Source organism: Hymenobacter lapidiphilus (assembly GCF_003417065.2).
In the GTDB taxonomy this organism is placed as follows: Bacteria; Bacteroidota; Bacteroidia; order Cytophagales; family Hymenobacteraceae; genus Hymenobacter.
Map to the genome: position 1 here is coordinate 1 of NZ_QVLT01000008.1, position 56,976 is coordinate 56,976.

General features: G+C 59.6%; 51 protein-coding genes, 1 tRNA gene, 1 rRNA gene and 2 pseudogenes (1 of these 55 only partly in view). 36 read left to right on the forward strand and 19 right to left on the reverse strand.

The window, feature by feature from the left end; genetic code table 11:
* Positions 1-9 precede the first annotated feature (9 nt).
* The 6 genes from rrf to D0N36_RS06345 all read left to right on the forward strand — a co-directional run bounded on the left by rrf (position 10) and on the right by D0N36_RS06345 (position 6,104).
* Positions 10-121: ribosomal RNA gene (gene rrf / locus D0N36_RS06320) — 5S ribosomal RNA — on the forward strand.
* Positions 122-621: 500 nt separating this feature from the next.
* The gene (locus D0N36_RS06325; protein ID WP_116940565.1) at positions 622-2,667 is read left to right on the forward strand and encodes a BatA domain-containing protein; all 2,046 of its coding nucleotides are present in this window, start codon (positions 622-624) and stop codon (positions 2,665-2,667) included.
* An 89-nt stretch (positions 2,668-2,756) separates the two neighbouring features.
* A complete protein-coding gene (locus tag D0N36_RS06330; protein WP_190242550.1) occupies positions 2,757-3,287 on the forward strand; it encodes a DUF4199 domain-containing protein in 531 nt (176 codons plus the stop codon).
* Between the two features lie 43 nt (positions 3,288-3,330).
* Complete coding sequence (locus D0N36_RS06335; protein WP_116940567.1) at positions 3,331-3,864, forward strand: DUF4199 domain-containing protein; 534 nt, start codon at positions 3,331-3,333, stop codon at positions 3,862-3,864.
* Positions 3,857-4,843 carry a glycosyltransferase family 2 protein gene (locus tag D0N36_RS06340; protein ID WP_116940568.1) on the forward strand — a complete coding sequence of 329 codons (987 nt, stop codon included), beginning with the start codon at positions 3,857-3,859 and terminating at the stop codon, positions 4,841-4,843. The genes D0N36_RS06335 and D0N36_RS06340 overlap by 8 nt, the downstream gene beginning before the upstream one ends.
* Positions 4,844-4,979: 136 nt before the next feature.
* Positions 4,980-6,104, forward strand: a complete 1,125-nt coding sequence (locus D0N36_RS06345; RefSeq protein WP_116940569.1) for a glycosyltransferase — start codon at positions 4,980-4,982, stop codon at positions 6,102-6,104.
* Positions 6,105-6,135: 31 nt separating this feature from the next.
* On the opposite strand, the gene D0N36_RS06350 is transcribed toward D0N36_RS06345, so the two are convergent.
* Together D0N36_RS06350 and purB are read right to left on the reverse strand one after the other, a co-directional pair.
* Positions 6,136-7,248 (reverse strand): glycosyltransferase family 9 protein, encoded by a 1,113-nt coding sequence (locus D0N36_RS06350; RefSeq protein ID WP_116940570.1) that lies wholly within the window; start codon positions 7,246-7,248, stop codon positions 6,136-6,138.
* A gap of 136 nt (positions 7,249-7,384) precedes the next feature.
* Positions 7,385-8,740 (reverse strand): adenylosuccinate lyase, encoded by a 1,356-nt coding sequence (gene purB, locus D0N36_RS06355; RefSeq protein ID WP_116940571.1) that lies wholly within the window; start codon positions 8,738-8,740, stop codon positions 7,385-7,387.
* A 283-nt stretch (positions 8,741-9,023) separates the two neighbouring features.
* Between purB and D0N36_RS06360 the strand changes: the two genes are divergently transcribed.
* A complete protein-coding gene (locus D0N36_RS06360) occupies positions 9,024-11,168 on the forward strand; it encodes a biosynthetic peptidoglycan transglycosylase (protein ID WP_116940572.1) in 2,145 nt (714 codons plus the stop codon).
* A gap of 431 nt (positions 11,169-11,599) precedes the next feature.
* Here D0N36_RS06360 and D0N36_RS06365 read toward each other — a convergent pair whose 3' ends face one another.
* The 3 genes from D0N36_RS06365 to hemG form a co-directional block, all read right to left on the reverse strand.
* Complete coding sequence (locus D0N36_RS06365; protein ID WP_116940573.1) at positions 11,600-12,547, reverse strand: TerC family protein; 948 nt, start codon at positions 12,545-12,547, stop codon at positions 11,600-11,602.
* 51 nt (positions 12,548-12,598) lie between these two features.
* Positions 12,599-13,429, reverse strand: coding sequence for a polyprenol monophosphomannose synthase (locus tag D0N36_RS06370; protein WP_116940574.1), 831 nt, complete (start codon positions 13,427-13,429; stop codon positions 12,599-12,601).
* Between the two features lie 280 nt (positions 13,430-13,709).
* Positions 13,710-15,044 (reverse strand): protoporphyrinogen oxidase, encoded by a 1,335-nt coding sequence (gene hemG, locus D0N36_RS06375; RefSeq protein WP_116940575.1) that lies wholly within the window; start codon positions 15,042-15,044, stop codon positions 13,710-13,712.
* Positions 15,045-15,226: 182 nt separating this feature from the next.
* Here hemG and D0N36_RS06380 point away from each other — a divergent pair, with 182 nt between their 5' ends.
* Positions 15,227-15,757, forward strand: coding sequence for a D-glycero-alpha-D-manno-heptose-1,7-bisphosphate 7-phosphatase (locus D0N36_RS06380; protein WP_116940576.1), 531 nt, complete (start codon positions 15,227-15,229; stop codon positions 15,755-15,757).
* Positions 15,758-15,830: 73 nt separating this feature from the next.
* Here D0N36_RS06380 and D0N36_RS06385 read toward each other — a convergent pair whose 3' ends face one another.
* The 3 genes from D0N36_RS06385 to D0N36_RS06395 form a co-directional block, all read right to left on the reverse strand.
* Positions 15,831-15,989 (reverse strand): hypothetical protein, encoded by a 159-nt coding sequence (locus tag D0N36_RS06385; RefSeq protein WP_190242551.1) that lies wholly within the window; start codon positions 15,987-15,989, stop codon positions 15,831-15,833.
* A 173-nt stretch (positions 15,990-16,162) separates the two neighbouring features.
* Positions 16,163-16,321 carry a hypothetical protein gene (locus tag D0N36_RS06390; protein WP_190242552.1) on the reverse strand — a complete coding sequence of 53 codons (159 nt, stop codon included), beginning with the start codon at positions 16,319-16,321 and terminating at the stop codon, positions 16,163-16,165.
* Between the two features lie 186 nt (positions 16,322-16,507).
* Positions 16,508-17,911, reverse strand: coding sequence for a type III PLP-dependent enzyme domain-containing protein (locus D0N36_RS06395; protein ID WP_116940700.1), 1,404 nt, complete (start codon positions 17,909-17,911; stop codon positions 16,508-16,510).
* Between the two features lie 309 nt (positions 17,912-18,220).
* On the opposite strand from D0N36_RS06395, the gene D0N36_RS06400 reads away from it, so the two are divergent.
* The 7 genes and pseudogenes from D0N36_RS06400 (at position 18,221) to D0N36_RS06430 (ending at position 26,392) form a co-directional block, all read left to right on the forward strand.
* Positions 18,221-19,195, forward strand: a complete 975-nt coding sequence (locus D0N36_RS06400) for an arginase (RefSeq protein WP_116940577.1) — start codon at positions 18,221-18,223, stop codon at positions 19,193-19,195.
* A gap of 292 nt (positions 19,196-19,487) precedes the next feature.
* Complete coding sequence (gene kaiC, locus D0N36_RS06405; RefSeq protein ID WP_116940578.1) at positions 19,488-21,227, forward strand: circadian clock protein KaiC; 1,740 nt, start codon at positions 19,488-19,490, stop codon at positions 21,225-21,227.
* A gap of 79 nt (positions 21,228-21,306) precedes the next feature.
* A complete protein-coding gene (locus tag D0N36_RS06410) occupies positions 21,307-21,597 on the forward strand; it encodes a circadian clock KaiB family protein (RefSeq protein ID WP_199798313.1) in 291 nt (96 codons plus the stop codon).
* A gap of 10 nt (positions 21,598-21,607) precedes the next feature.
* On the forward strand, positions 21,608-21,952 hold the full coding sequence (locus D0N36_RS06415) for a circadian clock KaiB family protein (protein ID WP_116940580.1): 345 nt from the start codon (positions 21,608-21,610) through the stop codon (positions 21,950-21,952).
* A gap of 11 nt (positions 21,953-21,963) precedes the next feature.
* Entirely contained in the window at positions 21,964-23,667 is a 1,704-nt protein-coding gene (locus D0N36_RS06420; RefSeq protein WP_116940581.1) for a sensor histidine kinase, read from the forward strand.
* 191 nt (positions 23,668-23,858) lie between these two features.
* Positions 23,859-25,653: pseudogene (argS, locus tag D0N36_RS06425) on the forward strand (arginine--tRNA ligase).
* A gap of 157 nt (positions 25,654-25,810) precedes the next feature.
* On the forward strand, positions 25,811-26,392 hold the full coding sequence (locus tag D0N36_RS06430) for an LOG family protein (protein ID WP_116940582.1): 582 nt from the start codon (positions 25,811-25,813) through the stop codon (positions 26,390-26,392).
* Between the two features lie 139 nt (positions 26,393-26,531).
* Here the strand turns inward: D0N36_RS06430 and D0N36_RS06435 are convergent, their stop codons facing one another.
* Positions 26,532-27,641 carry a 3-oxoacyl-ACP synthase III family protein gene (locus tag D0N36_RS06435; protein ID WP_116940583.1) on the reverse strand — a complete coding sequence of 370 codons (1,110 nt, stop codon included), beginning with the start codon at positions 27,639-27,641 and terminating at the stop codon, positions 26,532-26,534.
* Between the two features lie 178 nt (positions 27,642-27,819).
* Here D0N36_RS06435 and D0N36_RS06440 point away from each other — a divergent pair, with 178 nt between their 5' ends.
* From D0N36_RS06440 to D0N36_RS06470, 7 genes are all read left to right on the forward strand, one after another.
* Positions 27,820-28,434, forward strand: a complete 615-nt coding sequence (locus tag D0N36_RS06440) for a glutathione peroxidase (RefSeq protein ID WP_116940584.1) — start codon at positions 27,820-27,822, stop codon at positions 28,432-28,434.
* 203 nt (positions 28,435-28,637) lie between these two features.
* On the forward strand, positions 28,638-29,297 hold the full coding sequence (locus D0N36_RS06445; RefSeq protein ID WP_116940585.1) for an HAD family hydrolase: 660 nt from the start codon (positions 28,638-28,640) through the stop codon (positions 29,295-29,297).
* A 202-nt stretch (positions 29,298-29,499) separates the two neighbouring features.
* Positions 29,500-30,429 carry a 1,4-dihydroxy-2-naphthoate polyprenyltransferase gene (locus D0N36_RS06450; RefSeq protein WP_116940586.1) on the forward strand — a complete coding sequence of 310 codons (930 nt, stop codon included), beginning with the start codon at positions 29,500-29,502 and terminating at the stop codon, positions 30,427-30,429.
* A 40-nt stretch (positions 30,430-30,469) separates the two neighbouring features.
* On the forward strand, positions 30,470-30,829 hold the full coding sequence (locus D0N36_RS06455) for a single-stranded DNA-binding protein (protein WP_116940587.1): 360 nt from the start codon (positions 30,470-30,472) through the stop codon (positions 30,827-30,829).
* The gene (locus D0N36_RS06460; protein ID WP_116940588.1) at positions 30,826-31,911 is read left to right on the forward strand and encodes a tyrosine-type recombinase/integrase; all 1,086 of its coding nucleotides are present in this window, start codon (positions 30,826-30,828) and stop codon (positions 31,909-31,911) included. The genes D0N36_RS06455 and D0N36_RS06460 overlap by 4 nt, the downstream gene beginning before the upstream one ends.
* A 149-nt stretch (positions 31,912-32,060) precedes the next feature.
* Positions 32,061-33,125, forward strand: a complete 1,065-nt coding sequence (locus tag D0N36_RS06465; protein ID WP_116940589.1) for an ankyrin repeat domain-containing protein — start codon at positions 32,061-32,063, stop codon at positions 33,123-33,125.
* Between the two features lie 205 nt (positions 33,126-33,330).
* Positions 33,331-33,852, forward strand: a complete 522-nt coding sequence (locus D0N36_RS06470) for a DUF2867 domain-containing protein (protein WP_199798314.1) — start codon at positions 33,331-33,333, stop codon at positions 33,850-33,852.
* Between the two features lie 246 nt (positions 33,853-34,098).
* On the opposite strand, the gene D0N36_RS06475 is transcribed toward D0N36_RS06470, so the two are convergent.
* On the reverse strand, positions 34,099-35,022 hold the full coding sequence (locus D0N36_RS06475) for a DUF808 domain-containing protein (RefSeq protein ID WP_116940591.1): 924 nt from the start codon (positions 35,020-35,022) through the stop codon (positions 34,099-34,101).
* A 237-nt stretch (positions 35,023-35,259) separates the two neighbouring features.
* Positions 35,260-37,353 (reverse strand): phosphate acetyltransferase, encoded by a 2,094-nt coding sequence (gene pta, locus D0N36_RS06480; protein ID WP_116940592.1) that lies wholly within the window; start codon positions 37,351-37,353, stop codon positions 35,260-35,262.
* Positions 37,354-37,535: 182 nt separating this feature from the next.
* Here pta and crcB point away from each other — a divergent pair, with 182 nt between their 5' ends.
* Positions 37,536-37,913 (forward strand): fluoride efflux transporter CrcB, encoded by a 378-nt coding sequence (crcB, locus tag D0N36_RS06485; RefSeq protein ID WP_116940593.1) that lies wholly within the window; start codon positions 37,536-37,538, stop codon positions 37,911-37,913.
* Positions 37,914-38,027: 114 nt separating this feature from the next.
* Here the strand turns inward: crcB and D0N36_RS06490 are convergent.
* The 5 genes and pseudogenes from D0N36_RS06490 to D0N36_RS19530 form a co-directional block, all read right to left on the reverse strand.
* Positions 38,028-38,109 (reverse strand) — tRNA-Leu (locus tag D0N36_RS06490).
* Positions 38,110-38,134: 25 nt separating this feature from the next.
* Positions 38,135-38,677, reverse strand: a complete 543-nt coding sequence (locus D0N36_RS06495) for an iron-sulfur cluster co-chaperone HscB C-terminal domain-containing protein (protein WP_116940594.1) — start codon at positions 38,675-38,677, stop codon at positions 38,135-38,137.
* Positions 38,678-38,793: 116 nt separating this feature from the next.
* Positions 38,794-39,102: a putative quinol monooxygenase gene (locus tag D0N36_RS06500; RefSeq protein WP_116940595.1), complete on the reverse strand. Its 309-nt coding sequence runs from the start codon at positions 39,100-39,102 to the stop codon at positions 38,794-38,796.
* A 125-nt stretch (positions 39,103-39,227) separates the two neighbouring features.
* On the reverse strand, positions 39,228-39,497 hold the full coding sequence (locus D0N36_RS19525; RefSeq protein ID WP_317191442.1) for an SAM hydroxide adenosyltransferase: 270 nt from the start codon (positions 39,495-39,497) through the stop codon (positions 39,228-39,230).
* 148 nt (positions 39,498-39,645) lie between these two features.
* Positions 39,646-40,128 (reverse strand): annotated as a pseudogene (locus tag D0N36_RS19530) (SAM-dependent chlorinase/fluorinase); the annotation flags it as partial.
* 54 nt (positions 40,129-40,182) lie between these two features.
* Here D0N36_RS19530 and D0N36_RS06510 point away from each other — a divergent pair.
* The 13 genes from D0N36_RS06510 to D0N36_RS06570 all read left to right on the forward strand — a co-directional run bounded on the left by D0N36_RS06510 (position 40,183) and on the right by D0N36_RS06570 (position 53,868).
* Positions 40,183-41,199 (forward strand): PhoH family protein, encoded by a 1,017-nt coding sequence (locus D0N36_RS06510; RefSeq protein ID WP_116940596.1) that lies wholly within the window; start codon positions 40,183-40,185, stop codon positions 41,197-41,199.
* A 175-nt stretch (positions 41,200-41,374) separates the two neighbouring features.
* On the forward strand, positions 41,375-41,806 hold the full coding sequence (locus D0N36_RS06515; RefSeq protein WP_116940597.1) for a GNAT family N-acetyltransferase: 432 nt from the start codon (positions 41,375-41,377) through the stop codon (positions 41,804-41,806).
* Positions 41,807-41,895: 89 nt separating this feature from the next.
* Complete coding sequence (locus tag D0N36_RS06520) at positions 41,896-44,133, forward strand: ComEC/Rec2 family competence protein (RefSeq protein WP_116940598.1); 2,238 nt, start codon at positions 41,896-41,898, stop codon at positions 44,131-44,133.
* Between the two features lie 173 nt (positions 44,134-44,306).
* Entirely contained in the window at positions 44,307-45,119 is an 813-nt protein-coding gene (locus D0N36_RS06525; RefSeq protein ID WP_116940599.1) for an enoyl-CoA hydratase/isomerase family protein, read from the forward strand.
* Positions 45,120-45,238: 119 nt separating this feature from the next.
* A complete protein-coding gene (locus D0N36_RS06530) occupies positions 45,239-45,736 on the forward strand; it encodes a sterol desaturase family protein (protein WP_116940600.1) in 498 nt (165 codons plus the stop codon).
* 128 nt (positions 45,737-45,864) lie between these two features.
* Positions 45,865-46,761, forward strand: a complete 897-nt coding sequence (locus D0N36_RS06535; protein WP_116940601.1) for a MerR family transcriptional regulator — start codon at positions 45,865-45,867, stop codon at positions 46,759-46,761.
* 261 nt (positions 46,762-47,022) lie between these two features.
* Positions 47,023-47,538: a sigma-70 family RNA polymerase sigma factor gene (locus D0N36_RS06540; protein WP_019947844.1), complete on the forward strand. Its 516-nt coding sequence runs from the start codon at positions 47,023-47,025 to the stop codon at positions 47,536-47,538.
* Between the two features lie 180 nt (positions 47,539-47,718).
* On the forward strand, positions 47,719-49,200 hold the full coding sequence (locus tag D0N36_RS06545; RefSeq protein WP_116940602.1) for a phytoene desaturase family protein: 1,482 nt from the start codon (positions 47,719-47,721) through the stop codon (positions 49,198-49,200).
* Between the two features lie 117 nt (positions 49,201-49,317).
* Positions 49,318-50,160 carry a phytoene/squalene synthase family protein gene (locus tag D0N36_RS06550; RefSeq protein ID WP_116940603.1) on the forward strand — a complete coding sequence of 281 codons (843 nt, stop codon included), beginning with the start codon at positions 49,318-49,320 and terminating at the stop codon, positions 50,158-50,160.
* 116 nt (positions 50,161-50,276) lie between these two features.
* Complete coding sequence (locus D0N36_RS06555) at positions 50,277-50,798, forward strand: hypothetical protein (RefSeq protein ID WP_116940604.1); 522 nt, start codon at positions 50,277-50,279, stop codon at positions 50,796-50,798.
* A 125-nt stretch (positions 50,799-50,923) separates the two neighbouring features.
* Entirely contained in the window at positions 50,924-52,132 is a 1,209-nt protein-coding gene (locus D0N36_RS06560) for a carboxypeptidase-like regulatory domain-containing protein (protein ID WP_116940605.1), read from the forward strand.
* 98 nt (positions 52,133-52,230) lie between these two features.
* Positions 52,231-53,079 carry a 4-hydroxy-3-methylbut-2-enyl diphosphate reductase gene (locus tag D0N36_RS06565; RefSeq protein ID WP_116940606.1) on the forward strand — a complete coding sequence of 283 codons (849 nt, stop codon included), beginning with the start codon at positions 52,231-52,233 and terminating at the stop codon, positions 53,077-53,079.
* Positions 53,080-53,172: 93 nt separating this feature from the next.
* Complete coding sequence (locus D0N36_RS06570) at positions 53,173-53,868, forward strand: fatty acid desaturase (protein WP_116940701.1); 696 nt, start codon at positions 53,173-53,175, stop codon at positions 53,866-53,868.
* Here the strand turns inward: D0N36_RS06570 and D0N36_RS06575 are convergent.
* The 3 genes from D0N36_RS06575 to D0N36_RS06585 all read right to left on the reverse strand — a co-directional run.
* Positions 53,865-54,599 (reverse strand): LytR/AlgR family response regulator transcription factor, encoded by a 735-nt coding sequence (locus D0N36_RS06575; RefSeq protein ID WP_116940607.1) that lies wholly within the window; start codon positions 54,597-54,599, stop codon positions 53,865-53,867. The genes D0N36_RS06570 and D0N36_RS06575 overlap by 4 nt on opposite strands.
* Positions 54,600-54,945: 346 nt before the next feature.
* Positions 54,946-55,314, reverse strand: a complete 369-nt coding sequence (locus D0N36_RS06580) for a heavy-metal-associated domain-containing protein (RefSeq protein ID WP_116940608.1) — start codon at positions 55,312-55,314, stop codon at positions 54,946-54,948.
* Positions 55,315-55,384: 70 nt separating this feature from the next.
* Positions 55,385-56,976, reverse strand: partial view of a TonB-dependent receptor gene (locus D0N36_RS06585; protein WP_116940609.1) — the 3' portion only. It continues 661 nt past the right edge of the window; 1,592 of the gene's 2,253 nt are visible here — the last part of the coding sequence; the start codon falls outside the window, past its right edge — the gene reads right to left on this strand; its stop codon occupies positions 55,385-55,387.

Sequence of the window (56,976 nt, forward strand, 5' to 3'; positions counted from 1 at the left end):
TGAATTGATAATGGTGGCTTTAGCCCGGGTGTTCACCTCTTCCCATTCCGAACAGAGTCGTTAAGCCCCGGAGCGCCTATGGTACTGCCTTCATCGGTGGGAGAGTCGGTCGCCGCCAACCTTATCATGCTTGCTGCCCCGCAGCGTCCAGCCTCATGGCCCGGATGCGCGGGGCAGCTCGCGTTTATAGCTACCCGTCGTACGCCCACCCCAGGGCTGGCGGTGGCTGGCGATGGCTGCCAGCAAGAAGGCCCGTTCCCTCAAGGTGAGGAAACGGGCCTGCTGGGTTTTACCAGGGCGGTGCCGCGGGCTACCGCTTCGGGCCCGACACTACCTCCACCATACTTCCCGGGGAGAGGTATTGCTGGTTATACTACTCGGAGAAACACGCCTTCCAGGTAGAATATGTTGTGCGGCTATTCTGCTTCATATTCAGCTGCTACCTCCTCTTCCTCCTGCTGCACGTTTATGTCGAATTGTAAGGCTGGAGTATCTGCTCAATTAGCAGGTATCCCAGCCTTTTCTGGCGCCTGTTAAATCCGTAGTTATCCTGTAAAGACTTGATTGGGAATTACCGCCCCTTTTTTGTGTTTACCTTCACGGAATTACTGTTTCTGTTGCATGGTATTTACATATCCGTGGTTTCTGTGGGGTTTAATGGCTACTGCCATTCCTATTGCCATTCACCTTTTTGAATTGCGCCGGCCGCAACGTGTGCTTTTCTCCAATGTGGAGTTCATTCGGGAAGTGAAGCTGGTAACAGCGCGGCAACGTAAGCTGAAGCATCTGCTCGTGCTGGCGGCCCGTATCGGGTTCGTTGTCTTTCTGGTACTACTATTTGCTCAGCCATTTGTCCCGGCTTCCCAACAGGCGGTTACGGGTAACGTGGTGCAGATAGTTCTCGATAATTCACCCAGCATGCGTCAGCTTGGGCCCAACGACCAGCCAGTTTTAGACCAAGCAATTGAAGAGGCTGTTGACCTGCCGTTGGCTTTTCCGGCGGCGGCTCGTTTTGGTCTCTCGCCGGGCAGCCCTGATCTGTTGAGCGCGCCTGCTTTTCGTAATGCGGCAGAACAGGTACAGATAAGCGGACAAGCTGGCGAGTTGAGCAGGGCATTGGCTCAACACCAGCAAGGCCGTGCGGCCGGAGCGGGGCCTTTGTTCGTGTTTTCTGATTTTCAGCGAAATGATTTTTCAGTCAATAGCCTACGGTTACTTGACTCTACGAGGCAAGTGTTTCTGGTGCCTGCTCGGGCTCTAGCTACTGCAAATGTGTTTGTAGACAGCGTCTGGCTGGATGATGGGTTTGTACGTAGTGGCGTTGACTTGACACTGTACATCAGGCTGAAGAATGGGGGGCAGAAGGTGGCTGAGAACTATCCGGCCAAACTGTTTGTGGGCACACGGCAGGCTGCGGCTTTCCAGGCTACGGTGCCGCCGGGGCAAACGGTGACAACGCAGGTGCGACTACGATTGAATGGTCAGCAAGTACAGCTGTGCCGGGTGGTGGTGGATGACTTTCCAGTAGATTTTGATAACACCTACTACTTTGCTTTGCAGCCAGCCGTGCAAATTAATGTGGTGGAGGCTGCCCTTAACGAGCAACTCAGGCGGCTTTACGGAAATGAGCCTCTGTTCAGCTATCAGTTTACCAACGCCCAGACGGCCGACTACCGCAAACTGGCAACAGGCAACTTGCTGTTACTGCGCGAGGCGCCTGTACTAACTGCCGGACTGCGTGAGAACCTGCGCCGGGCGGTGCAGCGCGGAGCCACGCTGGTTGTTGTGCCCCCAGCATCAGTGGGTAGCCGCGAGGCGTATGGGCAGCTGTTTCGTGAGCTGGGGATAGGGCCGGTGCAATGGCAACCAGTGTCGGCCCGTGGACCGGTGCTACAGGAAGTGGCCCTGCCCGATACCCGGAATCCCTTCTTTCAGGATGTGTTTGCGGGTGTTAACCCGCGGGCTGGTATGCCCCGGGTAGCTCCGGTGCTGCGTTGGGCACGCACGGGTACCGAGGTGCTGCGCATGCGCGACGGCGAAAGCTACTTGGCCGGCTTTAGTAGCGGTGCGGGTATGGTGTACGTTTTTTCGGCACCTTTTAGCGCCCCGTATTCAGATATTATGCAGCACCCGTTGTTTGTGCCAGTGCTCTATAAGCTAGCCATGCAGAGCTACCGGCAACCGCAACAGCCTGCTTACCGGCTCAATCAGGCTGTGGTAGAGGTGCAGCTACCAGAAACGAGGGCTGCAGCAGAGACAGTGTACCGGCTGGTGCAGGACAGCCTGAGTTTTATCCCGGTACACCGCCGGCAGGGCAGCACGCTACGGTTGGATATTCCGCCCGGACTGCGGCAGCCCGGGTTCTACGAATTGCGGCAGAAAGATAAAACCGTCGCCACGCTGGCTTTTAATTTTGCTAAGCGCGAATCGGAACTCGCTGGCTACTCGGCGGCCGAGCTGCAGGGGCTTATTGGTCCAAACCTACCTAATGTGCAGGTGTATGAAACCGCTGGCAAACAGACGGCTGCCGCTCAATATAAAGCTACACGGGTTGGCAAACCGCTGTGGCAGTACTGCATTTGGGGGGCACTGGCATGTCTGCTGCTAGAGGCGGTACTGCTGCGCTGGAAACGTCGGTCTGCCCCTGCAGCGGCCGCGGTGGCGTAAGCGGGCTGAGGCTGCTAACTCTGATAAGCGGTTGAGTAAGGGTGATAGCAACGGCGCCCGTATCTTGCGGCCTCATTCGACTTCCGCTTTTGAAACCAACTACCGCTTCTATTGCCCACCCTGTGCTGCGCACTGCCCTATTGTGCGGAGCCATTACCGGGGCGCTGTGCTTTATCTGGGTGCTGTTTCTGTACTTCAGTGACAATAATCCTTACGGCCCTAAACGGACGCTGGCCGATTTTTTCCCGCCTTTGGCTGCCATTACCAGCCAAGTGTTGCTGCGGCGCTACTACCAGCCTGAAGGGCCAGGGCTCTGGAAAAGTATCGGGGTGGGGTTACTAACCGCATTGATAGGCGCAGTGGTGGCGGCAACGGCTTTTTACCTGTTTTCGCGGCTCACAGGGCCGGGGTTGATTGAACAGCATCTGACCGAAGTATATAAACTGCTTGAAAGTACGAAAGCGCTGTACCTGAAAGAGGCCAATGGCCTGCAGCAGTACGAAGCCACGCTGCGCAACCTGGCCCGAACACCGGTTGAATTTGCCCAGGACGAATTCTCCAAAAAGCTGTTTTTCGGGGTGCTCATCAGTATTCCGGGTGGAGTGTTCTTGCGGAAATAATATACCTTCCCGCATTCAATCACTCTCTTCCCCCTTTTTGCTCATGGAAAACACCACTACTCCTGCTGTTACCCCCGTTTCTGTTGGTATTCGCTACGGCCTGCTGACGGGCATCGTTACTGTAATCTATTCCCTGATTCTGAAGGCTGCCAACTTGGAGCAAATGCCTGTTATGGGCCTGCTGACGTTCGCCATTCTGATTGTTGGGATTGTGTTGGCGCATAAATTCTACAAGAAGGCTTCCGGCGGCTTTATGAGCTACGGGCAGGGCTTAGGTATTGCCACCATTGCCGGGGCCGTTATTGGTGCTCTGAGTGGCGTATTTAGCTATATATATGTCAATTTCATCGATACAGAGTACGCGCAGCGGGCAGTAGCTGCAGCCCGGGCTAAAATGGAAGCTGACGGTAAACTCAGTGAAGAGCAGATTGACCAGGCGATGGAGTGGACTTCGAAAATGATGCCTACCGGACCTTTGAGCATCTTCTGGGCTATTCTGGCAACTGCTTTTTTTGCCTTCCTACTGGCCCTTGTTATATCCGCCTTCACCAAAAACAAACGCCCTGAGTTTGAGTAAGCGCCTGCCGCAGCACTTTCCGGTGGAGCTGTCCATCGTTATTCCGCTGCTCAACGAAGCCGAGTCCCTACCTGAGCTGACGCGCTGGATTCACCGCGTGTTGGCCCAGCACGGGCTTACCTACGAGGTTATTCTCATCGACGACGGCTCGACCGACGACTCCTGGGACGTGATTGAGGAGCTGGCCACGACGGACACGCACCTGCGCGGCATCCGCTTCAACCGTAACTATGGCAAGTCGGCGGCCCTCAACGTGGGCTTCAAGGAAACGACCGGCCGGGTGGTGTGCACCATGGATGCCGACCTGCAGGACTCGCCCGAGGAGCTGCCCGAACTCTACCGCATGATTACCCAGGACGGCCTCGACCTGGTGAGCGGCTGGAAGAAAAAGCGCTTCGACCCGCTCAGCAAAACCATTCCCACCAAGCTGTTCAACGGCGTTACGCGCTGGATTTCGGGCATCAGCCTGCACGATTTCAACTGTGGGCTGAAGGCCTACGACAGCCGGGTGGTGAAAAGCATCGAGGTGTACGGCGAAATGCACCGCTACATCCCCGTTATTGCCAAATGGGCCGGTTTCCGGCGCATCGGCGAGAAGGTGGTGCAGCACCAGGAGCGTAAGTACGGTACCACCAAATTCGGGCTGGAGCGGTTCGTTTACGGCTTCCTCGACCTGATGAGCATCACTTTCGTGAGCCGGTTCCGGCGGCGGCCGATGCACTTTTTTGGGGCAATGGGCTCGGTTTCCTTTCTGCTGGGTATGCTGATTGCGCTCGGGTTGATGATAGACAAAGTCTGGCACTCCTGGCAGAACGTGGCTACCCGCTCCGTCACCGACCAGCCCCTGTTCTTCCTGGCCCTGGTAGCCGTAATAGTGGGTGTGCAGCTGTTTCTGGCCGGTTTTCTGGCTGAAATGGTACAGCTCAACGGCGACAACCGGAATGATTATCTGGTAAAGGAGCGGCTGAATCTGAAATAGAGAGGAAAAGCAGTTGTCATCCGGAGCTTGCGAAGGACCTGTGTAGAAGCTATCAACTGATAGTAACTTCCATACAGGTCCTTCGCAAGCTCCGGATGACAACTGCTTTTATTCCATCACCTAATTATCTAGCACCATGCGTGTCGTTATTATCGGGCCGGCTTATCCGTTGCGGGGAGGACTGGCGACCTACAACGAGCGGCTGGCTTACGCCTTCCGGGAGGCCGGCGACGAGGTGCGGCTGGTAACATTTTCGCTCCAATACCCCGATTTTCTGTTTCCGGGCCAGACCCAGTTCAGCACTGGCCCCGCGCCTGAGGGGTTAGCTATTGAAGTCAGTCTGAACTCGGTGAATCCGCTTTCGTGGTGGAAAGTAGGAGAGAAGCTGCGCCGCGAAAAGCCCGATCTGGTAATCTTCCGGTTCTGGCTGCCGTTTATGGGGCCGGCGCTGGGCACCGTGGCGCGCCTCGTGCGCCGCAACGGCCATACCCGCGTGGTGGCCATCACCGACAACGTGATTCCGCACGAGTCCCGCCCCGGCGACCGGCCGCTGACCCGTTATTTCCTGAGTGCCTGCCACGGCTTCGTGACGATGAGCCGCGCCGTGCTGGCCGACCTGCGCCGCCTGCACTTCCGCCAGCCGGCCCTCTACCGCCCGCACCCGCTCTACGACAACTTTGGCCCCACCAAGCCTAAAGCCGAAGCCCTAACGGCCCTCAACCTCGACCCAGCATTTGGCTACCTGCTGTTCTTCGGCTTTATCCGCGCCTACAAGGGTCTCGATATCCTGCTCGAAGCCTTTGCCGACGAGCGGCTGGCCGGGTTGCCGGCAAAGCTGATAATTGCCGGCGAATACTACGAGGACGCTGCGCCCTACGAAGCCCTCATCAAGCAGCACAATCTGGAAAGCCGCCTCATTCGGGCCACCGACTTTATCCCCAATGAACAGGTGGCCGACTACTTCTGCGCTGCCGATATCGTGGTGCAGCCCTACAAAAACGCCACCCAAAGCGGTGTTTCGCAGATTGCCTACCACTTCGGTCGCCCCATGCTGGTAACCGACGTCGGCGGCCTGGCCGAGCTGATTCCGGACGGTGAGGTAGGCTACGTGGTACCGCCCGCGCCCCGCGCCATTGCCGACGCGCTGGTTGACTTTTACTCTCAGCAGCGGGAGACGGAATTTATGGCTGGAGTGGCAGCGAAACGCAAGGATTTTTCGTGGGAGGTAATGGTGGCGGCATTAAAAGAGGTGGCGGGCTGACCGTTATTGCTTCGCGCTACTCGCAATGACACTACACCGTCACACTTGCCCGCACCGCCTCAAACACCTTTTCGGCCGGTAGATCTTCCATGCAGCTGGTGCCGAGCTTACAGGAGCCTCGGTAGAAGCAGACGCACTGCCGGTCGGGCTGCACGATTTGGCCGCGGCCGTAAAGGTCGAATTCGTGGGGGTTGAAGATGTTGTTCATTAGAATCGTGGGTTTCTGCAGGGCGATGCTGATGTGCATGGCCATTGTTACCTGCGTCACGATGCCGTCTAGCTGGTGCATCAGGTTGATGAACTGGGGCAGGGGGAAGGTGCCCAGGTAGGCGGCGCCGGTGGCAGCGTGCAGCGCACGGTTGCGGGCGTCTTCGGCCTCGCCGCCGAGTAATACGGGTGCGTAGCCGGCGGATTGCAGCTTTCCGATTAACTCGGTCCACTTCTCGTCGCTCCATAGGCGTGTCGTCCACCGGTCGCCGCAGCCGGTGTTGAGGCCGATGCGGGGGCGGCCGGTGGGCAGTTGGCTCCAGTCGTAACCCTTGTCCTGGTGGGTGTCGAAAACGTACTCTTCGCCCCGGAAATCGAAGCCGCAGAGCTCGAATATTTCCTGCACGTAGGGCTTCTGGTTCTCCAGGCTCAGTTGGTCAAACACGCCGGTGAGGTACTTGTGGTTGGCCAGTTCGTTCACCGGCCACGGCACGCCATCGGAGGAGCGCAGCGCGTAGCCGAACTTCTGGTTGGCCCTGATGGAGTTGAGCAGCGCGCAGGCTTCCTTCTCCTTGTCGAGGTTGATAACAACATCGAACTCGCGGCCCTGGAGCTGCAGCACGCTGGCAAAATCAAACTTCAGCACCTCCTCAATCTCGCCCTGGGGCAGGATGGCGGGCGTGAGCGTGAGCCAGGTGATGGCGCAGCCGGGATGCTCCTGGCGCAGCCGCCGCAGCAGCGGCGTGGTACGGATAACGTCGCCGATGGCCCCAAGCTTGATGAGCAGGATGCGGCTCGTGACGGGGGAATAAACCGGGCACCCGGCGCACTGGTAGCCGTGCTCCTTGTTGGGACGGCAGGGAACATCGCCCCGGAAATGGCGGCAATCGGGATGAACGGTGATGCCGTTGAGCATGGCTGGGGAAGATAGGATCATGTATTGGGAGGGCAGGGTTTGCCCCGCCCGCACCGTTGGACGAGCCCAAGCGGTATTGTTTAGCGACGGGTGGGGGCAAGCCCCGTCCTTACTGTAACGCGCAACGATGTGGAGAATACCGTCGGCAACTCAGGGGCTACATGCCCACGTAGTTCTGCGGCGTGATGGCGCGCAGCTCTTGCTTCACGGCTTCACTTACATCAAGGCCGTCCACGAACTCGCTGATGGTTTCCTGCGAAATGGCCTGGCCAGTGCGGGTGAGGGCCTTGAGGGCGTTGTAGGGGTCGGGGTAGGCTTCGCGGCGCAGAATGGTTTGCAGCGCCTCGGCCACCACGGCCCAGTTGGCTTCCAGGTCGCGGTGCAGGGCGGCTTCGTCGAGGGCCAGCTTGCCCAGGCCGCGCTGCAAAGCCGCGAGGGCGATGAGCGTGTGGCCCAGCGGCACGCCCAGGTTGCGCAGCACCGTCGAGTCGGTGAGGTCGCGCTGCAGCCGCGAAATCGGGAGCTTGGCCGAAAGGTGTTCGAGCACGGCGTTGGCCAAACCCAGGTTGCCCTCGGCGTTTTCAAAATCGATGGGGTTCACTTTGTGCGGCATGGCCGAGGAGCCCACCTCGCCGGCCTTCACCGTCTGGCGGAAGTAGCCCATGGCAATGTACTGCCACACGTCGCGGGCCAGGTCGATGAGGATGGTGTTGAGCCGCTTGAGGCCGTCGCAGAGGGCCGCCAGGTGGTCGTAGTGCTCAATCTGGGTGGTGGGGTGACTGCGCTTGAGGCCCAGGCGGCCCTCCACGAACTGCTGGGCAAACTCGTGCCAGTCGAGGCCGGGGTAGGCTACGTGGTGGGCGTTGAAGTTGCCGGTAGCGCCGCCGAACTTGGCCCCGAACGGCACCTGGCCCAGCAGCTCCACCTGGGCATCGAGCCGGGCCACGAACACCTCAATTTCTTTGCCCAGGCGGGTGGGCGAGGCCGGCTGACCGTGGGTGCGGGCCAGCATAGGCACGGCGGCCCACTCCTGGGCGCGGGCGGCCAGCTGGTTGCGCACGGCGGCGTAGCCGGGCAGCAGCGTGTGCAGCAGCGCATGCTGCAGGCTCAGCGGAATGGCGGTGTTGTTGATGTCCTGCGAGGTAAGGCCGAAGTGAATAAACTCCACGAACTCGCCCAGTCCCAGCGCTGAAAACTTATCACGCAGGAAATACTCCACGGCCTTTACATCGTGGTTGGTTACGCGCTCATGGGCTTTCACGGCTTCAGCATCGGCAGCCGTAAAGCTGGTGTAGAGCGCGCGCAACGAATCGAACGTGCTCTTATCTACCCGCTGCAGCTGCGGCAGCGGCAGCTCGGCCAGGGCAATGAAATACTCAACTTCCACCAGCACGCGGTAGCGAATCAGGGCCAACTCCGAAAAATAGGCCGTTAGGGGGGCCGTCTGGCGGTGGTAGCGGCCATCGAGGGGCGAAACGGCGGTAAGCGGCGTGAGGGTGGCGGTGTCAGGCATCAGCAAGGAGGGAAGGAGTGAGTTCGCAGGCAAATATACTGTCATCCGGAATCCGGCATCCGCAACGCCAATGAATTGCAGGGGGGCTGCCACCCGGCAATAGTTTCCGGACGGGCCCTTCCATGGCGGACGCCGGATTACCGATAACAGGAGTTTGCGTTCATTTACGCACTCAGGGCGCAGGGCTTTTTGTTTATCTTTGCCATTTAAGCTACTTGGCCGGTGGCGGGTTCGGCCCGATGCTGGCTCGCCCGGCTCTGGCCTTTCGCTTTCTCCCCGATTCGTGCACATCACTCCCGTCATTAAGAAAAGAATTGGCATCGGCCTGGGCATCCTGGCGGTGCTGCTGCTGGCTGGTTTGGGCCTGTTCCTCGTCAAGCGCCAGCAGCTGCTCGAAGCGGCGCTGGTAAAAGTGAAAGCCAAGGTCGAGCGCAAGTTTCCGGTGACGCTCACGCTGGGCCCGGCCCGCTTCATCGACCTGAACACGGTGGAGTTGCGCGGTATCAGCGTGGTGCCCACCGCCCCGCAGCCCACCGACACGCTGCTACGCGCCCGCACCGTGCGCGCCTCGCTCAGCGTGCGCAGCCTGTTTGCCGGCCGGCCCGTGTTCAGCAACCTCGAAATTGATACTGTCCGCCTCACGGCCCGCCAGACCGCCAACGGCCGCGACAATTATTCTTTCCTCTACAAAAAGAAGAAAGGCGCGCCCACTGTGGTCCGCGACACCACCAAGGGCACCAATTACGGCCTGCTGGCCAACCAGCTCCTCGAAGCTACCTTCGATAACGTGCCCGACGAGGCCGATTTTCGCGAGTTTCTCATCACCTACGACGGCCCCCGCCACCGCGCCCGCCTCGTAATGTCGCGTCTGGCTATTAAGAGCGGTGAAATTTCGGGCGAGATGACGGCCCTGATTGACTCGGTGGAAAACCGGGTGGGCATCATCGGCCGCATTGATGCCGGCGACTACGAGGTGGACGCGCAGGTGTTCGGCCTCGATAAGCGGCCGGTGGTGCTGCCCATCGTGCAGCGCCGCTACGGGGCCCGGGTGCAGTTCGATACCATCCGCGTAAGCCTATCCGACAAGACGTTCCGGCGCGACGAGCTGACGCTTACGGGCACGGCTTCGGCCGTCAATTTCATCGTCAACCACCCCAAGCTGTCCGATCAGGATGTGCGTTTCCCGCGCGGGGGCATCGATTTCGTGACCCGGCTGGGGCAGGCTTCGTTTGCGCTTGAAAAAGGTACGCGGGTGCTGCTCAACCGCATGGAGTTCTTTCCGGAGCTGAGCGTACGCCGCCGGCCGGTGCCCGAGCGGGTGGTTGGCAAGAACATCAACGGCCTGACCAGCCGCAGCCAGGCGCTGGCCGGTATGGTGGTGAAGCTGGACGTGGAGTCGGCCGAAACCAAAGCCAACGACTTTTTCGAGGCCCTGCCCGAGGGTATGTTTGAAACCCTGGAAGGTACCCGCGCCGAAGGTACGCTGCAGTACAAGCTGCACGCCGCCCTCGACATGAACCAGGTGGATAGCCTGGAGTTCGATTCGAGCCTGCGGGCTACCAAGTTCCGCATTACCCGCTTCGGCCGCGAAAACCTCAACAAGCTCAACGAGTCGTTCCGCTACACGGCCTACAACGACAAGGGCGACTCGGTGAAAGTGTTTACGGTAGGACCCGAAAACCCCGAGTTTACGCCCTATAACCAGGTTTCTGACTACCTGAAGTACGCCATCATGACGGCCGAAGACCCACGCTTCATGACCCACCGGGGTTTCATGGAGAAGGCCTTTGTGAAGTCGGCTATCCAGAACCTGAAGGAGCGGCGCTTCGCCCGCGGCGGCAGCACCCTCTCGATGCAGCTGGTGAAAAACGTGTTCCTGACCCGCAAGAAAACTATTGTGCGCAAGGTCGAGGAGGCACTTATCGTCTGGATTATTGAGAATACCCGGCTGGCCAGCAAGCAGCGGATGCTGGAAGTGTACCTGAACATCATCGAGTGGGGCCCGCGGATTTACGGCGTGCACGAGGCGGCCGATTTTTACTTCGACAAGTCACCGGCCAACCTCAACCTGTCAGAAAGCCTGTATCTGGCCAGTATTATCCCGAGTCCGAAGCGCTTCAGGGCCGGCTTCAACCAGTATGGCGACCTGCGCGGCTCGTCGCGCTACTTCCGCCGCCTGATTGCCCAGCTGATGGCCCGGCGTGGCTACATCTCGGAGGGCGAGTCCGAAAGCGTGGGTGGCGTAAGCTTCAGCGGGCGTGGCCTGCAGGCCATGAACTTTAGCGCCCGCCCCGATACCACCCGCCTGGCCCTGCCCGCCGATTCGACCGAGTTCGAGCCGCTGAACCTGCTGGATTTGCTCGGCACCGATGTGCCACCCAGCCAGGAGGTCCCGGCAGGCACTGCTGTTCCACCGAAGCCGGAGTAGCAGGCAGGTGTTGATGTGCTTGTAATCCGGTGTTCGGCCCTGCCCCGGCTGAGTCCCAGCGGGGCGGCACATCGGTAGAAAAGCAGCGAATGAAGAAGCAAGCACCCGTGAGAAGTACCCGTCTTTTAGCTACGGATACTTCTGCACGGGTACTTAGCGCAGCTTTCAGGTTATTGTAGTAGGGGCGGGGCTTGTCCCCGCCCGCCGTTAAACGGTTATGGCCAGACGGCGGGCGGGGGCAAGCCCCGCCCCTACATCGGCCACTGCACACTGACATGAAAGTTGCGCTAAAAGCCCCATTGGGGCGACACCCATCGTTCAACGACTAGTGTCGCCCCAATGGGGCTTTTTATGTTTCTGGGCACGTTGCTGTTACCGATGTGCCGCCCCACTGGGGCAGAACCGGGGCAGGACCGGACACCAAGCCACAGTTACTCGCCTACCGCCTCACTTTTCTCCGCGACAGGTTTCGGGAACAGCAGCGACAAAATCACCGACATGAACAGAATAACCCCGACCGTGCCCAGCGACCAGCCCATCGAAATATGCACGTCTAGTCCTTCTGCGAGCAGTTTGCCGCCGATGAACACCAGAATAAGCGCCAGGCCGTAGTGCAGGTAATGAAACAGGCGCATGAGGCCTTCGAGGGCGAAATACAGCGCCCGCAGGCCGAGCAGCGCAAACACGTTGCTGGTGTACACGATAAACGTGTCGCGCGAAACGGCCAGAATAGCCGGGATGGAGTCGGCGGCGAAAATGACGTCGGTGGTTTCCACCATCACTAAAACCACCAGCAGGGGCGTGGCGAACAGTACGCCGTCTTTGCGCACAAAAAAATTGCCGCCGTGCAGCTGGCTGGTGATGGGCAGATGGCGACTCAGGAACTTGACTATCGGATTGTTGTCGGGGTCAATTTCGGGCTCGGAGCCACTGGTCGCCATTTTGACGCCCGTGTACACGAGGAAGGCCCCGAGCACGTACATGAGGAAGTGGAACTTGGCCAGCAACGCCGCACCCACCAGAATAAACACGCCCCGCAGCACCAATGCCCCGATAATTCCCCAGAACAGGATTTTGTGCTGGTACTGCGCCGGCACCTTGAAATAGGTGAAAATCAGCAGAAACACGAACAGGTTGTCCACGCTCAGCGACTTTTCGATGAGGTAGCCCGTGAGGAACTCCAGGGCCGCAGCTTTGCCCAACCACTGGTACACCAGGTAGTTGAAACTCAGCGAAAGCGCAATCCAGAAAGCGCTCCAGCTCAGCGCCTCGCGCATGCTCACAACATGGTCTTTGCGGTTGAAAACCAACAGGTCGAGCAACAGCAGGGCCAGCACAACTACGTTGAAGCCGATCCAGAACAGCGGGGAAATTTCCATTAGTGGCAAGATACACGGCCGCCGCCAAAAGGAGGGGCCGGGACGTTACGGTTAGGAGGTCGTCTGGCGCGTTTCCGAGTCGGCCGGGCCGACCGTAGCGGCTGTCAGCGGGCCGGTGCGGTGGGCAGTGCCAGTAGGCGAAGCCGCGGCACTGCGGTCGAAGCGGCGAAACAGACTGCTGATTTTCATCTGCACTACGCCAAAGAAGGCCTCCTTGAAGATGCCTTTACTCATTTTAGAGGTGCCCCGGGTGCGGTCGGTAAACACAATCGGTACTTCTTTGAGGCGAAACCCATACTTATAGGCCAGCCACTTCATCTCAATCTGGAAAGCATAGCCTACAAACCGGATTCGCTCGCGCGTAATTACCCGTAGCACCGGGGCCGTGTAGCATTTAAAGCCGGCCGTAGCGTCCATGATGGGCATGCGCGTAACCAACCGCACGTAGGCCGAGGCGAAGTACGACATCAATACCCGGCTCATGGGCCAGTTAACCACATTCACCCCCTCGATGTAGCGCGAGCCAATGGCCAGGTCGTAGCCCTGATAGGCGCAGGCGTCGTAGAGGCGCATCAGGTCCTCGGGGTTGTGCGAGAAGTCGGCGTCCATCTCGAACACGTACTCGTAGCCGCGGGCCAGGGCCCAGCCGAAGCCGTGCAGGTACGCCGTGCCCAGTCCCATTTTGCCGCTGCGCTCCTCTAGAAACAGGCGCCCCGGAAACTCCACCATCAGCTCGCGCACAATGGTGGCCGTGCCGTCGGGCGAGCCATCGTCGATGATGAGCACGTCGAACGGCTGGGACAGCGAGAAAACTTTACGGATAATCAATTCCGCGTTTTCCCGCTCGTTGTAGGTTGGTATCAGAACGAGGCCGTCAGTCATTGCCGTAAAGGTAAAATTTTGCGCGAGGAGCGAGGCTGACGAATGAAATACGGCTGCCGGTGGCACACCTGGTGGGGCAAAAGGCCGGCAAGCTACCCGAAAGATGCGCCCGGCTGGCAGCGGGTTGCGTGCCGGAAGCCGAATAACCGCCCTGCGGCTTCCGGGTTCAATGAATATAAGGTTTATGCGCTTATTGCCTTTTAGCTGTTTCGGGGCCGAAAAAAACTAGGATTATGCCGCTGCAACGTCACTTCTGTTTTCGAGCCGGGCCGCTAACAGCCTACCGGGCTGCGGCCAGCGTGGCAGCCAGCTGCCGGGCGTGGCGCACGCAATCGGGCACGCCGACGCCCGCGCGCCAGTTGGCCGTGGTGTGCAAGCCCTGGGCCTGCAGGGCATCGGCGGCGGCGTGGGCGGGCACAATGCGGGCATCGAACTGCGGAATGGCGCGGGGCCAGAAGTAACGGTGCTGCCAGACTGGCGCGGCGCCCGCTTTCAGCCCGTAGAAGCGGCTGAGCTCGGCATGCACGGCCGCCTGCTGCCCGGCGGCCGATTCGCGCGCCTGTGGCTCATACTGGGTGCCGCCCACAAACGTGGTGAACAGCACCTGCCCGGCCGGGGCGCGGTTCGGGAAAATGGAACTGGTCCAGATGCTGCCGGCGGCATAGGGCTGCTCGGCCTTGGGGTGCAGGGCCCCGAAGCCGTTGAGCGGGTGGCCCACATCGGCGCGCTGGTAAGCGGTGTAGATGGCAGCCATGGGCGGGTAGTACACCGCCGCCAGCGCGGCGGCCTGCTCCGGAAACTGCTCGGCCAGCAGCGGCGCGGTGGCATAGGTGGGCAGGGCCAGCACTACCTGCTTGTACAGGCGCGGCGCGGGGCCAGCGGTGGTTTCCAGCTCCCAGCGGCCGTCATCGTCGTGGCGGTGCAGGCGGGTAGCCGCCTGCCCGAAGTGGGCCCGGCGCAGTTTGGCAGCCAGCGTGGCGGGCAGCGTCTGCAGGCCCCCGACCAGCGACACAATGCGGCGGCGGCCCGCCTTGCTCTTGCCCTGCATCAGCCCGCGCAGCACCGAGCCGTGCTGCTGCTCCAGGGCAGCCAGCTGCGGAAAGGTTTTGTGCAGCAGCAGCTGCGAAGGGTCGCCGGCGTAGATGCCCGAAATAAAGGGGTTGAGCGCGTACTCGACCACTTCGGGGCCGAAACGGCGCGCAAAAAACGCGCTCAGCGTTTCGAGCTCATCAACTGGCTCGGGCTTGCGAAACAGCTCCCGCACAATATTGTAGCGGCCTTTCAGGCTGAAAAATTTGCTGGTGAGCAGCCCGGGCGGGGTGCCGGGCAGCGGCTGGTAGGCCCCGGCCCGCAGCACGTAGCGGTTCTGGCTGACAGCCGCCGCATCCTCGATTTTATCGTTCAGCCCCAGCTCGCTGAACAGGGCCGCCAGCTCGTCGGAAAGCTGCAGCGAGTTGGGGCCCACTTCTAGCAGGTAGCCACCATGCTGCTCCGAGCAGATGTTACCGCCCGGCCGCGCATCGGCCTCAAACAGGTCGTAATCAATACCCGCCCGCTGCAGCCCCCAGGCCAGTGTGAGGCCCGAAATACCCCCGCCGATAATTGCAATAGCCATGAATTGATGAACTGATGTGGGGCAAAGATACGGCCCTCCGGGGCGGGGCGAATGATTTTGCTCCGACCCAAAGGCTGCCCAAACAACCCCATTAAACGCAACCGGGTTCTTCGCTCCGTGGCTAGGTGAGTGGGGGCGCGCCTATCTTTGCCCGCGCATCAATCCATCAACCATTCATCCCTATGAACAAAGCCGTTTTCCTCGACCGCGACGGAGTGCTTAACCGCGAAATCGGGACGTATGTGTGGGAACCGGCCCGCTTTGAGGTGCTGCCGGGGGTGCCCGAGAGCCTGGCTCGGCTGCAGGCTGCCGGCTACCGGCTGATTGTGGTAACCAACCAGGCTGGCATTGCCCGCGGCCTCTACACCGCTGCCGACGTGCAGGCCTGCCACGCCAAGCTGCAGCAGGAGGTGGGCGGCATTATCGATGCGCTGTACTTCGCGCCCGGCCATCCCAGCGTGTCGGAGAGCCTGCGACGCAAGCCCGATTCGCTGATGCTGGAGCAGGCGCTGGCTCGTTTCGGGCTCGATGCAGCCCGCTGCTGGCTGGTGGGCGACCGGCTCCGCGATATTGCCGCCGCCGAAAAAGTGGGCGTGCGTGGCCTGCTGGTGGGCCCCGACGAGCCGGCCGGCTACGTGCCCCGCACCGCCGACCTGCCCGCCGCCACTGACTTTATCCTGGCCACCGATGCGGCGCTGGCAGCAGGCCGGTAACGCAATCGGCCGCCGGCTTTCTACAGTAGCAGCAGAAGCTGGCGGCCGGGCGAGGCAGCTGATAAGCGAAGTGTTACTGTTGATTGGAGGCAACGGCCGTGCTGGCCAGCACCGGCGCTACTGGGGTAGCCTGGTGCAAAGCAGGCTTTACTGAGGTGAAGGCGGGACACTGCGTACGGCAGGAAATGGCTCCAAAGGACAGGAAGAGTCCGAAAAGAAGAAGCTTTTTCATGGCAAAATACTAACTGTATGGTAAAAGGTGGGTGCTAAGCGTAACGCTTTCAGCTGCCCAACGCTTTGGTTGCCCCCAGATTGCCCTGCCCGCTGAAAGCAACGAACCATAGTAATGCAAAACGCTCCCCGGGTTGGGGAGGCGTTTCGCAGTGGTGGGGGCGACAGTAGCGACTATTGCCGGTCGGTGGCGGCAGTCGGGCCCTGGGCCATTACGGGCGACGAGAGCCGGTTGGCATCCTTAATGCCGCTGTAGGCTGGGCAGTTGGATTTTTTGTTGCAGGAGCCGAGGCCGAGGCCGGCTACGCAAGCGAGGAGTAGGAGTTTTTTCATGCGTGAAAACAAGAGTGAGGGCACTGCCCAAAGAAGATATCGGTCATAAAGATAACCGGCTGAAATCCGCCCTGCAACTACCCGGCCAACGCTGGGCCCGTAGGCCTGCCGGAGGCCCAAAAAAAGCGGGAGCCCCGGCCTGGGGCTCCCGCTTTTTTGGGTTGGGAGGGCCGAAGCCCCGCGCCGCTATACCTGGTAGCCCAGAATCCGCAGCATCGACTCGCCGGTCTGCTCCTCGGCAAACACCCGGTCGGTGAGGTTTCCATCGGCGTCGCGGTCCAGAATCACGATTTTGGGCGCCGGAATCAGGCAGTGCTTTACGCCGCCGTAGCCCGAAAGGCTCTCCTGGTAAGCGCCCGTGTGGAAGAAGCCCACATATAGTGGTTCAGCGTCGGTGGCGGGCTTGCGCTCGGGCAGAAACACCTGGTAGATGTGCTTCTCGGAGTTGTAGTAGTCCTGCGAGTCGCAGGTAAGGCCGCCGAGCTGGATTTTTTTGTATTTTTTATCCCAGCCGTTGATGGCCAGCATGATGAAGCGCTGGTTCAGGGCCCAGGTGTCGGGCAGGTTAGTGATGAACGAGCCGTCAATCATGTACCACAGCTCCTTATCGTTCTGCAGCTTCTCGTCCAGAATCGAGTAGATGGTAGCGCCGGACTCGCCCACCGTGAAGATGCCGAACTCGGTGAACACGTCGGGCTCGGGTACGCCTTCCTCGGTGCAGATGCGCTTGATGGTGCGCAGCACCTCCTCAATCATGTAGGGGTAGTCGTACTCCTTCTGGATAGACGTCTGGATGGGCAGGCCGCCGCCGATGTCGATGGTTGTGAGCGTGGGGCACACCTTGCGCATCTCGCAGTACTGGTGCACAAACCGGCTCAACTCCGACCAGTAATAGGACGTATCCTTGATGCCGGTGTTGATGAAGTAGTGCAGCATCTTCAGCTCGAAGCGCGGGTCGTCCTTGATTTTGCTTTCGTAGAGCGGCAGCGCATCGGCGTAGCGGATGCCCAGGCGCGAAGTGTAGAACTGGAAGCGCGGCTCCTCATCCGAAGCCAGGCGCATGCCCAATGAGCAATTTTCGCGCACGTTATCGTGGTAGTAATCCACCTCGTTGGGCGAGTCGAGGATGGGCATGCAGTTGGCGAAGCCGTCGTTGATGAGGCGGGTAACTTCGCGCTTGTACTCCTCGGTTTTGAAGCCGTTGCAGATGATGTAGGTATCCTTGGTCACGAGGCCCTTGGCATGCATGGCCCGGATGATATTGGTATCGAACCAGGACGAGGTTTCGATGTGAACATCATTTTTAAGCGCCTCTTCGACCACGAAGCTGAAGTGCGAGGCCTTGGTGCAATAGGCGTAGGAGTACTTGCCGCGGTAGCCGGTTTGCTCGATGCCGCGCCGGAACCACTCCTGGGCCCGCTGAATCTGGGAGCTGATTTTGGGCAGGTAGGCGAGGCGCAGCGGCGTGCCATGCTTCTTCACCAGGGCCATCAAATCGATGCCCTCGAAGCGCAGTTCGTTGTTTTCGACTGTGAACTCGTCGGTCGGGAAATCGAAGGTTTGGGAAATCAGGTCGCGGTAGGTATCCATGTAGGGCATTGGGGGCTTTAGCGTTTAGTGCCTAGGGCTTAATGCGTAGGCGCGAAACAGGTAGAAGCAGAACAGCAGAAGCGGAGTAATGGGCAGCGGCTGACGGAGAAAAACTTTTTCTCTGAGCACGAGGCACCAGTAACTAAGCGCTAAATTGCAGATGCAAAGATACCCCCTTGCGGGGGTTTTGGTTGTGCTTTGTTCGTTGGTGGCGCCGGAAAGACCGCGCGCGTCAAGCCTGAGAGGAGTTCTCACCCACTCAATCGGCAAGCATTAAAACCGCCCTAACCTCTTTTCTGCCAATGTAATATGCGACGTATCAAGCTGCTGGAAGTCCGCTCCGAACTCGGGGCCGGAACCCGGGGCGCCAGCCTGGGCATTGACGCCCTCAAGGTGGCCTGCCTCAATAAGGGCTCCGATTACTTCCGCCGGTTCAACTCGGTGCAGGTGCCCGACCTGAACCACGTGCTGTTCGAGAAAAACCACTTTCCCTTCGCCCGCCACATCGACTCCATTTATATGGTGCAGAAGGGTATTGCCAGCACCGTGGAGCAAACGCTGCGCCTGGGCGAGTTCCCGCTGGTGCTGGCCGGCGACCACAGCAACGCCTCGGCTACCATTGCCGGCATCAAGGCCGCCTACCCCCAGAAAACGCTCGGTGTCATCTGGGTTGATGCCCACGCCGACATCCACTCGCCCTACACCACGCCCTCGGGCAACATGCACGGCATGCCGCTGGCTCTGAGCCTGAACGACAACAACCGCGAGTGCCAGCGTAACCAGCCCGCCGCCGAAACCGAGTTTTTCTGGCAGCGCCTGCGCGACTTGGGCGAGCCCGGCCCCAAAGTAGCCCCCGAGCACCTCGTGTACGTGGTAGTGCGCGACACTGAAGCCGAAGAAAACGCCATTATCGAGCGCCTGGGCATCAAAAACTACCAGCTCGACGAAGTGCGCGACAAGGGTATCCGGCAGGTAGCCCGCGAAATTTATGAGCGCCTGCGCTTCTGCGATATGGTGTACATCTCGTTCGATGTGGACTCGCTGGATTCGCGCTTCAGCAAGGGCACCGGCACGCCGGTAGAAGACGGGCTGAACGTGGAAGAGGCCATCAGCCTGTGCCGCGCCCTGCTCGAAAACGACCGGGTAGTGTGCTTCGAGATGGTGGAAATCAACCCTACTCTCGACTCCGAAAACACCATGGCCCAGAACGCCTTCGATATCCTCGAAGCCGCCACCGACGCCATTCAGAACCGCCTGCGCCTGGCCGAAGTGGTCAGCCGGTAGCGGTGACTGCGTGAAAACCAACCTCATGCTGAGCATGTGGCGCATAGAGCCAGGGTCGGAGCGAAGTTGAAGCATCTCTACCGCGTCGGTGAATGACTGAGGATTAGCATTGCCACGACGCGGTAGAGATGCTTCGGCTTTGCTCCGCATCACGCTGGTTTAAACCGGCATTGCGGTAAAGATGCTTCGGCTGCGCTCCGTATGATGTTGGTTTTCGTGCGGTTACTCGGTGGCGCGGTCATTCGCTAACTATTTTACCATCCCCCCGTAATCTTGCGACAAACTTTGCCCTATGTCCAACCAGTCGCTGCCGCGTATTACGCCGTTTTCTCAGTTGCCCAAGGCACTCACCGGCATCGAGGGGCTTGATGAAATAACCGAGGGCGGCCTGCCCCTGGGCCGGCCCACGCTGGTGTGCGGCAGCGCGGGCTGCGGCAAAACGCTGCTCGGCATCGAGTTTCTGGTGCGCGGCATCCTCGACTACGATGAGCCGGGCGTACTGATGGCGTTCGAGGAAACGGCTGCTGAGCTGTCGGCCAACGTGACTTCACTGGGCTTCGACTTGCCGCAGCTGGTGGCCGATAAAAAGCTGCGCCTCGACCACGTACACATCGACCGCGCCGAAATCGACGAAACCGGCGAGTACGACCTCGAAGGGCTGTTTATCCGCCTCGGCTACGCCATCGACACCATTGGGGCCAAGCGCGTGGTGCTCGACACCATCGAGTCGTTGTTTTCAGGCTTCAGCAACGAGGCCGTGCTGCGCTCGGAAATCCGCCGGCTGTTCCGCTGGCTTAAAGACAAGGGCGTGACCACCGTCATCACGGCTGAGCGGGGCGAGGGCACGCTCACGCGGCAGGGCCTGGAGGAGTATGTTTCGGACTGCGTAATTCTGCTCGACAACCGCGTAATCGACCAGGTAACCACCCGGCGGCTACGCATTGTGAAGTACCGCGGCAGCACCCACGGCACCAACGAATACCCCTACATCATCACGGAGGATGGTATTTCGGTGCTGCCCGTGACTTCGCTCAAGCTGGAGCATACCGTATCGAACGAGATTATCTCAACCGGCGTAGCCGACCTCGACGCCATGTTCCAGCGCGGCGGGCTCTACCAGGGCAGTAGCGGCCTGATTACGGGCACGGCGGGCACGGCCAAAACCACGCTGGCGGCGTCGTTTGCCCTCGAAGCCTGCCGCCGGGGCGAGCGGTGCCTGTATTTCGCCTTCGAGGAGTCGCCGGCCCAGCTGCTGCGCAACATGGCTACGGTGGGCCTCGATTTGCAGCCGTTTGTAGAAAACGGGCAGCTGCGCATCGAAGCCAGCCGGCCCACGCTCAACGGCCTGGAGCGCCACCTGGTCACGATTCATCGGCTCATCGGCCAGTTCAGGCCTCAGACGGTCATCATCGACCCCATCAGTAACCTTATTTCGGTGGGCAGCATCTCGGAGGTGCGCAGCATGCTCACGCGGCTCGTCGATTTCCTGAAAGTGAAGGGTATCAACGCCTTGTTTACGGCGCTGGTTAGCAGTAGCCGGGGCCAGCAGGAAATGGCGGACGAGGGCATTTCCTCGCTCGTGGACACCTGGATTCATGTGCGCGACCTAGAGGGCGTGGGCGAGCGGAACCGCGGCATCAGCATCCTCAAGGCCCGAGGCATGGCCCACTCCAACCAGGTGCGCGAGTTTGTGGTAACCGAGCAGGGCATCCGGCTGCTCGATGTGCTGGTGGGCCCAACCGGCATCATCACCGGGGCCAGCCGCCTTGCCCAGCACATTCAGGAGCAGGCCCGGCAGATTGCCACCAAGCAGGAAGCCGAGCGTCGCGACCGGGGCCTGGAGCGCAAGCGCCGGGTGCTGGAAGCCACCATTGCCAACCTGCGCACCGAGTTCGAGTCGGTAGAGGAGGAGCTGCGCCGGGTGAACTCGGAGGAGCAGCAGCGCCACGATGTTCAGACGGAGGAGCGCCGGCACCTGGGCCACAATTTTTCGGTTCGCCCGCCCGCTGCGTCCAACGGTTCGGGCGCGTAGCCGTTAGCAGGTGAGGGATGATGAGATGGCGCCCCCGGCAACCTCATCGTCCCATCCCCAAGACCCCAAAAAGAAGACTATGAGCGAGGAAATGTGGGAGCTGCGGTTGTACGTGGCGGGGCAGACGGCGAAGTCGATGACGGCATTAACCAACCTGAAAACCTATTGTGAAAAGCATTTGAAGGGCCGGTACCGGCTGGAAATCATCGACCTGCTGCAGCACCCGCAGTTGGCCGAGGGCGACCAGATTCTGGCCATCCCGACGCTGGTGCGCAAAATGCCCGCGCCCATCCGCAGAGTTATCGGCGACCTTTCGAACCATGAGCGGGTACTGGTCGGCCTCGACCTGCGGGCCATCGACCCCTCGTAAGCCCGCCGCTATGCAAGAATGGCTCCCCGCCGATGCGCGCCCGCCCGATTACGTGCTGGAGCTCTATATTACCGGTGCCACTCCCAACTCGTTGCGGGCCGTGCTCAACCTCAAAGACATCTGCGAGCAGTACCTGGCGGGGCGCTACGAGCTGACTATCATCGACATCTACCAACAGCCCGAGCTGGCCCAGACCGCCCGCATTGTTGCCGCGCCCACGCTTATTAAGGTAAGCCCCGAGCCGCGGCGCTGGCTGGTGGGCGACCTTTCGGACCGGCCGCAGGCGTTGCGCCTGCTGGGCATGGATCCTGGCTCAGGTTCCGAACCCGATACCCAACCGGCTCAAACCAGCTAAGCTATCAGGCCATGAGTGTCGATTTTAACTCACTTACTCCAACGCCCGCCCAGCTGGCCCGCGAAAATGAGGAGCTACGCCAGCAACTCTTCGAAGCCGAGGAGCTGCTGACGGCCATCCGCACCGGCAGCATCGATGCCCTGGCCGTGCAGGGCCCCGACGGGCCGCGCATTTTCACGCTCGAAGGCGCCGACCAGAGCTACCGCACGCTGATTGAGCAGATGAACGAAGGCGCGCTGCTGCTCTCCCCCGATACCACGGTGCTCTACTGCAACGCCTGCCTGGCGGGCCTGCTCGAAGCGCCGCTCGAAACGCTGATGGGCAACTTGTTCGGCCAGTTTGTGCCCGACGAGTTTCGGGAGTACTGGCAGAAGCTGGTGGCGGATGGCTGGGCGGGGAAAAGCCGGGGCGAAATGCCGCTGCGCACCGCTGGCGGCCGGCTTCGGCCCATGTCCCTGGCCCTGAATGTGCTGGGTTCGGCAGAAGCACCGGTGCTGGCCGTTATTGCCACCGACGTGTCGGCGCGGCGCGAAATCAGCGTTATCCGGGCGCGGGTGGCGGCCCAGAACGAGTTGCTGGAGCAGCAGCAGCAGGAGCTGCGGGCCCAGGCGAAGGAAGCCGCTGAAACCAGCCGCATTCTGGAAGGCCTCCCGCACATTGCCTGGACGGCCAGTCCGCAAGGCGAAAGCACCTACCTTAATCGGCGCTGGTTTGCCTATACCGGCCAAGACCCGCAGCATCTGACGCCCGCCCTGATAGAAGCACACCTGCACCCCGATGACCTGCCGCAGGCCATGCGCTGCTGGGAGCAGGCGCTGGCGGGCGGCGAGGCCTTGGAGCTGGAGTGCCGCATCCGCGACGCGGCCGGCCACTACCGCTGGATGCTGGGTCGGGCGCTTCCCTGGCACGATGAGCAGGGTGAAATCGTGCGCTGGATTGGTACCTACACCGACATGCACGAGCAGAAGCTGGCCCTGGCCCGCATTGATGAGGCACAGCACGAGCTGCGCGACAACAACGCCCAGCTCACCCGCATCAACGCCGACCTCGACAACTTCATCTACACCGCTTCCCACGACCTTCGCTCGCCCATTACCAACATCGAAGGCCTGCTCGACACGTTGCGCCAGGAGCTACCCGCCGACCAGCGCCCCGACGCCGTGGAGCCCGTGCTGCGCATGATGCAGGATTCGGTGGACCGCTTTAAGCGCACCATTGAGAACCTGACTGATATTTCGAAGCTGCAGAAGGAAAGCGCCCTGCCCCGCACGCCGGTGGCGCTGGCCCCGCTTATCGAGGACGTGCGCCTGGATCTGCAGCCCCTGATTCAGACTTCGGATGGCGAGCTGCTGGTAGACGTGGCGGAGTGCGCAACCGTTGTGCTGGCCGAAAAAAACCTGCGCTCCATCGTGTACAACCTGCTCAGCAACGCCTTCAAGTACCACGACCCCGCCCGGCCCGCCCGCGTGCGGCTGCGCTGCTGCCCGGCCGGCCCCGGCTTCGTGGCCCTGCAGGTACACGACAACGGCCTGGGCCTCGACCTGCGCGAAGACCGCCAGCTGTTCACCATGTTCCAGCGCCTGCACGACCACGTGGAGGGCTCGGGCATCGGGCTGTACATGGTGAAGAAAATAGCCGAAAATGCCGGCGGCCGCGTTGCCGTGGAGAGCCGGCTGGGCGAAGGGTCGGTTTTCACGGTGTACCTGCCGGAGTAGGGCCGCTGCTGGGCCGGCTTTCGTGGGCGTATGGGTACGCCGCAAAAAAACGGCAGCCATCCGGCCGCACTTTCTACCTTTGCATGCAAGGAGGCCCGGACAGTTTCGGGGGTGGCGGCCGTTGCCGTGGCCGCAGTGCGCTCCTTCGCTTTCTGCCGCTAGCCCCGCAGCGGCCCCTACGACCCCATCCTGTGCAGCAACTCGAACAAACCCTCAAAAACGCCCTCAGCGCGGCCATCCAGAACGTATTTGGGGCCGATGTGCCCGCCGGGCAGCTGCCGCTGCAGTCCACGCGAAAGGATTTCGCCGGCCAGTTTACGCTCGTTACTTTCCCGCTCACCAAAACCCTGGGCAAGGGCCCCGAGCAAATCGGGCAGGCCCTGGGCGAGTACCTGCTGGCCCACGAGCCCGTGGTGGCCGGCTTCAACGTAGTGAAGGGTTTTCTCAACCTGGAAATAGCCGACAGCGAGTGGGTGCGGGTGTTTGAGGCGCTGCGCCAGCATCCGGCCGGCACGCCCGTGGCCACCGGCGGCCCGCAGCGCGTGGTGGTCGAGTATTCGTCGCCCAACACCAACAAGCCCCTGCACCTGGGCCATTTGCGCAACAACTTTCTGGGCTACTCGGTGGCCGAAATCCTGAAAGCCACCGGCGCCGAGGTTACCAAGGCTAACCTGGTCAACGACCGGGGCATCCACATCTGTAAGTCGATGCTGGCTTACCAGTACTACGGCCAGGGCGAAACCCCGCAGAGCGCCGGCATCAAGGGCGACCACCTGGCGGGCAAGTACTACGTGCTCTTCGAGAAGCACTACCGCGAGCAGGTGCGCCAACTCGAAGCCGAGGGCGTGGCCGCCGACGTGGCCAAGCGCCAGGCCCCGCTCATGCTCGAAGCCCAGGACATGCTCCGGGCCTGGGAAGCCAACGACGAAGCCGTAGTGAGCCTCTGGAAGCAAATGAACGGCTGGGTGTACGAGGGCTTCGACTCGACTTACAAAAACATCGGCGTTGATTTCGACAAGTTCTACTACGAGTCGCAAACCTACCTGCTGGGCAAGGAGCGGGTCGAGGAAGGCCTGCAGAAAGGCGTGTTCTTCAAGAAAGAGGACGGCTCGGTATGGGTGGACCTCAAGGAAGAAGGCCTCGACGAGAAGCTGCTGTTGCGCGCCGATGGTACCAGCGTCTATATCACCCAGGACCTGGGCACGGCCGAGCTCAAGTTCGAGCATTTCGGCTACGACCTGAGCGTATACGTGATTGCCGACGAGCAGAACTACCACATGCAGGTGCTGCGGGCCGTGCTCCAGAAGCTGGGCAAGCCCTACGCCGACGCTATCCACCACCTAAGCTACGGTATGGTGGATTTGCCCTCGGGCAAGATGAAAAGCCGCGAAGGCACCGTAGTAGACGCCGACGAGCTGGTGCGCGAAGTGGTGGCCGCCGCTGAGGCTGCCACCCTTGAAAAGGGCAAAACCGAGGGCCTGAGCGACGACGAGCTGACCAAACTCTACCACATGCTGGGTCTGGGCGCCCTCAAATACTACCTGCTGAAGGTGGACCCCAAGAAGCGCATGCTCTTCAACCCCGAAGAATCGGTGAAGCTGGAAGGCGACACCGGCCCGTTCATTCAGTACAGCCACGCCCGCATTTCCAGCATCCTGCGCAAAGCCGCCGAGCGCGGCGTGGTGGCAGATGGCAGCTCATTGGAAGGAATTACCGAGCTGCAAGGCACCGAGCGGGACCTGATTCAGGAACTGGCGCGCTACGAGGCCGTCGTGGCTGAGGCTGCCGCGTACAGTCGCCTGCTTTGGTGGCGCAGTTCGCCTACGATGTGGCCCGGGCTACAACCGCTTCTTCGCCGAGGTGCCCATTATTGCCGAAGCCGATGAGCTGAAGCGTGCCTTCCGTGTGGCCCTTTCGGCCCAGACCGGCCGGGCCCTCAAAACCAGCATGGGCCTGCTCGGCATCGAGGTGCCCGAGCGGATGTAATAGCTTTAACATCATTTCACGCAGGGTCTCGCAGTGGATGACGCAGTGGTTCGCAGTGCCGTTCAACGACCACCCCGAACCACTGCGTCATCCACTGCGAGACCCTGCGTGAAATGACATTGATTTTTTAAAAGATCTTCACTATATAAACTCTCCTATGAAAAGTGTTGCCGTTTACTGTGGTTCGAGCACCGGAACCAACCCCGCCTACCAGCGGCAGGCCGAGGAAATGGGCCGCGTACTGGCCGAACGTGACCTGACGCTGGTGTACGGCGGCGGCCGCGTGGGCCTGATGGGCGTAGTGGCCGACAGCGTGCTGGCCCACGGTGGCAAAGTAGTGGGCGTGATTCCCGACTTCATGATGGGCAAGGAAATCGAGCACCGGGGCCTCACGGAGCTGCACATCGTGGGCAGCATGCACGAGCGGAAGCTGCTGATGGCTGAGCGGGCCGAGGGCTTCGTGGCCATGCCCGGCGGCTACGGCACGCTCGAAGAACTGTTCGAAGTGCTCACCTGGGGCCAGCTGGGCCTGCATCCGAAACCCATCGGGGTACTCAACGTGGAAGGTTTCTACGACCACCTGCTGCGTGCCCTCGACCATATGGCCAATGAAGGTCTTCTACGCCGCGAAAACCGCCAGCAGCTCCTGAGCCACCCGACTCCCGCCGCCCTACTCGACGCCCTGGCCGCCTATGTGCCCATCCCCGTAGAAAAATGGCTGCGGCCGGGGGAGGAGTGATACGCTGACTGAGTGAACCGACCTGTCATTGCGAGCAGCGCGAGGTAATCCAATCATCCAAGAAGCAGCAAGCCCCTGATGTCAGCACGGACGTCAGGGGCTTGCTGCTTTTTTGGGCTTCGTGCAATAACCGCCCGGCTTATTCACCGCCCGGCACCCGATATACCACGACATTACAGTTCATACCGGCCCCGACGGAGGCAAAAACCAGCACTTCGCCGGGCGAGATGACGTACCCTTCGAGCTTGCCCTTCGTCATCAGGTCGAGCAGGGTGGGGAGGGTGGCCACCGAGGAGTTGCCGAGCCAGGAGATGGTCATGGGCATGATGTCGGCGGGGGCGGGGGTATCACCGTCGAGCGCGTAGAGGCGCTTGAGGATGGCCTCGTCCATTTTGCCATTGGCCTGGTGGATAAGTAGGCGACTCATGTCGGACAGGCCCAGACCAGCCTTTTCCAGGCAGTCCTTGATGGCCTGGGGCACGGTTTTGAGGGCGTACTCGTAGAGCTTGCGGCCTTCCATCTGCAGAAACAGCTCGGTGCCGGTGTAGGCGGGGTTGCGCGAGTTGGCCATACGCAGCAGCAGGGCTGCCTGCAGGGTGTCGGAGCGCGAGCTGTGGGCCAGGATGCCCTCCGGCAGTCCGGCAGCGTCATCGGCGGTTTCGCGGGCCTCCAGCAGCACGGCCCCGGCACCGTCGGAGTAGATCATGCTGTCGCGGTCGTGCGGGTCGCAGACGCGCGAGAGGGTTTCGGCCCCGATAACGAGCACCCGCTTGGCGTCGCCGGAGCGCAGGTAGTAATCGGCCTGAATAACGCCCTGCAACCAGCCGGGGCAGCCGAAAGGAAGGTCGTAGGCTACGCAGTGCGGGTTTTGAATGCCGAGCTTGTGCTTGACGCGGGCGGCCAGGCTGGGCACGAAATCGGAGCGCCGGTTGTCGGCGGTGATGTCGCCGAAATTGTGGGCTACCAGGATATAGTCGAGCTGTTCAGGGTCGGCGGTGGGGCAGGAGGCGAACAGGTCCTGGGCGGCCAGCAGGGCCAGGTCGGAGGCCACTTGGTGGTCCTCGGCGTAGCGCCGCTCGCGGATATCGGTAATCTGGGCGAAGCGCTCCACAATTTCGGCGCCCGGCTTATCGAGCCGCTGGCCGTTACCATCAAAAAAAGCGCTGTAAAGAAAGGCGTCGTTCTCTACGATGCGGGCCGGGATGCAGGACCCTGTTCCGGTAATGACTGAGTGCAAAGCCTTACGCATGAGCAGGTTGGAGTGAAGAATCAGGTATGCTATTCAACGAAAGTAAGTGCTTTTTAACTAGGGCCGAGTTCTGATGTTCAAAATTCCGGCTTTTATTATGGTTGGTGCCTGCCGCCAGACTCACCCGAACATTCGGGGTAGCGGGTGGGTTGTCAGCCGCAAACTTCGCACTTCCCGTATGAAAAAAATACTTCTGCCGGGCCTGCTGCTCGTTGCCACGCTGGGTACGGGCGGTTGCACTTCGGCCCCCGCCACTATGCCTGCCACCGCTACTACACCTGTTACCCCCACTGCCATGTCCGAATCAACCTCTGTTGCTACTTCCGTTTACGATTTCACGCTTAACGACATCAACGGCCAGCCCGTGCCGCTGAGCCGCTACCGGGGCAAAAAGTTGCTGCTCGTCAACACCGCTTCGGAGTGCGGCTACACGCCGCAGTACCAGGAGCTGGAGGAGCTGAGCCGCCAATATGGCGGGCAGGTAACCGTGCTGGGTTTTCCGGCCAACAATTTCGGCGGCCAGGAGCCTGGCTCCGACGCCCAGATTGCCTCCTTCTGCGAGAAGAATTTTGGCGTCACGTTTCCGCTGTTCAGCAAAGTGTCGGTGGCCGGCCCCGATGCCGCTCCGCTTTTCCAATACCTCGGCAGCAAGGCCCAAAACGGCGTAACCGACGAAAAACCGACCTGGAATTTCTGCAAGTACCTGATTGACGAAACCGGGCACGTAGTGGCCTTCTACCCCTCGAAAGTGAAACCGATGGGCGAGGAACTGCTATCGGCTATCGGGAAGTAGGCCGGCCATATTAGGGAGTAGGGGCGGGGCTTGTCCCCGCCCGCCATTCGTGCCGTTGAATGAAACCGGTGAAGCGGCGCGAGCGGCGGGCGGGGGCAAGCCCCGCCCCTACCTATTTAACGGCTTGCCTGGGTTTGTGCCCGCACTACTCGGCATAACAGTTCTGGTACCTTCGCGGCAGTTCCACCAATCCTTCGCGCCCGATGCAAACCGTTATTTTCGATATGGACGGCGTACTCGTCGATACCGAACCTGTGCACCGCTACGCTTATTTCCGGCATTTCGAGGAGCTGGGCCTGGCCGTGACGGACGCCGAGTATGCCACGTTCACCGGCCGCTCCACCAAGAACGTGTACCAGCACCTCAAGGACCGTTATGGGCTGGAGCATGAGGTACAGGAGCTGGTGCTGGCCAAGCGGGCGCATTTCAACCGCGCCTTCGACGAGAAGCCCGACTTCGACCTGCTGCCCGGTGTGCGCATTCTCATTGAGGATTTGCACCAGCACGGCCTGGAAATGCTGCTGGCCTCCTCAGCCTCGCACTCCACCATCAACCGGGTGATGCAGCGGTTTGCGCTGGCGCCCTACTTCAGCCACCTCATTAGCGGCGAGGATTTTGCCCGTTCCAAGCCCGACCCGGCCATTTTCGAGCACGCCGCCGCCGTGTCCCGCTCGCCCGAGGCCGAGTGCGTGGTTATTGAGGATTCGACCAACGGTGTTGCGGCGGCAAAAGCGGCGGGCCTCTATTGCATCGGCTACAACAGTGAGCATTCCCCGAACCAGGATTTGCGGCTGGCCGATTTGGTAGTAGCCGACTTCGGGGAGCTAAGTGCCGTCCGAATTGCCGCGCTGGCGTTGAATTAGCGCGTAATTTTACGGCGCAGGGGTGGGGCTTTAGGTGATGGGCTTCACACAACATGTCATGCTGAGCGCAGCCGAAGCATCTCTACCGCCATGCTAAACCTGTATCATGAACAGCGCTACAATGAAGCGGTAGAGATGCTTCGGCTGCGCTCAGCATGACACGTTATTTCCTCCTTCTCACCTCCTCACCCCAAAAACACCCATGACCTTTTCTGCTAAAGCCTGGGTTTCGGCATTTCGGCCGCGCACGTTGCCGCTGGCGCTGGCCAGCATTATGGCCGGGGCCTTTCTGGCGGCCAGCCACGGGCAGTTTCGGCCCGCAGTGGTGGCGCTGGCGGCCCTCACCACCGTGCTGCTTCAGATTCTGAGTAATCTGGCCAACGATTACGGCGACTCGCAGAACGGGGCCGATAGCGTGCACCGCGAGGGGCCGCTGCGGGCCGTGCAGAGCGGCGCGATTACACCGGCCCAGATGCGGCGGGGTATGGGCCTGTTCGGGGCGTTGTCGTTGGGCAGCGGGCTGCTGCTGCTGTGGGTGGCGCTGGGCGCGGCCGGGGCCTGGGTGTTTCTGGCGTTTCTGGCGCTGGGGCTGTCGGCCATCTGGGCGGCCGTGAACTATACGGCCGGGGCCAAGCCTTACGGCTACGCCGGGCTGGGCGACCTGTCGGTGTTCGTGTTTTTTGGGCTGGTGGGCGTGTGCGGCACCTACTTCCTGCAGGCCTACAGCCAGGTGCCCAGCATTGCGCAGGCTTTGCCCTGGCCGGTGCTGCTGCCGGCGGCGGCGCTGGGCTGCTTCGCCACGGCCGTGCTCAACGTCAACAACATCCGCGACATCCGCTCCGACGCGCTGGCCGGTAAAATCACGATTCCGGTACGGCTGGGGCCGGTGCGGGCCCGCCGTTACCACTGGCTGCTGCTGGCGTTGGGCTTTGCGGCGGCCGTGCTCTACGTAGCCTTCACCTACCACTCGCCCTGGCAGTGGCTGTTTTTGCTGAGCGCTCCGCTGCTGCTGCGCAACGCCCGCGCCGTGTGGCAGCGCCAGGACTCCCGGCAGCTCGATCCGCTGCTCAAGCAAATGGCCCTCACCACGCTCGTCTTCACGCTGCTGTTCGGGCTGGGGCAGGTGCTGTAGAGCAGAGGGGGGAAGCCGGACAAATGCGTATCTTGGTTTCATGCGCGGCCTTAATAAAGTCACTCTTATCGGCAGCCTGGGCAAAGACCCTGAAGTGAGCGTGCTGGAAGGCAACGTGGCGGTGGCAAAATTCTCGCTGGCCACCTCCGAAACCTGGCGCGACAAAGCCGGCCAGCCCCATACCACTACCGACTGGCACAGCGTGGTGCTGTGGCGCGGATTGGCCGAGCTGGCCCAGGCCTACCTGCGCAAGGGCAGCCTGGTTTACCTCGAAGGCAAGCTCAAAACCCGCCACTACGACGATGCCGCCGGCCAGCGGCACTACGTGACGGGAATCATCGGCGAGCAATTGCTAATGCTGGACAAGCGAACCGGCGAAACGCCGCTGCCGGAGCGATGAAGGCCGCCATCTCGTTACAGCTGACCGACGACCGCGCCGGATTTCGGGTATTCTTTCCGTACTCCGATGCCACGGTGCGCACGGCGTTGCTGGCGGCCGGCGTGCAGTACGCCGCCCCCACGCGGGGGTATGTGCTGGCGGCCACATCCGAAGCCGTGGCGCTGGTGCGGCAGGCATGCCATCAGCTGAGTGTGCCGCTGCACGTGCCCGCGGTGCCGGCCCTGGCACCCGCTCCGCCACTTCCCACGCCGCAACAGGTGCTGCTGGCCCGCTACTGTCAGTTTATTGCCCTCAAGCGCTACAGTTCCGCCACGCTGAAGAACTATCGGGGCGCGTTTCAACTGTTTCTGGCGCACCACGCGCCGCGTTTGCCCCTGGAGCTGAGCAAGCAGGACGTGCTCGATTACCTGGCCGGGCGCGTGGTGGCGGGTATCTCCGAAGCCTACCAGAATACGCTCATCAACGCCATCAAATTTTATTATGAGCAGGTGGAGAGCCAGCCCCGGCAATACTACGAAGTGCCCCGCCCCAAACGCCCCCAAACAAACCCCAAGGTGCTGGCCAAAGAAGAAGTGCGCGACCTGCTGCTGGGCACCGACAACCTCAAGCACCGGACCATGCTGATGCTGGCCTACGGACTGGGCCTGCGCCTGGGCGAAGTGCTGGCCCTAACCCCGGCCGACATCGACGCCAAGCGCATGGCGCTGTACGTGCGCGGCGGCAAAGGCAAAAAAGATCGGGACCTGCCGCTGCCCGAAATGCTGCTTCAGTTGCTACGCGAGCAGTTTCGGCAATTTCGCCCCCTTACTTTTTTATTTGAGGGCCAGCGGCCCGGCGAACCTTACGGGGAGCGTAGCTTGCAGCTGGTAGTGAAACAAGCGGCCGCACGAGCCGGAATTCGCCGGCCTGTTACTACCCATATGCTTCGCCACTCTTACGCCACTCAATTGCTGGAAGCCGGCACCGACATCCGATTCATTCAGGATTTGTTGGGGCACAGCAGTATTAAAACAACTGAAATTTACACGCATGTGGCACAAACTTCTCGCCCAGCTTCTCCCCTCGATACGTTGGCCCTTTGACCCTGAGTTTCGGCAAGCATACCACTGTGGGTATGCTTGCCGAAGGTTACTTGCGTACATAGCGCGGGTTGCCGAAACTTACAGAGGTGCCGAGTTTCGGCAACCCTAATGTTAGCGGTAATTTTAACCGAACCCGAAACAAAGAGAAAATGGCAAAAAAGAAAAAAACACTTCCGAAAAATTTTGACGAATTAATCAATGAAAATAACATTGAAAATCTCAAAAAGGTATTTGACGCTTGTGAATTAGATGCAAGAGGTGGTTATGGAAAAGCAACGGCACTTAGTTTTCATAATGTTCCTGACGAACTTGTTCGTTGGTTGGTAGAAAACGGAGCAGACATCGAAGCCATAGACACCTACAAACGTACTGCACTTCATCGACATACTATGGCTCGGAGTGGTAATATAACTGTTCTCTTAGAACTTGGAGCAAACGTAAATGCTGTGGATAACTATGGCGACACACCTTTGCATTTTGTAGCAGGGAGCAGTTTTAATGTTACCTCTGTAAAAAACCTTATTGAATATGGAGCCGACAATAAGGCTCTAAATGCAAATAAACAAACACCACTTGATAAAGCTCTAAGCCGTGCAAACAATATCGACATTATTAATTTAGTAGAAATATCGAAAATTTTGCTTCAAAGAAACACAGAAATAACTCAAAAAATGAAAGATGCTGTTACTCGTATAGGTGAAGATTTTGAGTTTCATAGAGAAAATTTCAATAAAGACTATATACAGGAAACAGACACCGCTTTGAACAATCTTTACGAAATATATAAAGTTTCGCCTGTAAAAAAACGCATTATGCACGATAGTGTATCGACAATTATTGTAAAAGGTACAACTTGGGAAAAGCAGTATGAAGAATTATGGGAAGTTTTAATTCCATCAAATGGGGGTGCAAAAACCGTTCAAGGTGAAGTTGTGCGTATTGCAGGAAAAGTGCGAGATGAGATATACCGAAACGGAGGTGCTAATTGGAACATAGATTTCAAAAAAATGCTAGATGCTTTTTTTATACACCTATCTTCAAACAACACCTTATCTATTGATGACCTTGAAAAATCAAATTTAATTATACAAGACATCCGCAAAAATGGAGATGCAGAAACTGACGAGCTTAATTTTTTATGTGAACTATCAACTAAATGGGTTGTTATCAACCCAAATCCAATCTCATTAGAAAAACAAAAGTACAACAGATAGAACAAAAGAAAAACTACCGCTAACAAGGGTTTGCCAAAATGGGGCAGAAGTGCTGAATTTAGCATTTAGAATTCTAATGTACATTTGTACTAAATTGAACATTTGTACTTCTAATTACCCCACTTCGGCAAGCCCCAAACCGTTAGCGGTCATTGTAAAAAGATACTGCATAGAATAATCAATAGAAAAAATGACAGTAAATAATATGGAACTTCCTGACAAATCAGTCCTTAACAAGGACGAAACACATTATGACTATATTGATAGCTACCAAAGTGATTTCTTTGACAAAAACAATAATATCAGTCCGACAGAAATTGGAAAAGCATTTTTTTCAAGTGGACCAAAATGGGTTGCAAAACTATTTGCATTAAGAAATAAAATAGTTAGAATATTTGGACTAAAAACTTCAGGAAGCGTAACTAACAGACAAAAGCAACTTGACAGTTTTAAATGCGAACCAGGAGAACAACTTGGACTTTTTAAGGTGTTTAGCAAGACAAATAATGAAGTTGTGTTAGGAGAAGATGACAAACACTTGAATTTTAGGGTTTCATTATTACTTGACAAATTGCCAAATGAAACAGACAAAAAAACATTAACAATAACGACAACGGTAGTGTTTAATAATTGGTTTGGACGACTTTATTTTTTACCTGTTAGACCTTTTCATAAACTTATTGTTCCGGCAATGTTGAAAGGATTTATAAAAGAATTAGAAAAATGATACAATTAAACACGAACGAAGAAAAACCAACGAACCGCTAACAAGGGTTTTGCGAAAAAGTGGCAAAAGTGCTAAATTGAACATTTGTATTTCTATCAACATTTGTAGTTTATTGAACATTTGTGCCTTGAATTCCCCTTCTTCGCAAAGCCCCGGCCCGTTAGCATAAAAATGGCACAAAAAGCGGCCGCTGCTTCATTAAAAGTAGCGGCGCTTTTTGTGCAAGTCCTAATCTGTTTATGAGCTTTACTGCTTACTTGGCATTAGTTTCTTCACCAGCCGCACCACCTGGTCAATCAGGAAGCCCAGAATAAGGCCACCGATACCGCAGGCCACCACTTTGGCCAGCCACGCCACTACTGGCGCCGAAGCCAGGGCCTGTTCGAGGTCATCGAGCAAGTGGCTGGTGAAGGGAATGCCGTGGGCAATGATTTCGGCTCCTACCCACAGCATGGCGGCGGTACCCACGTAGCTGAGGATATTCAGGAAGCTGGGCATGAATTTCACGATGCCGCGGCCAAATTTTTGAACGGCGGGGCTACCTTCTTTCTGCGCCAGGTGCAGGCCGATATCATCCGCCTTCACAATCAGGCCCACAAAGCCGTACACGGCCACGGTAATAAACACGGCCACGGCCAGCATCACAACAATCTGGTTCACCAGCGGCGAGTCGACCACCTGGCTGTAGGCAATGGCCATAATTTCGGCCGACAGGATAATATCGGTTCGCACGGCCCCGGCAACCCGTTCTTTCTCCAGCTCTTCCGGCGTAATGGTCTGCATCTGCTCACTATCCGGCTGCACCTCGGGGTGCTTGCTGAACATGGAATGCACCTTCTCGTAGCCTTCGAAACATAAATACGCTCCGCCCAGCATTAAAATAGGCGTGATGGCCCAGGGCGCGAAATACCCCAGCACCAGGGCCGCCGGAGTTAAAATGAGCAGCTTGTTGAACAGCGACTTTTTGGCAATCTGGAAGATGATGGACAACTCCCGGTCGGGGTCCAGGCCCACCACGTATTTGGGGGTCACGGCCGTATCATCAATCACGATGCCCGACACCTTGCCGGTCGTTTTAGCTACCTGCGCCGGCACATCGTCCAGGCTGGCCGCGCTGACTTTCACCAAAGCCGCCACATCATCTAATAAAGCAAAAAGTCCGGAAGCCATAAGGGGGGTTAAGTGCTTGGGTTGTAAAGCTGTTTAGTGTTTAGAACGTCAAAAGAACGTCCTGCTTTGGCTGCGCCCAGCAGGACGTTCTCATTCGTGTCAGTATCTGGCGAAATACGGCTAAACAGCTTCTGTGTCTGAAAAAGCGTTCTACTGCTATGCCTTTGTAGCCGGCTGCAAGCTACCGAAAAGCCCCCGGGGAGCCGTGAGGCAACTCCCGGGGGCTCGGGCCGGCACTTATACTTCCTGCGCCTGAATGGCCGTCAGCAGCACCGTGTTGTAAATGTCATCCACGGTGCAGCCGCGGCTTAGGTCATTCACGGGTTTGTTGAGGCCCTGCAGCATGGGGCCGATGGCCAGGGCCCCGGTTTCGCGCTGCACGGCTTTGTAGGTGTTGTTGCCCGTGTTCAGGTCGGGGAAGATGAGCACGCTGGCCTGGCCGGCCACCGGCGAGCCGGGCAGCTTCTGCTGGCCCACAGTCAGGTCCACGGCGGCGTCGTACTGAATGGGACCTTCGACGAGCAAATCGGGGCGCAGCTGCCGTACCAGGGCCGTGGCCTCGCGCACCTTGTCCACGTCGGTGCCCTCGCCTGAGGTGCCCGAGGAGTAGGAGAGCATGGCGATGCGCGGCTCGATGCCGAAGCGCCGGCTGCTTTCGGCCGACGATATGGCAATTTCGGCCAGCTGGGCGGCGGTGGGGTTGGGATTCACGGCGCAGTCGCCAAACACGGCTACCCGGTCGGGCAGGCACATGAAGAACACCGACGACACCACCGACACGCCGGGCTTGGTTTTGATGAACTGCAGCGCCGGCCGGATAGTGTGCTGGGTGGTGTGCGCTGCCCCCGATACCATGCCGTCGGCCAGCCCCTTGTACACCAGCATCGAGCCGAAATACGATACGTCGGTCATCAGGTCGCGGGCCATTTCCAGGTTCACGCCCTTGTTTTGGCGCAGCTCGTGCAGCGTCTGGGCGAATTCGGGGGCCAGCTCGGAGGTCTGGGGATTGATGAGTTGCACCCGCGCCGGGTCGAGCGGGCGGCCCAGGCGGCGGGCGGCGGCTACTATCTGGTCCGGCTCGCCGAGGATGATGAGCTCTACCACGTCCTGCTCCAGCAGCCGGGCCGCTGCCAGCAGCACCCGGTCATCGTTGCCCTCGGGCAGCACAATGCGCTTGCGCTGGCCCCGCGCGCCCTGCAGCAGCTGGTACTGAAACATGTGGGGCGTGAGGCCGCGGGGCGCAAAGGTGCTTAGCTCCTGCAGCAGCCGGGCGGTATCGAAATGGCGCTCGAAGGTTTGAATGGCGAGCCGGATTTTGCTTTCCTGGCCCGGCCCGATGCGCGACTGGATGCGGCCCACGCGGGTAGTGGCCTCGAACGTGCCGGGTTCGACCAGCAGAATAGGCACCACCTCGGGCAGGCCCTCAATCAGGCGCAACACCGACTCCTCGGGCCGGTAGCCGCCCGAGAGCACCAGCCCGGCCACCCGCGGATAGTTGGCCGAACTATTGGCCTGCAGGGCGGTGAGCATTATATCGGCCCGGTCGCCGGGCGTGATGATGAGCACGTTTTCCTGCAGGCGCAGTAAAAAGTTGGGCACCTGCATGGCCCCATTGATGAAGTGGTCGACGGGATTGGCCAACAGCTCGTGCCCGAACAGCAGCTCGCCGCCCAGCTGCTCCTGAATTTCGAGCATGGTGGGGCTGCGCAGGGCCTGGGCTTCGGGAATAACGGCCAGCAGCATGTCGGGCGAAAGCTGGGCGGCGAGCCGGGCCTGCACCTCGGCCAGCTGCTCGGGCGGCACCCGGTTGAGTACCAGGGCCAGCACCCGCACGTCCTCGTTTTCGGCATCGCGCCTAATGGAAAGCGCTGCATCCACAAGCTGGTCGGCAGATTTGCCCAGGCCCGACATCAGCAGCATCACCGGAATGCTGAGCGTGTGGGCCACCTTCCAGTTCAAATCGAGCTCCAGAGCCAGGCCGGTGCCCACGAAATCGGTGCCCTCGACTACCACAAAATCGTGGGCTTCCTCAATCTGCTTGTAGCGGTGGATAATGGTGTCGAGCAGCTGGCCAGTGCGGCCGCCTTCGAGCAGGCGCAGGGCCTGCTGGCCGGTGTAGGCGTAGGTATCGGCGTAGGGCTGGGGCAGCTGGAAGTGCTGAAGCACCGTTTCGATGTGGGCGTCAGGCCGGTCAGGGCTTTCGGGGGTGATAATGGGCTTGAAGTAGCCCACCTTCTGGGCCTGGCCCAGCAGCAGGTTCACCAGCCCCAGCGTAAGCACCGATTTGCCGCTGTAGGGCTCGGCGGTGGCGATATAAACAGCTTTGCTCATGAGTTAGGAAGTTTTCTTGCGGAGAAACAAGAGAACTGGAAACGCTCCGCACCAGCAAAACTAAGCACTACCCGCCCGCCGGCCCGATGTGCCAGTTGGCGGCCATTCTTTACCTTGCCGCCGGTTGGGCCCCAAGCTGTCCGCACGGTGCCTAGCCATGGCAGCCCATTTACTAAACAGGTATGAACAGTTCGGTGTGGCTTATTGGCCTGGGAGGTTTCATCGGGTCGGTGAGCCGCTACTGGGTGCAGCAGTATTTTCTGCGGCTGGTGCCGGGTGTCTTTCCGCTGGGCACGTTCGTGGTAAACGTGCTGGGCTGCCTGCTGATTGGCCTGCTATTGGGCATCTTCGAGCGGCACACCGCCGTGCCCGCGCCCTGGCGCCTGTTCCTGACCACCGGCTTCTGCGGGGGCTTCACCACTTTCTCCACCTTTGCCTACGAAAGCGTGGCGCTGGGCCGCACCGGCGAGCTGCTGCTACTGGCCCTGTACGCTGCCGGGAGCCTGCTGGTGGGCATGCTGGCGGCCTTTCTGGGCTTGTGGGCGGCCCGGTTTATTTGAAGCCGATTCGTTGTTCCAAGTGGCCCGAACGCAAAAAAGCCTCAAAAACTGCATCTACGAACAGATTTACAGCGTTTGAGGCTTGCTCTAGCAGAAGCGGCTAGCGCTTCCGAGTACCCGGAGCCGGAATCGAACCGGCATATCTCTCGATATCGGTGTTTGAGACCGACGCGTCTACCAGTTCCGCCATCCGGGCGCTTCAACCCGTTCCAACAGGTAGCTTAGGAACGGGCTGCAAACTTAGAAAGAGATTCGCGAATGCGCAATAGGTAGCGCTTTTTGAGGTAGTAGGTCAGCACCTGCTGCAGGGCCTGGGGGCGGGCATCGGTGGGTAAGCCTACGTAACCCGCCAGCACCGGCTCTATGCCGGCATCGAGCGTATCACTCAGCGCGTTGACCTCCGCTTCCAACGTAGCTTCAGCTGCCGGATCAGGCTCAAATTCCAGCTCCATCAGCTGCTCATTCAGGTCCATTACCTCCATTAAAAAATCGGGCGGCAGTGCCTGTTTGCCTTCCTCAAGCAAGCCGTGGCGACCCAGAATGTATGCCATTCGCTGGTCGGGGTGGCTGAGGGTGCGGTAGGCATCGGTGTTGAGCGTGGCCAAGTGCAGGATTTCCTGCTGCTTCTCGGCGCTGGCCGTGGCGTGGAAATCGGGATGATACTCGCGGCTCAGAGCATAGTATTTGCGTTTGAGCCCTGCCTCGTCGGGGCGGAAGGTTTCAGGCAGCTCGTAGAAATCGAAATAGTTGGGCGTTTCGGGCATGGGGTCGAGGAGAGAGGGGGCGGGCTGCCGGTGAAGCCGGAGGCAGCGCAAACTGTCGGGTTCAACCAATGGCTGGCCCGATAGGTTGCGGTGCCGGCCCTAAAGGCAGAGCCGGATCAGGCTCCGGCCGGGGCGGGAAGTTCAGCAGGGCGAACGGAGAAGGCCAGCGGCGGGGCGGCAAATAAGGCCTTAGTAGCCGGCCAGACCTGCCCGAACAACGCCGAGCGGCGGTAGGCGTTCAGCGCCTCGGCCGACTCCCAGTGGCTGTGCGTGCAGTAAACGTGCGGGTCGTCGGCATCCTGCCACAGCTCCAGATGGCGGCAGCCCGGCATCTGCCGGATCTGGGCTTCCGAATCCTGAAAAATGCGCAGGAAAGCGGGCACGTGTTCGGGGGCGAAGGTGAGGCGAACAATCCGGATCAGCATCGGCGCAGCAAATGAAAGGGAAGACATATAATTGGCGCGACTGTCATAGTGACCGATATGTATTAACATAATGTAAGCACGAAAAGTATTTTCCTTCCTGGAGAGCCGTTAAGACACATTTTCCCTCAACCCAGGTAACGCACATCTACCTGCGAATCGAAGTGCAGGCCCAATAGCTCGGAGGCATTACCCTGGTTGATGCCGATGCACAGCCGGTCCTGACTGTTGAATATACACACGGCCTCGCCGGGGTCGGCGGCCTGGAAATGGGGCACAATGGCACGCACGGTTTCGCGGGCGAAGTGGATGGTAAAGGGCCGGTCGCGGCCGATGACTTCGAGGGCCGAGCGGGAGATGTCGGTTATCAAGTTGCCGTAGTGGTCGACGTGGACCACGTGGCCGGTGACACAGTTGTCCTGCAGGCGCAGCTGGCGGTTGAGCAGCTGGTAGGGCTCGGCCAGCTCGGGGCCAAGGTCGGCCAGCGGCGCCCTGGGCCAGATGCACGGCAGCGGGCACCAGCAGGTCGCGGGTGGGGGAGGCGGTGGGCTGCTGGCCGGCGCTGAGGCGCACGAGTAGTTCGGGCGCTCCGTCGCAGAGCAGGGGCAGCAGGCCGTTGTCGGCGGCCACGAAGTAGTGACCCTGGAAGCGGGCGGCCAGCCAGGCAGCGTGGGGCGCGCCCAAATCGTTCACTCCCACCAAATGCACTGTGCCGGCCGGAAAATCGGCATACACGGCCTCCAGCACGTGTACGGCGTGGGCAATGTTGAACGGCTCGATGCCGTGGGTGAGGTCGAGTACTGGCAGCTCGGGGGCCAGCTGCAGAATTCGCGCCTTCACGGCGGCCACGTAATGGTCGCGGTAGCCGAAATCTGACAGAAACGTAATCAAGCCCATGACCGGAAATTGGGAGTTATTCGTACTATTGCTTTGTCCCACGTGGGGGTGGCAAAAGTAGCCCTTTTGCCCCGAACCAGGTAGGGCAACGATAACTAAGGTTTCGCTGTTGTATGCAGCAGAGGCCTTCATCCGTCGGGCGCTCAGCCCCTTGTTTTTCTCTTTTCTCTTTTAAAATTTCCTGGTTTGGTCGAAAAAGTCATTACGTTGGAAAATGTGTCCCTGGTGGAGTTCCTGGGGCCCGACAACCAGAATATCCGCCAGCTTGCGGCGGCCTTCCCGGGCAGCAAAATTGTATCCCGGGGCAACGAAATCAAGATTCAGGGCCAGCCGGCCGTTATCAGCCGCATCAACGAAATCCTGTCGGCGCTCATCGAGCACTACCACGAATACGGCACCATCACCGACAAAACCGTGAATCAGTACCTTTCCTCGGCCGATGAGGAGGTGGAGGAAGCGCGCATGGCGGCCGCGCCGGATGTTATTCTGTTTGGGGCCAAAGGCGGCGTTATAAAGGCCCGCACGGCCAACCAGCAGCGCTTGGTGGAAGCCGTGATAAAGAACGACCTGGTGTTTGCGCTCGGGCCGGCCGGTACGGGCAAAACCTATATTTCGGTGGCCCTGGCCGTACGGGCGCTCAAGAACAAGGAGGTTAAGAAAATCATCATTTCGCGCCCCGTGGTGGAAGCGGGCGAAAGTCTGGGTTTCCTGCCCGGCGACATGAAAGAGAAGGTTGACCCCTACTTGCGGCCTATTTATGATGCGCTGGAAGACATGCTGCCGCCCGAGAAGTTCAAGTTCTACATGGAGAACAAGACCATCGAAATTGCGCCCCTGGCCTACATGCGTGGCCGGACGCTGAACCACGCCTTCGTGCTGCTCGATGAGGCGCAAAACACCACACCCTCGCAGCTGAAGATGTTTCTGACCCGCATGGGCCCGCACGCCAAGGTCATGGTGAACGGCGACCGAAGCCAGATCGACCTGCCCACCAAGCAGAAGTCGGGTCTCAACCAGGCCCTCGATATTTTGCGCGACGTGCCCGGCATCGGCTTCATCGAAATGACGGCCGACGATGTGGTGCGCCACCGCCTGGTAAAGGAAATCGTGCTGGCTTACGACCAGTTCGATACCGAGCAGGAGCAGGAACGCGCAGACCAGGCCAACCGCCCCGTGCGCCCCGCCCAGCGGCGTGGGGAGTAGTGTTTTAGCGGATAGCGGTTAGCCCTTCGCCTTTCTCAACCAGCAGATTTGGCGTGACCATTTGAATTACTACCGTAAAAAAAGCGGCGACCCAGCTACGGGCCGCCGCTTTTTTGTGCCCGCTTAAACGCTGGCCGCGTATTTTCACGCTTCGCCATTTTCTTCTCTTTACGCTATGCAAGTCCGCTGCATTACCACCGAAGCCGACCTGGAAGTGGCTCTGGCTATCCGCCGCACCGTGTTTGTGCTGGGCCAGAACGTGCCCGCCGACCTCGAAAACGACGCCCACGACCGCACCGACGCCACCCACTACCTCGCCCTGACCGCTGCCGGCCAGCCCTGCGGCACCGCCCGCTGGCGGCCTACTGCGCAGGGTGTAAAGCTGGAGCGCTTTGCCGTGCTGGCCGAGTACCGCAACCAGGAGGCCGGCGCGGCCCTGCTCGCCGCCGTGCTCCACGACGTGCAAGCTGCCCATCCCGGCGCCCTGGTATATCTGCACGCCCAACTGCCTGCCGTGCGTTTCTACGAGCGCCACGGCTTCGTTAAAGCGGGGGAGAAGTTCGTGGAGGCCGATATCGAGCATTACAAGATGAGTTGGCAGGGCTAACGAAACAATATGTTGCCAATGCTTGCAGTCTGCTATATTTTATTCACCTTGATTACCAGATAGCTACAGCTTAATCCCCGCGCCCCGGTATGCAAGTCAAATGGGCCCCGAATGCCTTCGTGCGCCTTGTGCTGCCGCTGATGGCCGGCATCCTGACGTATTTGTATTATGGCGCGGCGCTGCCCAGCGTATGGCCGCTGCTACTGGGGCTGGGGGCGCTGTTTGGCGGCGTGCAATGGTGGGCGGCGCGGCGGCCCGGGCCCGGCCCGACCGACGCGGCGGGGCTGCTGGCAGTAGTGGTGCTGTACGTGGCCGGCCTCACGCTCACGCAGCAGGCCACCGAAAGCCGGGAGAGCAACCACCTGTACCGTTTTGGCGGCGAAGTTGAATTTTACCGGGCCGTGGTGGACGACTACACCGTGCGCCGGCCCGCCACCTACGCCACTACCGTGCGGGTGTCGGCGGTGCGGGTGGCGGGGCAGTGGCGGCCGGCGGTGGGCGGTATCCGCGTTTCCGTGCCGCGCACCGATTCGCTGCCCGCCCCGCAGTACGGCGACCTGTGGCTGGTACGCGGCGCGCCGGCCCCGAGCAAGGCCCCGCTCAACCCCGGCGAGTTCGACTACCGCCGTTACCTGCAGTATCACCAGGTTTACCACCAGCAGTTCATCCATCCCGACCAATACCAGCGCATTGGAATAGCTCCGCCGAGTTTGCTGCGGGCCGTGGCCATGCGGGCAGCGCGGGTGGTGGAGGGCGTTTTCAAGCAGTACGTGCATGCCAAGCGCGAATACGCGCTGGCTTCGGCGCTGGTGCTGGGCCTTAAAGACGACGTGGACCAGCAGACCAAAGAGGCCTACGCCAACACCGGCACCACCCACATTATGGCTGTGTCGGGCCTGCAGGTGGGGCTGCTGTTTGGGGCCGTGAGCTGGCTTCTAGGGCTGCTGCCGGGGCGCCGCGGGCCGTTGATGCGGCTGGCCACTGCCCTGGCCGGACTAGGCGTTATCTGGAGCTACGCCTTCCTGACGGGCCTGTCGGCCTCGGTGCTGCGGGCTACCGTTATGTTCTCGTTTCTGCTAGTGGCCCGCGCGTTTGGCCGGCAGACCTCGATGTACAACCTGCTGGCCGTGGCCGCCTTTTTCCTGCTCTGCTACGACCCGTATCTGCTCTGCGACGTGGGCTTTCAACTCTCGTTTCTGGCCGTGCTCAGCATTGTGTACCTGCAGCCGCGCATTGCTGCTTGGCTGCACCCGAGGGCCTATTTCCTGGCCCGGCAGCGGCCCTGGCAACCGCCGGCGGTGCAGCGGCTCTGGAAATGGACGGGGGTGGGGCTCGACTGGGTGTGGAAGGCTACGGCGCTGTCGTTGGCAGCCCAGGTGGCCACGTTTCCGCTGGGCCTGTTCTACTTCCACCAGTTCCCGCTCAGCTTCCTGCTTTCCAATCTCGTAGCCGTGCCCATTTCCAGCCTGGCCGTGTACGTGGGGTTGGTCCTGCTGGTCCTTAAAGGTGTTGGCTGGCTGCTGGGGCTGGTTTCGGCCACCGCCGCGCATGGCTTCGACTACCTTATCAAGGGCCTGGCGTGGGTGTTTGAAAACATGATCTGGCTCTTCAACGAGTATATTTTCCTTATTGGCCGCTCATTGCCCGGGGCGCTGGTATCGGGCATTCACATCACGGCCCCGCAGGCCTGGCTGGTGTTTGGGGTGATTCTGGCCCTGCTGGCCTTCTTGGCCCTTAAACGGCTGCAATGGCTGGCGCTGGCCTGCACGTTTATGGGTGTGTTTGCCGGCAGCCGGGTGTGGGCTGCCCGCCAAATGGCCCCCGATGAGCAGCTCGTGGTCTACAGTATTCCGCGCCGCTCGGTGGTGGGCTTCTGGCAGGGGGCGGCCGCCGACATCGTACCCCTCGACTCGCTGCCGCTCACCGAAACCGAGCGTACCTACCGCATTGTGCCGGGCAGTATCCGCCGCAACGCCCGGCGCGTCAGCTACTGGCCCGGCTGGCGGGGCGGCCCGGTGCCGGCGCTGGTAGCCGAGCCGGGCCTGGTGCTGGCCGGCTGGCGGGGCCGGCAGCTGGCTTTCATCAGCGGGCGGCTTAGCGGCAGCACCCGGCCGCTGCCGGGGCTGGCGGTCGTGGTGCTGCGCCGCAATGCCCGCGTGCGGCCCGCTGAGGTAGCCGCGTTGTTCGGAACGGCTCCGCGAATCGTTTTCGACTCAAGCTGCAAAAGCTGGTACGTGGCCCGCCAAGATTCGCTGTTTCAGGCCGCCGGGTTCCGTACCCACGATGTAACGCTGGCGGGGGCTTTCGTGGTGGGTAGCCAGCCGTAGGAGTACAAAAAACCAGCGGCAAGTAGCCGGAATCCGGGTGCAGCCCGTATTATAATAGCATCAATTTTGCTAGGTTTGGATTTTCGACCTCCTTCTGGCTCAGCCCGGCCCCTTGCTGCGTGCATCCACCGGCCTTTTTGCTGACCCCCATCCTTGCCCCACCCACCCCGATTATGGAAGACATGCCCACTCAGCAACTGGAAGAACTGCGCTATATCCGCTACGACATCCAGGAATCTATTGGCTATATTACACTCAACCGCCCCGACAAGCGCAATGCGCTCAACGCCAACGTGGTTACTGAGCTGAAGCAGGCATTTGCCTACGCCGAAGAAGATACTGCCTGCAAGGTGATTGTGCTGCGGGCCGAAGGCGACGTATTCTGCGCCGGGGCCGATTTGGGCTACATTCAGGAGCTGCAGAGCTTTGGCTACAACGAGAACCTGGCCGACTCGACCCACCTCATGCAGCTGTTCCATCAGATTTACACGCTCAATAAGGTGGTAATCGGGCAGGTGCATGGCCACGCGCTGGCCGGCGGCTGCGGGCTGGCTACCATCTGCGACTTTGCCTTCACCGTGCCGGAAGCTAAATTTGGTTACACCGAGGTGAAAATTGGTTTTCTGCCGGCCATTGTCAGTATTTTCCTACTGCGCAAAATCGGTGAAACCCGCACCAAGCAGCTGCTGCTCACCGGCGACGTAATTCCGGCCGATAAGGCCCTGGAATATGGGCTGGTGAACTTTGTAGTGCCCCGCGCCGAACTGGCCGACAACGTATACCGCTTTGCCCGCCGCCTTTGCGTCGAAAATTCGGCCCAGAGCATGGAAAGCACCAAGGAAATGATGGCCCGCCTGCCCGAAATGCCGCTTGAAGACAGCCTGCGCTACGCCGCCCGCATGAACGCCGACGCCCGCAGCTCCGACGACTGCCGCCGCGGCATTGCTGCCTTCCTCAACAAGGAAAAACTGACCTGGGATAATTAGGGAGTGTGGTGATACTAAAGGAGTCCGTTCTGCTGAGCGTAGTCGAAGCAGAACGGATTTTTTTATTGCCACTACATCACCTGCTAAACCTTCTCGCTTTTTCGCTGGTTAGGGCTACTATGACAACGCTGGGTGCCGTGGCCGTTACGACGGCTACTTTTTTGGGAATGGAGTTCGTAGCCTGGTTCATGCACCGCTTTGTGCTGCATGGGCCGCTGTGGTTTCTGCACCGTTCGCACCATGTGCGCCATCCGCACCACTTCGAACGGAACGACTTCTTCTTCCTGTTTTACGGCTCGCTTTCGATGCTGCTCATTATGTTTGGCTCCGAAGCACACGATTTTCGGTTCTGGATGGGCGTGGGTATTGCCAGCTACGGCACGCTATATTTTTTCGTGCACGATGTGCTGATTCATGGCCGCCTGCGCTTTTGGCGTAAGTCGCGCAACACGTATCTGCGGGCCCTAAACATGGCCCACAAGATGCACCATAAAACCACTGGCCGCAACGGCAGCGAAGAGTTCGGCCTGCTATGGGTGTCGCCCAAGTATTTCCAGCTGGCGCTGCGCCGTCCTGCGCCCACCCGTGTGCTGAAATCAGCCAAGTCGGCCGACTGAAGATTTGCAGCCAGCCGACTTGGCTGATTTCAGTAAAGGTTTGAAAGCGTGTTTCGGATCTTTAATAGACCATCTTTCTCTCGAATAAAAGCTAATAGCCAGCCGCTAACAGCTATCAGCTTAAAAAAATGGGTTACTTCTCCATTTCCGATTTAGAGCAGCTTTCGGGCGTCAAGGCACACACGATTCGGGTGTGGGAGCAGCGCTATGGCATTCTGACCCCCGCGCGTACCGCCACCAACATCCGTACTTATTGCGAAGACGACTTGCGCCGGCTGCTGAACGTGGCCACGCTCTGCGACCGGGGCTACCGTATTTCCAAGGTAGCCAGCCTAAGCGAGGCAGATCTTTCGACAGCTGTGCTGGCCGGTAACGACGCGGCTCATAACTACTGCCAGCGCGTAAACGGGCTGCTGGCCGCCATGCTGGCCATGGATGAGTGCCAGCTGGTCCACTTGCTCGATCAGGCCATTCAGCAATTAGGACTCGAAGAAGCCATTCTGCGGGTTGCTTACCCGTTTCTGCAGCGCATCGGTATTATGTGGCAGGCCGGAACCGTGAATCCGGCTCAGGAGCATTTGATAACCAATTTGTTACGACAGAAAATGTTGGCTGGCACCGACGCCCTGCCGCCGGTGTCACCGGCTTCGGCCCGGCGCTGGGTGCTGTTTCTGCCCGAGCGCGAGATGCACGAGTTGGCGCTGTTGTTTATGAACTACGTGCTGCGGGCTCGCCGCCACCATGTACTGTACTTGGGCCAGAACCTGCCCGCTACCGAGCTGAAAGCCGTGTGTGCCAGCTACCAGCCCCACGCCGTGCTGACGGTAATGACCGCCGTACCCGAGCGTGATGAGGTGGGGCACTTCGTGCAGCAACTGCGCACCTATTGCCCCGGTACCGAGCTTTACCTCTATGGCCCGCTGGCCCAGCTGGATTTTCCGCTGCCGCCTGAAACCACCCGCCTGAGCCTGATTACCGACTTTATAGCCTTGGTGGAAGCTGGTGTAGAGTCGGCTGAGGCGTAGCGCCGCAAACCGATGTGGTGGCCCCGCCGTACCTGTTTTGAGGGAGGAGACCGGTAGCGAACGGCCGGATAAATACATGCCGATCCCGACCGAAAGCAGGGGCTGGAACCCGAACTGGTATTTTATGACGGCAAAACTGGCCCTGGCGGCATCCGAAGCCCGATACTGATTGGTTGTGCGAAATAAATTGACCGGTTCGCGTACTTTTTGGTGGTGCGTGCGTATATTTGTTTAACATTTGGCCACCAAAAGCTAAACAGCATGACCTCTCTTGAATTCACTGACCAGGTACAGAAGATTTCTTATTCGCTGAAGCCGGTGGCGATGAACCTGACCCGCGACGCCGACGACGCTAAAGACCTCGTGCAGGAAACCCTGCTTAAGGCTATGCTCAACAAGGATAAGTTTAAAACGGGTACCAATTTGAAGGCGTGGTTGTACACCATCATGCGCAACACCTTCATCAACAACTACAACAAAATAACCAAGCGCAATAGCAACATCGATAGCACAGAGTACTTTCAGTACTTTAATACCGATGAAAACTACATTACCCACAACGGAGCCAGCTCCGATTTCGTAGTAACGGACATCAATGCGGCTATCGCCGGCCTTTCGGCCGACTACCGGACGCCGTTCATGATGTACTACATCGGTTACAAGTATCTGGAAATTGCAGAAAAGCTGCAGATTCCGATCGGAACCGTGAAAAACCGAATCCACATCGCCCGCAAAGAGCTCAAGCAGGCGTTGAAGACATACGCCCCCGGTGTGTAGGGAATAGGGAGAGAGTACAGACCCGCCCCGGGCGTATCACGGGCCGCGGACTACGCAACCAGCTTTGGCCAGCGTAGTTTGCGGCTCGTTGTCTTTTCCGGAAACCAAACTTCCGGGCCGCCTGGCGGTATCTTAGCGTAGTCAGGCTGGCGAAACCAGCAAAATCCCATATTTGCGTCTGTGAGCAAACACATCATAGTTATCGGGGCCGGCTTTGCGGGCCTGTCGGCGGCTACCTCTCTGGCCCAGCAGGGCTGCCGCGTTACGTTGCTGGAGAAAAACGAGGGCCCTGGTGGCCGGGCGCGCCAATTTCAGGCCGAAGGGTTCACCTTTGATATGGGCCCGAGCTGGTACTGGATGCCCGATATTTTCGAGCAGTACTTCGCTAAGTTCGGCCGCAAGGTGAGCGACTACTACGATTTGGTGCGACTCGATCCTTCGTACCAGGTGATATTCAAGGGCCCCGAGGCGGTAGATATTCCGGCAGCCATGGGCGAACTGCGGGCGCTGTTCGAGCGGTTTGAGCCCGGTAGCGGTGCTCGTCTCGACGAGTTTCTGCGCCAGGCCGCTTACAAGTACAAGGTAGGTATTGGCAAGTTTGTGCATATGCCCGGCCGCTCGCTGCTGGAGTTTGCCGACCCGCGCCTACTGGTGGATGCCGTGCGCCTGGATCTGCTCCAGAGCATGCACAAGCACGTGCGCAAGTTCTTCAAGGACCCGCGCCTGCTGGAGCTGGTCGAATTCCCGATTCTGTTTCTGGGCGCCACTTCCGAAAACACGCCGGCCCTGTACTCGCTTATGAACTACGCCGACCTGGCGTTGGGCACCTGGTACCCTATGGGCGGCATGCACAAAATTGTGGAGGGCATGGTGGCTCTGGCCCGCGAGCAGGGCGTGAAAATCGAGTACAACGCGCCCGTAGAGCAGATTGTGGTGGAAAACGGCCGCACCACTGGCGTGCAGACTGCCACTGGTTTCCGGCCCGCCGACGCCGTGGTGGCCGGCGCCGACTACCACCACGCCGAGCAACACCTGCTGGCCCCCGAGTGGCGCACCTACTCGGAGGAGTATTGGGATAAGCGCACAATGGCGCCTTCGTCGTTGCTGTTTTATGTGGGCGTGAACAAGCGCCTGCCCAACCTGCGCCACCACAACCTGTTTTTCGATGAGGACTTCGGCCTGCACGCCGAGGAAATCTATGAGAACCCGAAATGGCCCACCCGCCCGCTGTTCTACGTGTCGGCCCCTTCGCAAACCGACCCCTCGGTGGCCCCCGAAGGCAGCGAGAACATTTTCCTGCTGGTTCCGGTGGCTCCCAACCTGCCCGACCCCGAGGCCACGCGCGAGCACTACTACAACTTTATTATGGAGCGGCTGGAGCGGCACTGCGGCACCAGCATCCGCGATGCGGTGGTGTACAAGCGCAGCTACGCCCACCAGGATTTCATCGACGACTACCACAGCTACAAGGGCAACGCCTACGGGCTGGCTAACACCCTGCGCCAGACGGCTATCCTCAAGCCCGGCCTTAAAAGTAAGAAAGTCAGCAACCTCTACTTCACCGGCCAACTCACCGTGCCCGGCCCCGGCGTGCCCCCCTCGCTCATCTCGGGCCAGGTAGTGGCAGGGGAGGTGATTAAGGAATTAGGAGTTAAGAATTAGCTGTTTTAAAAGCCTGCCAGAAAATCTGAAGTACGGATTGAGGATGCTGAATGAGTCGTTTTGCTAATCGAGCGACATTCAAAATTCGAAATTCAAAACGCATAATTCAAAAAGCATTTGGACCACGTTGCCCTTTTCACTGAAACCAGCCGGGCGTGCAGCAAGCTGATTACCCAGCGCTACAGCACGTCTTTCACGCTTGGTATCCGCACGCTCGACCAGCGGTTTCACCTGCCGGTGTACTCGGTGTATGGCTTCGTGCGGTGGGCCGACGAAATCGTGGATACTTTCCACGAGCACGATAAGGCCGCGCTGTTTGCCGACTTCGAGCGCCAGACCTACGAGGCCCTGGATAAACGGATCAGCTTGAACCCGGTGTTGCACGCTTTCCAGGATGTGGTACACCAGTACGGTATCGACCGGGAGTTTATCGCGGCCTTCCTCTATAGCATGGAGATGGACCTCGACGACCGGAGCTACGACCAGTCGCTGTACAGCAAGTACATCTACGGCTCGGCCGAGGTGGTGGGGCTTATGTGCCTGCGCATCTTCTGCGAAGGCAACCAGGCAGAGTTCGAGCGGCTGCGCGAGCCGGCCCGGCGGCTGGGCTCGGCCTTCCAGAAAATCAACTTCCTGCGCGATATCCGCTCCGACTACGAAGAGCGGGGCCGGGTATATTTTCCGGGGGTGCAGTATGAACGGTTTACCGATGCGGTAAAGCGCGACATTGAGGACGACATCCGGGCCGATTTTAAGGCCGGTTACGCGGGCATTGTGCAGTTGCCACGGGCGGCCCGGCTGGGCGTTTACCTGGCGTATGTATACTACCTGAAGCTGTTCCAGAAGATACGGCAGCTGCCGGCGGCCTACATTCAGCAGCAGCGGGTGCGGGTGCCTACCAACACCAAGCTGCTGCTGCTTATGGGCTCGTGGCTACGTTACCGGATGGCTAAAATATAGGCCTGCGGATGCCGAATTGCGCTGAATTTCGCTATTTGGCGTCATAATTGAAGCAAGGCGGCCGCTGTAGCGGCAAACCTAACCGCTATGTCCGCCGCCGTTTCCTGTCCTCTGCCGTGCCTAAGTTTCTGATTCTAACCATCCTTCTGACTTTTTCCACGCTCGTGTCAACCGAAGCCAACCCCTACGCCCTGCCCAAGCTCCGCCAGCAGTATCAGCAGGCGGCCGCCAGCAAAGAAGCCGGCGAAAAGTTTCATAAACTGATGAGCGCCTATACCCGGCAGGATGCCGTGGTGCTGGCTTATAAGGCGGCGGCCGAGGCCATCCGTGCCCGCGACGCCTCCATGCTCAGCAAACTTACTTATGTCCAGCAGGCCAGCAAGCAGTTCGAGCAGGCCGTGCAGCTCGATTCGGCCAACCCCGAAGTGCGGTTTCTGCGCCTGAGCGTGGAAAGCAACCTGCCTTCTTTTCTGGGCCTGAGCCAGCACGTAGACGAAGACCGGCAGTTTTTGCTCAAGACGCTGCTCAACCACCCAAACTCGGGCCTCGATGCCGAATCGTTCGGGCTGGTGCGCGATTTTCTGGTAGAACGGGGCCATGTTTCGGACGCCGACGCCCAGAAGCTGGCCCGGTTATAGAACCACCTATACACTATGACGCCCTCGGGTAGCGGATTGGTTTTCGGCTCCACAGGGCCTCCCGGCCTGTGCGCGGCCCATTGCATGGCATCCGCCTTTTGGGTTCTTCCCTTCTTACTTTGCCTATGAAATCTTCGCTATTGCTCCTGCTGGTTTTTCTGCTCGGTGGTAGCCTTGCCCAGGCACAGGCAATTCTGCTGAAAGGCCGCGTGCTTGATGAGAAGAACCAACCCGTACCGTACGCCGGGGTAGGGGTAGTAGGGGCCGAAGTGGGTACGGCTACCAACGAAGCCGGCGAGTTTCTGCTGCGGGTTCCGCGGCTGCCCCAGCAGCTTACGGTAAACAGTCTGGGCTTCGAGCCTGCCATACTCAACGTCAACGCTGCAACGGCGGCTTCGCCGCTCGAAGTCCGTCTCAAAAATAGCTTAGTGGCCCTGCCCGAAGTGCGGGTTCGCAACCCCGGGCAGGTGGCGGCCGAGTTGGTGCAGCGCGCCAGCGCCAAACTGGCCCGGCACCAGCGCGATGCCATGTACGGGCAGGCCTTCTACCGCCAGAAGCAGCGCCACAACGGCCGCTATACCGAGTTCATGGATGCCTTCTACGACGTGCGCTTCACGGCGGAAGGCGTTAGCGGCTGGCAGCTGACGCAGGCCCGCTACGGACAGGTGAGCGAAGAAACCGGCGTGGATATGATGAATTTTTCGGCCGCCATGCGCCTGATTCCGGTGTACGACCCCAAGCCCAGCCCCCGCAAGGTGGCCGTGCCGCTGGGGCCGCGCGCTACCGAGCAGTTCGTATTTCAGCTGCGCGAAGTATTGCGCGATGAGTCGGGCGAAGTAGCCGTTATCGACTTCCGGCCCCGGCCCGAGCTGGGCCAGTCGGCCCTGACTGGCACGCTTTACCTCGACATGGAAACGGCTACCCTGCGCCGCATGGAAAGCCGGGTGCCTATTGCCGACCTCATGTCGCTGCAGTTCGGCGAAGGCACCAGCCTCGACTCGCAGAATATGCACCTGACCGCCGATTTTGTGTCTTATCAGGACTCGCTCAGCCAGCTACGGGCTGTGCGGGCCGAGCAGCGCATTGTGCTGCGCTATAACGGCCGCCCCGATACTACTACGCTCAGCGGCAATCTGTTCTTCTATCGCTACGCCAAGGGCGCCAACACTAAAGGCTATAAAAGCACCGGTGTTAATTACAACGACCTGCGGCAGGCCCGAAAAGGCCCCTACGAACCCGAGTTCTGGCGCAACCGCGAAGTGCTACGCGCCTCGCCGGCTGAGGAGCGCGTTATCCGCGACATGGAGCAGCAGCAGGCTTTCGGTACGTTTTAGCCGAACGGCCCGCACTGGCGGGGGCGGGCTTTTGCGAAATCCGGCTTATCTTCCGCTAGCCGTAACCTTCCGGGCTGCTTCCAGGTTACTGTTTCGCTATGCCGCACCACCTAAGCGTTCGAATCGACCCCAACTCCGGCTTCTGCTTTGGCGTTATCTATGCCATTCAGATGGCCGAAGACCTACTCGATGAGCAGGGCTACCTTTATTGCCTGGGCGATATTGTGCATAACGACGAGGAAGTGGAACGTCTCGAACGCCGGGGCCTGCGCATCATCGACTACGAGCAGTTGGCCGGCCTGCGCCGTGAGGCTGTGCTCATCCGGGCCCACGGCGAGCCGCCCAGCACTTATCAGATGGCCATGGAAAACGAGCTTACGCTCGTTGACGCCTCGTGTCCGGTGGTACTTAAGCTGCAAAACCGAATTAAAACCAGCTACGACAAGCAGGACCGGATCTTCATCTATGGCAAGCATGGCCACGCCGAAGTGCGCGGCCTGCTGGGCCAGACCAGCGGAAATGCCGTGGTGTTTGAGAGCCTGGAGGAGTTGCTGGGCCACGAGTTGCCGTCCCGCCTCACGCTCTACAGCCAGACCACCAAGAGCACCGACTCGTTCTACCGCATTAAAAACGAGCTGACAGAGCGCGGCTACGAGGTAAATGCCAACGACACCATCTGCCGGCAAGTAAGCAACCGCGACAAGGACCTGCGCCGCTTCGCCGCCCAGTACGACCAAGTGGTGTTCGTGTCGGGTACCAAAAGCTCCAACGGCAAGGTGCTCTACCAAGTCTGCAAGGATACCAACCCAGCTACCCACTTCATCTCCAAACTCGACGACCTTGACCAGGCTTGGTTTGAGCCGGGCCAGAGTGTGGGCATCTGCGGAGCCACCAGCACCCCCATGTGGCAGATGGAGCAGATCCGCGACGCGCTACTGGCGCTGTAAAGCGCTGAAAGAGTAAGCAAGCCAATGAGTGAACTGACGTATTCTGTTGCTGAAACTGCTGCCGCCGGCCTGCGCACTGCCCGGCCGGGACGGGTGCGGCCGGCACCATTAGAAGGGCGAGGCGTATTGGCAGCGGGGCTGGTTCTGGTCTGCTGGGCCGGGCTGCTTTCGTTTTTGCTGGCTTTTTACCAGCCCGATTGGCGGACGCCCTGGCCCTACCTGCTGGCCTTGCTGCAAACTCACCTCTACACTGGCCTCTTTATTACCGCCCACGATGCCATGCATGGCGTGGTGAGCACCAACAAACGCCTGAATAATGCCATTGGTACACTGGCGGCGGGGCTTTTCGCTTTCAACTGGTTTCCGGGCATGCTGGCCAAGCACCACGCCCACCACCGCCACGTAGCCACCGAGCACGACCCCGACTTTCACAACGGCCGCCACCCAGGCTTTCTGCCCTGGTTTGTGCGCTTCGCTTGGAACTATGTAACGGTGTGGCAGGTGCTGCTGATGGCTGCCGCCTACAATGTGCTTAAGCTGTTTTTCCCGCAGGCCAACGTTATTGCCTTCTGGATGCTGCCGGCCGTGCTGGGCACCTTTCAGCTGTTTTATTTCGGTACCTACCTGCCACACCGGGGCGAGCATCAGGCTGATAATGCGCACAAATCGCGCAGCCAGTTCCGCCACCACGCCTGGGCCTTTGTTAGCTGCTACTTTTTCGGCTACCACTACGAGCACCACGACCAGCCCTACCTTCCTTGGTGGCGGTTGTGGAGAGCGAAAGGTTAAGTACGCTTTATGAGCGTGGTGTTCACAATCTGCTCGGTTACCCGCTCGCGGTAGGTCTGGCCCAGCGGCAGAGCGTGGCCGGCCACTCTCACTTCCAGCGAGTTCATCGAATCGATGCGGGCAGCGTTGACGAGGTAGGAGCGGTGGGTGCGCACGAACAGGCCGGCCGGCAGCTGGTGCTCCAGGTTTTTGAGGTTTACCAGCGTTAAGTGCGAGCGGCCGTCGGCGGTGTTTATTTTGGTGAAATCCTTTAGCGCTTCAATGAAGAGCACCTCACGGTAGTGCAGGCGCACAAACTGAGCATCGGTGCGGATAAAGAACGAGCCCCAGCCCGGAGCCGCATCGGGCTGGGGCTCTGCCGGGTTGGTTTGCACCCGTAGCAGGCTCGCTACTTTGTTTACGGCCTTCAGAAACCGTTCGAGCGAAATAGGCTTGAGCAGAAAGTCGATGACATCCAGATTGAAGCCCTCCATCGCGTACTGCGGATGCGCCGTCATGAGCACGACCAACGGCGGATGGTGCAACGACTTTACCAGGTCGATGCCGCTGAGGTGGGGCATGGTAACGTCGGAGAACAGCACCTGCACCGGATTCTCCAGCAGGTAGCGGTGGGCTTCGAGTGGGTCGGTGAAGGCGGCCTTTACCTCCAGCACGTTGGTCATGGCTGCGTAGGCCTGAAGCAGTTCCAGCACCAGCAGGTCATCGTCGAGGAGCAGGCAGGATATCTTCATAAACAATAAGCAGGAAAGCAGTTTGGGTACCGATGCAAGCCGCCCTATATGCGGAGTAGTAGTCGGTAATATAGGTGGATTAAATCAGACTATTTTTATAAATGTGTTGAAATTTATCTGTTCGTCGGACATATAGACCCGTTGGCATACTATTTAATCTGGTTGCTATACTATTCCAAACACAGACACATAAGCCATTACGCTTATGCAAGAGGGCCGGCGGTAAGCAGCAACCCAGTTTGGGTATACCACTTACCGCCGGCCCTCCGGTAGTATTAGCCATGAGCAACAAGTTGCCACATAGCGGCGATACTCAGCCAGCTACCAGCTGGCTGAGTATCGCTAATTAATGAACATCGTTGGTCTTCTTGCAGCACTCCGGCAGCCGCTCATATGCTTTGTCGTCGGCCTGCTGGTCGTTGGCATCATAGCCGGTTTTCTGCACGGCCGAGGTAAGCGCGGCGGCGTTGGTTTTATCAGGACGGAAAGTGACGGTCAGCATCTGGCTGGGCACGTCGAGCGTGGCCTGCTGGACGCCTTTTTCGTAGGCCATGGCCTTTTCAAGGCGGGCTTTGCACATGTCGCACACGGCCGAAGTTTTGAGCTGCAGTGTTGCGGTGGCCGGACCTTTGGCCTTGCTCTTGGTGGTTTGGGCAAAAGCGCCGCTCGAAATCAAGAGCAGGCACGACAGCAGGAAGGAGGGGAAGAATTTCATAGTAGCAAAACAGTTTTACAAGTGAGAAAGGTGCGTTTTCAGATTAAAAAAGGCTGCCAGCCTAGAGCAGCTAGGGTAGCGTGAAGCGCATGCCCAGATAGCTCATGCGCCCGTATACCGGGCCCCATACCATGGCCGCATCGAAAGTCGGGCCAAAAGGCGCGGCGGCTCCCTGAATGGGGTTGCGCTGGCGGTAATTGGTCAGGTTCTCGACGCCGGCATACACTTCCCAGCGCTTGAAAGCGCGCGTAATTTGCGTGTTGAGCAGGGCGTAGCGGGGGCTGAAAACCGGGCCCTCCGGCTCGGCGGTACCGGGCTCGGGAGCCAGCGGGCGTTGGCCGTAACCCTGCACCGTCAGGTCGGCACGCCACTTGTCGAAGGCCGTGGCGTAGGCCAGGTTGAGGAACAGGCGGTGGCGGGGTACCAGCACCCGCGGCAGCAGCTGGCCATTGTAATCGGTCTGCACATCGAGGTACTTATAGGCCGCTTTGGCCTCCAAGCCCTTCACGGGTTCCACCTGCACTTCGGCCAAAAAGCTGCGCGAGTAGCTGCGCCCGCCCGGTGCCAGGTTGCCAATCAGCAGCCGGTCGGGGGCAGTGTAGGAGTCAACCACCACCTGGTTCTGAAACTCGGTGTGGTAGTAATCGGCCACCAGCGTGCCCTGCCGGCCGAAGGCATTGAAGTACTGAGTGGCCGAGCCGCCCACGCTCCAGGCCTTTTCGGGCTGCAGACCGGGGCTGATAACGAACTCGCGGGAGCTAACGAACATGCCCGAATTCTCGGCCAGTGGGTTGGCCACCCGCAGGCCCTTGCCGGCCGCAAAGCGGAGCACCGTATTCTTGGCCGGGTCGTACTTCACGTTCAGGCGGGGCGTAAGCAGCCAGCCGTACAGGTTGTGCCGGTCGAGGCGCAGGCCCCCGACCACCGTCAGGTTGCTGGCATTCTGGTAGGTGTACTCGCCAAACGCGCCCGGCACCTGCTCGCGGCGGTTGCGCGCCAGCAGTGCCGTGCTGGTTGTGCTCGGGTTGTAGGTTTCGCGGTAGTCATCGTACTGGAAGCTCAGGCCGGTGCGGTAGGTGTGGGCCGTGGTACCGATGATGCTCTGAAACAGTAGCGTAGCCAGGCCCGTGCGCTGGTTGCCGTCGTAGTCGCGGCGGCCGTAGCGGGAGGTGAAATCGTGGTCGGTGCCGCTCAGCAGCAGCCCCAGGCTCTGGTAGGGGCGGCCGGCCCAGGCGTAGCTGGCTTTGGCGTAGCCGGTGTAGCGGTTGGTTTCCTGCGTGATGCCGTAGTAGGAGCCGGGCGTGTTTTCGCGGAAGTCCAGCTGCCCGCCCTGGCGGGTTTCGCGAAGCGCCCCCAGACCGGCCTCAAGCACCACGCCGTCGCCCGAGTTGTACTTCCACTTATTGAACGCGTTGAACTGGGTGGCCCGGGGCAAATCCAAAAAGCCGTCGTCGTTGCGGTCGATGCGGCCGCCCATATGGTCGGTGTGCAGCAGCAGGGCCGTACTAAGCTTGGGCGTGAGCCGGGTGGCCAGGTTCAGGTTCAGGTCGAATTTGCCCATGTCGTTGACGTAGGCGTTGAAGTGCAGGCGGTCGGTTTTAGCGGGGTCCTTGAGGTGAATGTTCACCTGGCCGGCAATGCTTTCGTAGCCGTTTACCACCG

Excerpts from the sequence above, each read along its gene's own strand:
- D0N36_RS06325 (WP_116940565.1), top strand. The coding sequence starts at position 622 with ATGGTATTTACATATCCGTGGTTTCTGTGGGGTTTAATGGCTACTGCC.
- D0N36_RS06335 (WP_116940567.1), top strand. The coding sequence starts at position 3,331 with ATGGAAAACACCACTACTCCTGCTGTTACCCCCGTTTCTGTTGGTATT.
- D0N36_RS06345 (WP_116940569.1), top strand. The coding sequence starts at position 4,980 with ATGCGTGTCGTTATTATCGGGCCGGCTTATCCGTTGCGGGGAGGACTG.
- D0N36_RS06350 (WP_116940570.1), bottom strand. The coding sequence starts at position 7,248 with ATGATCCTATCTTCCCCAGCCATGCTCAACGGCATCACCGTTCATCCC.
- purB (WP_116940571.1), bottom strand. The coding sequence starts at position 8,740 with ATGCCTGACACCGCCACCCTCACGCCGCTTACCGCCGTTTCGCCCCTC.
- D0N36_RS06365 (WP_116940573.1), bottom strand. The coding sequence starts at position 12,547 with ATGGAAATTTCCCCGCTGTTCTGGATCGGCTTCAACGTAGTTGTGCTG.
- D0N36_RS06370 (WP_116940574.1), bottom strand. The coding sequence starts at position 13,429 with ATGACTGACGGCCTCGTTCTGATACCAACCTACAACGAGCGGGAAAAC.
- hemG (WP_116940575.1), bottom strand. The coding sequence starts at position 15,044 with ATGGCTATTGCAATTATCGGCGGGGGTATTTCGGGCCTCACACTGGCC.
- D0N36_RS06380 (WP_116940576.1), top strand. The coding sequence starts at position 15,227 with ATGAACAAAGCCGTTTTCCTCGACCGCGACGGAGTGCTTAACCGCGAA.
- D0N36_RS06385 (WP_190242551.1), bottom strand. The coding sequence starts at position 15,989 with ATGAAAAAGCTTCTTCTTTTCGGACTCTTCCTGTCCTTTGGAGCCATT.
- D0N36_RS06390 (WP_190242552.1), bottom strand. The coding sequence starts at position 16,321 with ATGAAAAAACTCCTACTCCTCGCTTGCGTAGCCGGCCTCGGCCTCGGC.
- D0N36_RS06395 (WP_116940700.1), bottom strand. The coding sequence starts at position 17,911 with ATGGATACCTACCGCGACCTGATTTCCCAAACCTTCGATTTCCCGACC.
- D0N36_RS06400 (WP_116940577.1), top strand. The coding sequence starts at position 18,221 with ATGCGACGTATCAAGCTGCTGGAAGTCCGCTCCGAACTCGGGGCCGGA.
- kaiC (WP_116940578.1), top strand. The coding sequence starts at position 19,488 with ATGTCCAACCAGTCGCTGCCGCGTATTACGCCGTTTTCTCAGTTGCCC.
- D0N36_RS06410 (WP_199798313.1), top strand. The coding sequence starts at position 21,307 with ATGAGCGAGGAAATGTGGGAGCTGCGGTTGTACGTGGCGGGGCAGACG.
- D0N36_RS06415 (WP_116940580.1), top strand. The coding sequence starts at position 21,608 with ATGCAAGAATGGCTCCCCGCCGATGCGCGCCCGCCCGATTACGTGCTG.
- D0N36_RS06420 (WP_116940581.1), top strand. The coding sequence starts at position 21,964 with ATGAGTGTCGATTTTAACTCACTTACTCCAACGCCCGCCCAGCTGGCC.
- D0N36_RS06430 (WP_116940582.1), top strand. The coding sequence starts at position 25,811 with ATGAAAAGTGTTGCCGTTTACTGTGGTTCGAGCACCGGAACCAACCCC.
- D0N36_RS06435 (WP_116940583.1), bottom strand. The coding sequence starts at position 27,641 with ATGCGTAAGGCTTTGCACTCAGTCATTACCGGAACAGGGTCCTGCATC.
- D0N36_RS06440 (WP_116940584.1), top strand. The coding sequence starts at position 27,820 with ATGAAAAAAATACTTCTGCCGGGCCTGCTGCTCGTTGCCACGCTGGGT.
- D0N36_RS06445 (WP_116940585.1), top strand. The coding sequence starts at position 28,638 with ATGCAAACCGTTATTTTCGATATGGACGGCGTACTCGTCGATACCGAA.
- D0N36_RS06450 (WP_116940586.1), top strand. The coding sequence starts at position 29,500 with ATGACCTTTTCTGCTAAAGCCTGGGTTTCGGCATTTCGGCCGCGCACG.
- D0N36_RS06455 (WP_116940587.1), top strand. The coding sequence starts at position 30,470 with ATGCGCGGCCTTAATAAAGTCACTCTTATCGGCAGCCTGGGCAAAGAC.
- D0N36_RS06460 (WP_116940588.1), top strand. The coding sequence starts at position 30,826 with ATGAAGGCCGCCATCTCGTTACAGCTGACCGACGACCGCGCCGGATTT.
- D0N36_RS06465 (WP_116940589.1), top strand. The coding sequence starts at position 32,061 with ATGGCAAAAAAGAAAAAAACACTTCCGAAAAATTTTGACGAATTAATC.
- D0N36_RS06470 (WP_199798314.1), top strand. The coding sequence starts at position 33,331 with ATGGAACTTCCTGACAAATCAGTCCTTAACAAGGACGAAACACATTAT.
- D0N36_RS06475 (WP_116940591.1), bottom strand. The coding sequence starts at position 35,022 with ATGGCTTCCGGACTTTTTGCTTTATTAGATGATGTGGCGGCTTTGGTG.
- pta (WP_116940592.1), bottom strand. The coding sequence starts at position 37,353 with ATGAGCAAAGCTGTTTATATCGCCACCGCCGAGCCCTACAGCGGCAAA.
- crcB (WP_116940593.1), top strand. The coding sequence starts at position 37,536 with ATGAACAGTTCGGTGTGGCTTATTGGCCTGGGAGGTTTCATCGGGTCG.
- D0N36_RS06495 (WP_116940594.1), bottom strand. The coding sequence starts at position 38,677 with ATGCCCGAAACGCCCAACTATTTCGATTTCTACGAGCTGCCTGAAACC.
- D0N36_RS06500 (WP_116940595.1), bottom strand. The coding sequence starts at position 39,102 with ATGCTGATCCGGATTGTTCGCCTCACCTTCGCCCCCGAACACGTGCCC.
- D0N36_RS06515 (WP_116940597.1), top strand. The coding sequence starts at position 41,375 with ATGCAAGTCCGCTGCATTACCACCGAAGCCGACCTGGAAGTGGCTCTG.
- D0N36_RS06520 (WP_116940598.1), top strand. The coding sequence starts at position 41,896 with ATGCAAGTCAAATGGGCCCCGAATGCCTTCGTGCGCCTTGTGCTGCCG.
- D0N36_RS06525 (WP_116940599.1), top strand. The coding sequence starts at position 44,307 with ATGGAAGACATGCCCACTCAGCAACTGGAAGAACTGCGCTATATCCGC.
- D0N36_RS06530 (WP_116940600.1), top strand. The coding sequence starts at position 45,239 with ATGACAACGCTGGGTGCCGTGGCCGTTACGACGGCTACTTTTTTGGGA.
- D0N36_RS06535 (WP_116940601.1), top strand. The coding sequence starts at position 45,865 with ATGGGTTACTTCTCCATTTCCGATTTAGAGCAGCTTTCGGGCGTCAAG.
- D0N36_RS06540 (WP_019947844.1), top strand. The coding sequence starts at position 47,023 with ATGACCTCTCTTGAATTCACTGACCAGGTACAGAAGATTTCTTATTCG.
- D0N36_RS06560 (WP_116940605.1), top strand. The coding sequence starts at position 50,924 with ATGAAATCTTCGCTATTGCTCCTGCTGGTTTTTCTGCTCGGTGGTAGC.
- D0N36_RS06565 (WP_116940606.1), top strand. The coding sequence starts at position 52,231 with ATGCCGCACCACCTAAGCGTTCGAATCGACCCCAACTCCGGCTTCTGC.
- D0N36_RS06575 (WP_116940607.1), bottom strand. The coding sequence starts at position 54,599 with ATGAAGATATCCTGCCTGCTCCTCGACGATGACCTGCTGGTGCTGGAA.
- D0N36_RS06580 (WP_116940608.1), bottom strand. The coding sequence starts at position 55,314 with ATGAAATTCTTCCCCTCCTTCCTGCTGTCGTGCCTGCTCTTGATTTCG.